Consider the following 57,671-nt stretch of genomic DNA (forward strand, 5'->3'; position numbering starts at 1 on the left):
TAACTCAAAAAGGACTCATTCAGCTATTGAATACAATACTCCGAGAGAGAAACTGGAACTATATTATAAAGAAATGGAGCAATGTGCTTAACTTTTTGTGTAGAAAAAGGTGGAAAGTCCACCCCTAAGACCATTATCCTTATTACCTCAATAACATCAAATACCTCCGCATTACGCATTACGGCTTTTGAATGTGGAATTTTTAGGAGGGTGCCAAGAATGGTTTGTATTGTAAATGAACTTTTTTCTGTGATATAATTCTACTGAATAAAAGCTATTAGGAGGTGCAGTATGCCAAAAATAGGTGTGATTTTCAGCGGGTGCGGTGTTTTCGACGGAACGGAGATTACCGAAGCTGTTATGACATTATATTTTCTTGAGAAGAAAGGAGCTGACATTGTTTGTATGGCGCCTAATATCGAACAATATCATGTTGTTAACCATCTAACGGGTGATGTAGATGAAAGTAAAAAACGGAATGTCTTGGAAGAAGCAGCCAGGCTTGTCAGAGGCAATGTGAAAGATATCAGCGATGTAGACATCAATGAGCTTGATGCCCTGGTTATCCCCGGCGGTTTTGGTGCTGCTAAGAACCTTACTACTTATGCGATTGAAGGTAATGACTGCAAAGTCAATGAAGATGTGAAAAAGGCGGTTAACACCATTGTTACTTCAAAAAAGCCGATGGCGGCAATATGTATAGCCCCTGTTCTGGTGGCTAAAGCTCTTGAGGGGACAGGTATAAAATCCAAAATTACAATCGGAAGCGATGAAAATGTAGCCGGTTCGATAGAATCCTTCGGAGCCACACATGTCGAGTGTCCGGTTAAAGAGGCGCTTGTTGATGAAGAAAATAAAATTATAACAACTCCTGCGTTTATGCTGGCTCAAAATACCCTTGAAGTGGCTGCAGGGATTGAAAAGACGATTGAAAACCTATACAGATTTCTTTAACTAAAAAAGGGGGCTATAAGCCCCCCTGAATTCCTTCAAATATACGAGTAAATTAATGTTTGAGAGAGTATATTAACGCAGATTGCCAGGATCGGCTGTTTTTCATTAATCATTTTTCGGAACAGTTTTTACAAGGATATAGTTTTCTGAAAAGATTTTGTCTGCAACATCTTTTATATCACCCAATTCAACGGCTTCTATATTTTCAACATAATCTTTGTAGTAGTCGGTTATCCCCAACGTATAAGCCATCCCGATATCATGGGCTTCATTAGACGCTTTTTCTCTCTGAAAAACTGCCTCCGCCTTTAATCTGTTTTTTGCTTTTTTCAAATCTTTTTCAGATAAATTTCCTTTCTGCAAATTATCTATAATTTCCCGTATTTTTGAAAGTGGATCACCGTCTGTTGAGGGGTGTTTGGTGTAGAAGAAAGTAAAACTGCCCCCGTATTTTTGCCCCAGATAACCACCAAAAACCACATTTACCAGGGGGTTTTCTATATTTTTGAGCTTTTCGTTAAGGAGTGAATACTCTCCACCTGATAAAATTTCCGTCAGTATTTCCAGCTCGTATTTATCCTCACTCATTAATGAGGGAGCTCTATAAACCAAAGCGGTATAGCTTTGTGTAATATCTTTTTCAAAATCTTTTTTTACATTTTTATTAAGCTTATCCGGAATCCCAAAGCTTTTGTTAACAGGATTGGCATCTTTTGTTTTATTAAAATACTGCATTGCCAATTCTTTTGCTTTATCCTCTGATAAATCACCAACCACTACGAGTGTCATATTTTCAGGGTGATAAAAACTGTTGTAATATTTTAAAAGTGTCTGTCTGTCAAAAGATTTGATGTTTTCAACGCTCCCTATGACCTCTCTTGCATAAGGAGTATTTTTGAAAAGGGTTTCCGATAAATATGTCCACATATCGTGTGTCGGGCTGTCGTACTTGCGCATTATTTCCTGAATGACAACGGGTTTTTCCTTTTTTATTTCCTCTTTGGGGAATGTGGCTTCAAAAACCATTTGACTGATTACATTAAAAGCTGTTTCCACATTGAAAGTGGGTATAGTGATATAGTAAAATGTATAATCTTTACTGGTTGCCGCATTCATCTGACCGCCTTTGGCCTCAACAAGAGTATCGATTTCATCCGGTGCAAATTTTTCCGTTCCTTTAAATACCATATGTTCAAGAAAATGAGATATTCCGTTGTTTTTAGCAGTTTCGTTAACGGAACCCGTCTTCATCCAAAGCTGTACGGATGTTATTTTGTTTCCGGGGACATGTTTGTAGACAAGCTGCACGCCGTTTGGCAGCTCATGGGTTTGTAAAGCCATTGAAAATCCCTCCAGGATAAAAAAGAATGTTAGAGCCAGAATCAGTTTTTTCACTGTTTCCCCTTTTTAGTATTTATTTATTATGTCAAACATGCTGTCTATTATCACATTAAACGGTACTAAGCTTTTGATTTCATCCTTTTCAATAGATGTCAAAAACTTTTCATAGTTCATAAAAAATACCGACTCTTGTTTCATAAGATTTTTAAACCAGGATAATGAGTTTATTGTGGATTTCTTGGCTAAATGTTTTTGCAGGTTTTTGGTACGTTTTAAAAGATTTTCCCTGTTTATGCTGTCCCAGGATGTCTTCAGCGGGATATGCTTAATACCGCCGGTAATCTTGTGGAGAGCCAGCTTGTCATCTATAATAAAATAATTCTTAATAGTTTCTTTGTAATCAAGCTCATTGTTTATACAGATTTCAAAGATATCGAATGCCGGCTTTGTGTAACGGATTTCGCAGATTATTTTTGCAACACTCTTGGTGCATTTCTCGCTGATCAGTTTTTCATTAATTCTGTTGAAATTATTTTTTAAATGTCCGGTAAGGTTTTTGGGTACGGTGTTTTTTATTTTGTCAAACAAAGCCTTATGCTCCTGAATCATATCAAAGTTTTTATCGTTAATAAGCCACTCCAGAGCTACTTTAAGGGTTTTTTCAAGTTCAATCAGCATATAATATTGAGTTTGTGATGGTATCTTGTAATCAAGGTTTCTTATCTTTGTTCTTATATTTTCCGCCTGCATCAGCTGATCGGCAAAAATGTATCTTTTCAGCAGTTTTTTGTAGTCTGCACCTGTATTGCTGTGAATCATCGGAAAGATAGTTGTTCCTGCCTGGTTTACAGCTTTATTGACAATCATTGTTGCCGTTATCTGATTTTTCAGACGATGATCGAAAATATGATCCCCGTATTTACCAAGAATTGTTTTTGGGAAGTAAGATTTGTATAGATTTACCATGAGCTCGTCATCCAGCTTCACATCATCAACTATTTCGTCAAAAAGCAGTATCTTGACATAAGACAGCAGGACGGTAAGTTCCGGCCGTGTTATATTTCTGTTTTCCTTGATAAAATCGATATGTTCAATTTTGAAGTTTAAAAGTCCGGTCTCTTTAAGGTATTTTGCAGTGGTTTCAAAAGGGATGGAATTGTCCTTATTTCTCAAAATATCACATGAGATTGTTTCCGACTGCTCATAATTATCCTCCAGCACCAGGCCGGTAACTTCTTCTGTAAGCTTATGTATCAGAGAATTTCTTTCTTTACGGCTTTTTAAAACCTTCTTTTTCAAAAGTATGTCCAGCAGGATTTTCAGATTTACTTCATGGTCGGACATATCTACGCCGCCGGAATTGTCTATAGCATCCGTGTTTATCAAAACACCGCTTTTGGCGAGACTTATTCTTGCTTTTTGTGTAAGTCCCAGATTAGCACCTTCTCCAATGACCCGGGCATGAATTTCCTGAGCATCCACCCTTACATTATCATTGGCTTTATCTCCGACATCTTCATGGGTTTCACTTGAATCTTTTATGTAAGTTCCGATGCCTCCGCTCCACAAGAGTTCTGCCGGTGCTTTTAAAATATACTGTATCAGCTCTTCACCTGTCAGTGTATCTTTTACGATACCAAAAATCTCCTTCATTTGCGGCGATATTTCTATCTTCTTGGCCGATCTGTCAAATACCCCGCCTCCTTCAGATATGATATCGTGGTTGTAATCTTTCCATGTTGATTTTGGTAATTTAAAAAGACGCTGTCTTTCTAAAAAACTTGTTTCCGGGTCAGGGTCCGGATCCACAAAAATATGAATATGATTAAATGCCCCGAGCAGTTTTATTTTACGCGATAAAAGCATGCCGTTACCGAAAACGTCCCCGCTCATGTCGCCGATACCGACAACTGTGAAATTCTCTTTTGAAATGTTTTTATCAAGCTCCCGGAAGTGTCTCTTTACACATTCCCAGGCGCCTCTGGCTGTTATTCCCACCTTTTTGTGATCGTAACCTTCACTGCCGCCTGAGGCGAATGCATCCCCAAGCCAAAAATTGTATTCCTTGGAAACGGAGTTGGCAACATCGCTGAATGTGGCGGTTCCTTTGTCTGCAGCAACAACAAGATAAGGGTCCTTATCATCATATATTACTGTGTTTTCAGGCTGAATAATCTTTTTACCCGCATAATTGTCTGTTAAGTCGAGAAGACCGCGGATGAAATTTTTATACTGCTCCACTACAAAAGCTCTGTCTTTGTCAATGTCCTGAAAGCGTTTTTTGACTATAAATCCGCCTTTTGAGCCCACCGGAACAATGATTGTATTTTTTACCATCTGTGTTTTCAAAAGCCCCATAATTTCCGTTCTGAAGTCGTCGAATCTGTCGCTGAAGCGTAAGCCGCCTCTGGCTACTTTTCCTCCTCTAAGATGAACCCCTTCCATATGCGGTCCGTGTACATATATTTCAAACATCGGTTTGGGTTCCGGTAAAATATCCAATGTACTACTTCGAATTTTAAATGAAATATAATTTCTGACAGGTGTTTGGTAATAATTTGTTCTGCTGGCGGCGTTTATTGTTTTCAACAGATGCCTTAATATTGAATCCCCAAGAACTGAAGATATTTTGTCAATTTCTTCAAGCAGCTTTTTCTCCAAAGCTTCTGTATCCCTTTTGCTGCAGGAAGGGTTGAATTTCTCATCAAAAAGCTGAAAAAGAAGCTTTGCAATTTTCGGATTGTTAATTAGTGTTTCATTAATAGACTGTCTGCTGAATGTGTAATTTATCTGCTCAACATAGTTTCTCAGCCCCCGCAAAACGTCTATTTCTTTGTAGCTCAGTTCGGCAAGAACCAGCAATTTGTTCAGTCTGTCGTTTTCAACCTTTTCTGTCATAGCGGCTGTCAGAATTTCAGAGAGTTTGTCTCCGTAAATGTCGGCAAATTTTTTGTTGTTATCGATTTCGGCGAGATAGATATTGCTTATGTAATACGATTTACCCTTTGTGGAGAGTGTATATATTTCCTCTTCGTGTACTTTTAAGCCTATGTTATTAATAACAGGCATAATATCAGTAAGAAGAATCTTTTCTTCGGAGTATATTTTCAGTACGATTTTTTCATTTTCATGATAAATAGCCGATCTAAGACCCTTAAATTTTATAAGATATGATATGTCAAATGCGCCTTCCCGGGGGCTGAGCCTCGTTTTATAATTCTCAGAGAATGAGCTTACAAAAGAATGATAAATCTGATCGGTTTTTAAACCGGAATATCTTATTGAAAGCAGCTCATAAAGTTCGTCATCCCAGTCTTTCAGGATGCCCTGAACCATTTCTTTTAAATCACCGTCTTTCAATTTGTCCAGAATGTTTAAATCCTTCAGGTAAAAGTGAAAGTGTATTAAATGATAACCGTGCTCATCGCTGCGGGTCGTTAAATCCAGTAAATTTGCCCTGAGTATTTCGGCGAAATTGCCGCTCAGTTCTCTGATAAGCTCATTTGAAAATTTTTCGGAAGGGATGGCAAGAAGTATGTAAAAATTTTTCAGCGGTCTGAAGTCTTTCCAGTACAGTCTGATCTGATTTTTCCCCTGCAGGGAAAGAATAGTTTCAAGAATATCAATTAGCGTGTCTCTGTCAAAATTAAATATTTCTGTTTTGGGATAGTAATTTATAATATCTCTAATCCACTTGAAATCGTGTGAGCCCTGCACAAATTTGAAATAATTGAAAACCTCTGCAATTGTTTTTCTTAAAATGCTGATTTTATAAGGCGGAGTGTTAATTGCTTCTTTGGAAAAGACACCGATAAGTGTTATGACTGTGCAGGAGTTTTCATTAAAATCGGTAATCATTACCCGGTCGTATTTTATTCTTTTCTTGACTTTGGATTCATGTATGGCTTTATCCACCACAATGGGATAATTGTTTATATATTTTAATCTGTTTGACTGTATTGCTTTAATTATTGAGGGAATGAGTGAAAGTGTTCTGTTAAGTTTATAAACGCCAAACTGTTCCATTGAATAATCGCCTGTTTGCAGGTTAACGTTTTTTAGAATTCTTACGCCCTGTAAAATAAAATTCTCGTTCATCAGCCAATCGATAAATTCGGACACTTCCGGAGTGATATTTTTATATGACTCGGATAAGTTTTTCAGTAGATTACTCATGGATGGAAAGTCATCCACAGCAAGCATTACTTCGTTGTAAATCTTTTTAATTTCCGAACGGATTTTTTTAAATTCAGGTTCTTCAACGTTTTCCAGAAAAACAACGACATAGGATTCATTTTTGGTTCCTATATCAGCGTCTTTGATATCTGTAATATCTCCTTTGTTGTTGCGTTTTACGCTGAATATCGGATGCAGAATAAACTGCTGGGAAATATTAGCCTCGAAGAAATATTCCCTGATACTGTCCACGAGAAACGGCCTGTCATCTGTGGAAAGAGTAATAAGTGAGAAATTGCCTATAAAAAAGGACGAGTTGAAAGGGGTGGTATAATTCATCCGGTATTTTTTCTTTTTTCTTTCGTTAAAATCTTCAAACAGAAATTTCAGGAATTCCAGAAGATCCGTATCCGTTAGTATCTCCAGAAAATTCAGGGGGAGCTGCATAATGAATATTTCCGTGAAAAAATAAAAAGGGGGATTTGTTTGTCTGAATTTGCCGAAAACCTCATTATGCCTTTTTTTTACCGTTTCGATATTTTTCCTTTCTTTGATTTCGCTTCCGGTTAAAAAAGAAATATTAAACATTTACCACTCCCTGTTATTTTACAAGCTCTGCTTGTGAACTCTTAAAATTTACAGAAGTTAAACACTTCCATTCAAGTCTTTTATTATATAAAAGTGCCTTTGACAACAATAAGTTTTTATTTTTTGAAATAGTTTGTTTTATTTACGGAAACTGCATAAATTCATAAATAATAAACAGGGAATCAGTTTTCTTCGCAGGTGTTGCAAAATTCAAGGAGTTCAATCAGATTTTTGACTACCCTTGCCGTCAGTCCCCATATGATACGGCCGTTGAAATTGTAAAAGTATACTTTGTGCGGCTGTTTGTTTCTTATCCAATTTTCATACCAGAATGTATTTTTACGGTAAAAAAAACGCAGAGGTACCTGAAATATCTCTTCAACTTCACTTTCCTGTGGTTTCATATATGTTAAAACGTTAAGATCTGTAATCTTGGCAACGTATGGTGTGACATTTATATCGGCTACTGAAAGCTGGTCATCCAGCTTACCCAATATAGTCATGGCTTTTCTGGGGATTCCTATTTCCTCTTCAGTTTCCCTTAATGCAGTTTCCTTTTTGCCCGAATCCTGTTTTTCCCTTGAGCCGCCGGGAAAAGAGATTTCTCCGCTGTGATAGGGGAGGTGGTTTGTTCTTTTGGTGAAAATTATGTACCATTCGTTATTTAAAAAATAAAGCGGCACAAGTATAGCCGCTTGCCTTCTCGGGATATCAATTTTAAATCTGTTGTATAAGGAAAAAGTGGTATAAACGCAGTAATCCAGCTTTTCACAGCCGGCTCTTACTTTGTTTATTTCCTTAACCTGTTTTTTTGTTAAGTTCATTCTTTAGCTTTTTTATCTCTCCGGTAAGTTTCTCTAAGTTTTCATTGTGTTCATCATTTTGTTTTTTCAGTTTATTCACACTGTTCTTTAAATCTTCAAACTCTTCTTTGGAAACTGCGCCCATTTTCTGCATAAACTCGTTTTTTAAATCATCAAAACGATCAGAAAATTCGTCAGCTGTCTTCTCTGTGGAGTCCATTATTTCCTTGAGAAATTTAGCTTCTTTGGACTGTAGGTTTTCACCTTTCTGGATCAGCTCATTAAATGCGTTCTTTGCTTTATTTTCTGTTGTTGCAGCAAGACCGAGACCGGCCAGGAAAAACTTTCTGGCAAATTCGTTCATTATTTTCCCCCTTAATTTTATAATATATTATAAACCGTATCGAGGGCTTCATCAATCTTATTTATATCTTTTGCTCCGGCCTGTGCCATTTCAGGCTTTCCACCACCGCTTCCTCCGCAAACGGCTGCCACTTTTTTTACAATATCACCTGCCTTGTATTTGTCTGTAAGATCCTTTGTGACGCCGCATATGAAAATGGCCTTGCCCTTGTTTTCCGATCCTATAAGGACAATACCTGATTTTAGTTTGGCTTTTGCAACATCGGTCATGTTTCGCAGAGAATTTATATCCTGTTCATCAGCTCTTAATGTGAGAACTTTTATCCCGTTTTTCTCTTTTACATTATCGAGCAATTTTTCCGTTTTTTGTGAGTTAAGTTTGTCTTTCAGTTCTTGTAACTGTTTTTCCAGCTCTTTTACTTTTTTATTCTGAGAATCCACACTTTCAAACAGTTTTGAAGGTACTGTTTTTAATAGTCCGGCCGTATCTTCCACCATTCTGTATGTTTTGGACAGCTCTTCAAATGCTTTTATTCCTGTGAGCGCCTCTATTCTTCTTATCCCTGATGCCACACTGGTTTCCGTTGTGATTTTGAACAGGCCGATTTCACCCGTATTATTGACATGGCAGCCTCCGCACAGCTCTTTGGAAAAATCATTTACAGAAACTACGCGGACAGTATCACCGTATTTTTCTCCAAAAATCGCCATTGCACCTTTTTGTATTGCTGTGTCTATATCCGTAATCTCCTTTTTTACAGGGAGGTTCTCCTGAATCTTTTTGTTTACTATATTTTCTATCTCTATAATTTCTTCCCTGCTTAAAGGGGAAAAATGTGTGAAATCAAAGCGCATCTTTTCCGAATCCACAAGTGAACCGGACTGTCTCACGTGGTCACCCAATACTTCTCTGAGTGCTTTGTGAATCAAGTGAGTGGAAGTATGGTTTTTTTCAACCGCTTTACGAAATTCACTGTACACTTCTGCTGTTATAATATCCCCCACCTTTAAAGTACCGTTTAATACTTCAGCCTCATGAATTATTAGTGATTCGGCATATTTTTTTGTATTTTTTACTTCCGCTACTGCACTGTCACTTTTTATATATCCTTTATCACCTGTCTCACCTCCGCCTTCCGGGTAGAATGGGGTTTTTGCCAGAATTATCTCTATTTTATCTCCCTGTTTTGCCTCATCTGTTTCATTACCCCCGCCAATGATTCCGAGAATCTCACTTTCTAATGAAAGTTTGTCATATCCGTCAAATCCAGTACTGAATTTTGATGCAAGTTTTTTGAACCTTTCATCTACTGCGGTATCTCCGCTGCCGCTCCAGGCTTTTTTAGCTTTTTCCTGCTGAGCGGACATTTCCTTTTTAAAACCTTCCATATCAAGACTGAATCCGTTTTCTTCCGCAATATCCTCTAAAAGATCCACGGGGAATCCGTAAGTATCATAAAGGGTGAATATTTCTTCTCCGGGTATCAGCTTGTCAGATTTGTATTTTTCTATAAGTGACTCGGTAATTTTCAGACCGGTTGTCAATGTGTTTTTAAACCTGCTTTCTTCCTGTTTAACAATCTTTGAAATGTAATTTTTCTTATCAACAAGTTCCAGATAGTGATCACTCATAAAATCCACTACGAATTCACATATTTTATAGAAAAAGTTCTCTTTAATGCCGATAAGTCTCCCGTGCCTCATGGCTCTGCGCATAATCCTTTTTAGCACATAACCGCGCCCTTCGTTTGCAGGTATAACGCCGTCTGCTATTAAAAAGGTTGTTGCTCTGGCGTGATCAGCTATTACACGAAGACTGATATCCAATTTTTCATTATCTTTATACCTGATCCCTGCAATGGATGCCGTTTCTTCAATGATGGGTCTGATAAGGTCTGTATCAAAGTTGCTTGTGACATTTTGAACAACTGCCGCTATACGCTCCAAACCCATTCCCGTGTCTATGCTGGGTTTGGGCAGAGGATGCAGAATGCCTTCAGCATCTCTGTCGTACTGCATAAATACGAGATTCCAAAGTTCCAAAAATCTGTCGCAGTCACATTCCGGATCGCATTCGCTACTGCCACATCCGATTTCAGGCCCCTGATCTATATGAATTTCCGAACACGGACCGCATGGCCCTGTGTCACCCATAGACCAGAAATTTTCTTTTTCACCCAGTTTTGAAATTCTTTCCTCCGGTATGCCGATTTCGTTTTTCCATATGTTAAAAGCTTCATCATCCTCATGAAAAACGGATATGTATAATTTTTCCTTATCAAGCCCCAGGACCTTCGTGAGGAATTCCCATGCATAATTTATAACACCTCTTTTGAAATAATCCCCGAAAGAAAAATTTCCAAGCATTTCAAAAAACGTATGATGTCGTGCTGTCCTGCCAACATTCTCAAGGTCATTGTGTTTGCCGCCCGCTCTGACCACCTTCTGGCATGTAGCAGCTCTGGAATAGTTCCGTTTTTCCACACCCAGAAAAGTATCCTTGAACTGATTCATTCCGGCATTTGTAAAAAGCAGTGTAGGGTCATCCTCAGGAACCAGCGATGAAGATTTTACTATTGTATGATCTTTTTGTTCAAAAAAATCCAAAAATTTTTGTCTGATTTCTTTTCCCGTCATTAACCGTCTTCCCCTTTCAATTTTTGTATATATTCTTCCCATTCAACGGGTGTCATGTATTTCTTTTTACTGTTGCATTCTTTGCATGCGGCAACAATATTACCCTTTGTGGATTTGCCTCCTCTGATCAACGGTACAACATGATCCATCGTGAGGTTCTCTCTCCCCACGTTTCTCCCGCAGTAATGACATATACCAGAAGCCAATTTGTTTTTCCACCATTGCTTTTTTTTCAAAGACCTTGCTTTTTCTTTTTCCTTTTTAATTTCTTTTTCATCGGCCTTTTCGAAAAAAATAAAATCGTGTTTACAATTCATGTTGAAAATTATAGTTTAAAATGTCATATATTTTCAACTAAAAAAACTGAGGGGTAGTTAAAATGGCTAAGACGGAAATTACCGGCCTGGAATCGCTGGGACTTGATAACTTATCCAGAATATACTGGAACTTATCCACACCGGAATTATACGAGCAGTCAATTATGAGAAGGGAAGGGATATTGGCACATCTGGGGCCGCTTGTGGTGCGTACAGGGCATCACACCGGCAGGTCACCTAACGATAAATTTATTGTTGAATCTAAAGGGCTGGATGATGTGAACTGGTCTAAAGATAACAAACCGATCAGTGAAGAAAATTTTGAAAAAATTTTTACCAGAATGAGATCTTATTTGCAGACAAAAGATTTGTTTGTTCAGGAATGTTATGCAGGTACAGATGAGACCAGCAGAATAAAAGTAAGGGTTATTTCCGAAACGGCGTGGCACAATCTTTTTGCGAGAAACATGTTTGTCAGGGAAGAGGACAGGAGTAAACTGAAAGGGTTCCAGCCTGATTTTACCGTTATCGATCTTCCACGTTTCCATGCAATACCGGAGGTGGATGGAACAAACTCCGAAACCTTTATTATAATCAATTTTAACAAACGTTTGGTGTTGATCGGCGGTACCAGCTATGCCGGTGAAATAAAAAAATCTATTTTCAGCGTTATGAACTACCTTTTACCTAAGAAGGAGATACTTTCAATGCACTGTTCTGCAAATGTCGGGAAAAATGGTGATACGTCACTTTTTTTCGGATTGTCCGGAACGGGTAAAACGACTCTTTCCACAGATCCCGGAAGGGCTTTGGTGGGAGATGATGAGCACGGATGGAGTGAAAAAGGAATATTTAACATTGAAGGCGGATGTTATGCCAAAGTAATAAATTTGTCCGCGGAAGCCGAACCGGATATATATGAGTGTACACGCAATTTTGGAACGATTCTTGAAAATGTCACTATAGATTCCAGAACAAGATATGTCGATCTCGATGATGATTCACTTACTGAAAATACCAGGGCGTCTTATCCCATTACTCATCTGCCGAATATTGTGGAAGACGGTAAAGCTGTTGCTCCGGATAATATAATTTTTCTGACTTATGATGCTTTTGGTGTTTTGCCGCCTGTTGCAAGATTAAGCACAAGTCAGGCTATGTACCATTTTATTTCAGGGTACACGGCCAAGGTTGCAGGAACGGAAAAAGGGGTAAAAGAGCCCAAAGCAACTTTCAGCGCCTGCTTCGGTGCTCCGTTTATGATTCACCATCCGTCGGTCTATGCAAAACTCCTGGGTGAAAAAGTGGAAAAACACGATGTTAAGTGTTGGCTTGTTAACACCGGTTTGACGGGAGGTCCTTACGGAGTGGGTTCGAGATTTAAAATAAAGCACACTAGATCAATAATTAATGCAATTTTGGACGGTAAACTGGAAGATGTTGAGTATTCGGCAAATGATGTTTTTGGCTTTCTTGTTCCGCAGAAAGCTCCCAATGTGCCTGAGGACGTGCTTAATCCGTCTTTGGCATGGAATGATAAAAATGCTTATGATAAAACATTGAATCAACTGGCAGGTAAGTTTGTGGAGAATTTCAAGCGTTATGAAAATGACGTGGATAAAAGCATTATAAAGGGTGCACCTAAGATAGTGAGGGGGTGAGGTAGAGAGGTAGTGAGGTGGGGAAAGTGATTTGTTGAGTAATATTTGTTAATTGTGAAAACGGTTAGTACTTTTAATACTTCTACTACCCCTACTACCCCTACTACCCCTACTACCCCCTACTACTTATAGATCCATCATTTCTTTCAGTTCTTTTTCTATTATTTTGCGGTATTTCTCCATTTCGGCTTTATCCGTGGCTTCAAATCTCATAACAAGCACCGGCTGCGTATTACTTGCCCTTAAAAGCCCCCAGCCGTTTTCAAAAACCACCCTTATACCGTCAATATCGATAATTTCTTTTATTCCCAGGTTACCTTCTTTTAGATAGTTTTTAAATCTATCTGCTAATTTGTTGACAATTTTAAACTTTTTATCATCAGGACAGTCGAATCTGATTTCAGGGGTATTATAGACTTTTGGAATATCCCCGAGCATATCAGAAACTTTCGCGATATTTTCCTCGCAAAGATTGTTGACATAAGCCTGCAGAAACCGCAGTGATGCGTAAATGGCATCGTCATAACCGTAATAGTCATCTTTAAAAAATATGTGTCCGCTCATTTCCCCGGCCAATTCGGCACCTGTCTCCTGCAGCTTGTTTTTAATCAGAGAATGGCCTGTCTTCCACATAATACCTTCTGCACCAATCTTTTCAAGAGAGTCGAACAGAACCTTCGATGCTTTGACATCCGCAATGATTTTAGGTTTTTCATATTTCTTTTTCAGTTCTTTTGCATAGATGAGCAGGAGAAGATCACCCCATATGACATCCTGTTTTTCATCGATAATTCCTATTCTGTCTGCATCTCCGTCATAGGCTACGCCAAAATCAGCCCCGTTCTCTTTTATTTTATCTTTTAAATCTTTCAGATTATCTTCCACTGTGGGATCAGGGTGGTGGTTGGGAAAATTTCCGTCAGGCTCACAGTAGAGCTCAGTTACTTTGACGCCAAGAGCTTCGAATATTTCAGGAGCTACATGTGATGCCACGCCGTTACCGGCATCGATTACAACATTGATGTTCCGGTTTAGTGAAGCAATTTTATCTTTAAGGGGAGAAAAGTGCTCTATATTCCAGTCTATATAATATTTGTTTATGGTATCCACTCTGTGCTGCCCTCTCATGTCGGCATTAATGTAACCGTATCGGGTTATATCTTCGTAAATGGATGTTATTTTTTCTGAATGGTATGTTGAATGTCCTATTCCCAGTTTCATTCCGTTATATTCCGGGGGATTGTGACTGCCGGTAATCATTATAAAAGCGTCTACTTCCATAAAAAAAGAACTGAAGTAAGTTGCAGGTGTCGGACATACTCCCAGCTCCACTACATCGCAGCCGGCATCTTTTATTCCATCGGCCACTCCGTTTAAGATATCCTTGGATGAGAGTCTTACATCTCTACCCACTGCAATTGCCGGGACTCTGTTGCCCGTTTCACTCTTAACCTGAAACGCAAAAGCATTTGCAATCTGTTGAGCAACATCCTTATTAAATGTATCCGGAACTACCCCGCGGATATCATATTGTCTGAAAATATTTGAATCCACCATATGAGCAAACCTCCTGATTTTTGTTCAATTTAAAGTATTTTATGATATAATAAACTTATGAAAAAAATAGCATGTTTTATGCAAAATATCAACTTTTACCACTCTTTATCCGCCGCAGCTGAAGAGGAAGGTTTTGCAGTTCAGAACACGAATTCCTCTCTTGAGGAATTATCGGATTATATGCTTTTTGTTACCGATGACAGCCTCGCAGCTGAAAGAACTTCGGATTCTGATCTTCCGGTAGCTTTTGCATCACATTCAGGAAAACTTCAAAATGTTTTCAATCTGAAAATTCCATTTGATAAGATACAGTTTAAGTCACTGCTGGATCAGCTTATGCATAGGGTTACAGATGATTTATATTCCAGAATATCATGGCCTGAATTCATAAGAAAAAGTTATTTAATAGGCAATGATATTTACCAACTCGATAAAATAATTTTCTTTATAACAAGAGAATTGATTTTTTTTGCCGGTATCTCAGAAATCCAGAAGATACGCATAGGACTATCTGAAATGCTTGCAAACGCAGTTGAGCACGGGAATCTCGGAATCAGTGCAGAAGAAAAATTTAGACATATGGAAGACGGAACCTACGAAGATTTTCTTAAAAGCAGAGTTGAAAATTCAAAGGGCTATGATTGCAAGGTTAGACTGGAGATTTATATGGATAAAAAGACTGTTGAATTTACTATTGAGGATGAAGGCAGAGGTTTTGATGTGGAAAATGCCGAATTTCAGGCTAAAGACGATGATTTGCTGAAACTTCATGGCAGAGGTATTATGCTTACCAAAATTTATTTTGATTCTGTTGAGTATAATAAAAAGGGCAATAAAGTTGTTATAAGAAAATTTTTATCATGATAGAGTTTTAAAGGAAAAGCAGAAGATATGGCACGTTGTTTTTAATATATTTGTTATAAAAAAAGGAGCCCGTTTCGGGCTCCTTTTATGTTAAAGGTTTTCTTTGATTTACTTAATGCCTGCAGACTCTTCCAACATATCGGTTGTAACCGATTTAGGTCTTTCAATCGGATATCCGAGTGCTCTGTCCCAGGTGATGTTTGCAAGAACACCTAAAGCTCTTCCGATACCGAAAAGAACTGTATAAAAATCGTATTCAACCAAACCGTAGTACCACTGAATAACACCGGAATGAGCATCAACATTCGGCCATGGGTTTTTGGCTTTGCCCTGCTCTCTAAGAATATCCGGAACCACTTCATAAAGCATACTAACCAGTTTAAAAAGCGGATAATCAGGCAGATGCTTCTGGCAGTACTCTCTCTGGGATGCATATCTCGGGTCAGTCTTACGAAGCACAGCATGACCATACCCGGGAATTACCTGACCGCTGTTCAGTGTATCCCAAACAGCCTTCTGAAGTTGCTCTTTTGTAGGAACTTCACCGCCCAATTCATCCATAAAATCCTGTATCCAGCCGAGAACTTCCTGGTTTGCCAGTCCGTGCAACGGTCCGGCAAGTCCGTCGATACCTGCAGAAAGTGAATAGTAAGCATCGGAAAGTGCAGATGCTACAAGATGTGTTGTATGGGCAGATACGTTTCCACTTTCATGATCTGAGTGAAGAATGAAGTACATCCTGGCGACTTCATCGTAAGGAGGCTCCATTCCCATCATGTGAGCGAAATTACTACCCATATCCAGGCTGAAATCAGGCTCGATAGGTGTGTCACCTTTGTATTTCATCCTGTAGATGTAAGCACCGATATGAGGAAGTTTTGCCATCAGGTTCATTGCATCTTCATACATATCTTCCCAGCATGTAAATTTGTTGAATTTACCTTCTTTGTAATTTTTGGCAAATACCGATTCTCTCTGCATTGCAAGAATGGCAGAGGAAAACATTGTCATAGGGTGTGAATCTCTGGGCATAGCTCTGAGAATGTCTATCACGTATTGAGGGATCTGTGATCTTTTTTTAAATTCTTCGACTACTTCTTCAGCCTGCTCTTTAGTAGGGATATCCCCGGTTAAAAGAAGATAAAAGAAACCTTCCACATAGGGATAGTCTTTTCCTTCAGGCTTTGGGAGCTTTTCCATAACTTCAGGGATAGTGTAACCCCTGAATCTGATACCTTCATAAGGATCAAGATATGAAATATCAGTTACAAGAGACTTAACGCCTCTCATCCCGCCTATAGCCTGAGAAATTGTAACGTCGCTGATTTTAACATCACCGTGCTCTTTCAGCAGCTTTACTGTTCTGGGTCTGTGCTCGTCAATTTTTTTGGCGAGTACATCTTTCAATGTTGACATATATACCTCCTTTTATTATTGTTGCCCGAATATAAACCACTGTTTATTTTTATCAGCATTTATAGGAAATGTCAATAAATTTGTTGTATACAATATACAAAATATTTACCGTTGATTCAGCCCGGAAATTTTGTGTTCTTTTAAGTCTCTGTTATGATTATGATTTAAATTGATTGCAATATTTATATTCTGTTGGTTAGAGAAAAATCTTCCTTTTTGTTCACTAAAAAATTATTTGATAATTAAACTTGATTTACACGGGGAATATATGTATCAAGTTTATCTATGACCGGTTTTCTTTTAATAATCTTTAGTGCACTTATGCATTCTCTCTGGAATGTCATACTAAAGAAATCAAATAACAAGTATCTTTTTAACTACCAAATGCATTTTTTGAACTTCTGTATAATGACGTTTGCTTATATCGTTTTTTTCAGAGAATACATGTTTTTTGATTTACGGGCTGTGGTTCTTGCTTTTTGTGCAGCACTCTTTTTTACAGGATATCATCTTTTTTTATCAACAAGCTACAGGTACGCAGATGCTTCCATGGTTTACCCCGTTACAACCTCCTCGCCGATATGGGTTGTATTATGGGCTGCTATATTTCTCCACGAAAAGATTACTCTATTAGGCTTATTGGGAATCGTAATAACACTGGTGGGTGTATTGATTATTAACAGCTCAAAAACATCAGATATAAAACTTGATAAAGGAATAGTTTTTGCTTTTATATCGGCGTTTTTTTATTCTGTGGGAGCAATTGTGGATAAGGTTGGGGTGGATGTAGGTAATTTTATACTGTACGTTTATTCTTTAACTTTTTTTATGACATTTTTTATGTATATGTATTCTGCAAGGCGTTTTACCAATCATCTGGAACATTTTAAAGCTAATATCAGATATCTGCTTGCCGGGAGTATCATTCTTTTTATGTCATTTTTTGTTTACAGGCTGGGACTTATTTTTGTTCAGGTTTCGTATGCAACGGCGCTGAGACAGGTGAATGCTCTGTTTGGCGTACTTCTCGGAGTCTTATTTCTTAAAGAGAAATTTTCATATAAAAGGCTGGCCGGGTCAATTGTTATTATAGTAGGGATGTTGATATTAAGAGCTAATATGTAGTGAGGTGGTGGGGTGGTGAGATAGTGAGATAGGGAATTAGTGCTAAGTGTTAAGTGCTAAGTCACGCTGAACTTGAATGTAGAATTTATTTGCATTACGTATCACGAGTTGCGCATATAAATACAAAAAAATTGGGAGGCCGCCAATTAAATAAACGTTCACTTGGTATGATTCTGTAAAAAAATGGGAGGGTGCCAAAAATAAATTGGTTGAAGATTTATTATTATTTCATTATATTTTCTGAAAATTTTGAGTAGTTTTTTTCTATTAATAATAATATATTAAAATAATACAAAATTAGGTTGTTTAAAAGTATAACGGAGGATTATATGAGAAAATACCTACTGATTCTTGTAATTTCTTGCAGTGTTTATATCAGCGGTTGTGTTGCTCCAATTGTTGTAGCCGGTGCAGCCGGTGCAGGGGTGACTTATAGTTTGGCTACCGATTCGGTTTCGGATAATGTGGATGCAAAGGTTTCCGAAGTGGTTGATGCATTCATTAATGAGGTTAACAGCAGAAACGGCAGCGTTATGTTTGCCAGTATTTCAGAAGGTAAAGTAAAAGCGGAGATTAATGAAATAAAATACACTCTCGATGTAGAATCACTTACCAAAAACTCTTCCAGACTTACAATTACAGCACGCAAAGGATATAATCTCTTGCCTGCCAGAGATAAAGCGGTGGAATTTTACACAAAGGTTATCCAAAGATTAAAATGATTAGACTCGCAAATATGGGCGATGCCAAAGCCATCCAGAAATTGGTGAATTCTTATGCCAAGCAGGGTGAAATGCTCCAGCTTAGCCTTAACGAGATTTATGAAAAGATATTTGAGTTTGCTGTATGGGAAGAACATGAGCGAATAATCGGTTGTTGCGCATTACATCCTGCGTGGGAGGATCTGGCTGAAATCAGATCTTTGGCTGTTGACAGTTCTTCGCATAAAAAAGGTGTAGGTAAAGCGCTGGTGGAATACTGCTTAAATAGGGCTCTTGAATTCGGTATTACAAATATTTTTGCTCTTACTTATAAGCCGGAATTTTTCAAAAAACTCGGGTTTGATGAGATAAGCAAAGATCTGCTGCCTAAAAAAATTTGGTCTGATTGTCTTAAGTGCCCGATGTTTCCGGACTGTGATGAAATTGCCATGATGAGAAAATTTGACGAAACTTCCAAATAAAGATAATATATTATTTTCAAAGAGCAATCGGGGGTATGCAAAAAAATATGTTTATAGATGAAGTACATAGTAAAGTTGATGAACTTAAAAAGCGTATCGAATCGTTTTCGGAAGCCGTCAAAGCCGAGGATAAGAAGAAGAGAATAAAAGAAATTGAAAGAAGGTCAGTTGAAGAGCCTGATTTCTGGTCAAAAAGGGAGTCAAAATATCTGCTGAAAGAACAGTCCAAACTTAAAAAGTTTTTAAACCGTTATGATGAACTTTTGGAAACACTGGAAAATATAGATGTTTACCTGGAGCTTTTTGAAGAAGGGTCAGAAGAGGTGAAACAGGATATTGAAACGAGTGTTCATAATCTGGAAAATCTTGTTGATGAGTTTGAGCTGACTTTGATTTTAAACGATGAAAACGATTCCAACAATGCAATTGTTACAATACATTCCGGAGCCGGGGGTACAGAAGCAAATGACTGGGCTGCAATGTTGTACAGGATGTACAGCAGGTGGATAGAGAGAAAAAATTACAAGCAGGAGCTTCTGGATTATCTTCCCGGCGATGAAGCGGGTATAAAGTCTGTTACGTTTAATGTAATAGGTGATTACAGTTACGGTTATCTTAAAGGTGAAAACGGAATCCACAGACTTGTGAGGCAATCTCCTTTTGATTCGAATAATAAAAGGCACACTTCATTTGCTTCCGTTTTTGTGCTTCCGGAAATTGATGATGATATTGAAGTAGATTTAAATGAATCCGATTTGAGAATTGACACATACAGAGCCAGCGGTGCGGGCGGTCAGCATGTTAATACCACTGATTCAGCTGTGAGAATTACGCACGAGCCGACAGGGATAGTGGTAAGCTGCCAGAATGAAAGGAGCCAGCACAAAAATAAAGCCCATGCCATGAAGATTCTCAAAGCAAGGTTATTTGAGCGTGAGCTTGAAAAGAAAAATGAGGAGCGGCAGGAACTGGAGGACTCCAAAACAGAGATGGGTTGGGGTAATCAGATTCGCTCTTATGTTATGCATCCATATAAAATGGTGAAAGACCTAAGGACAAGACACGAAACAGGTAATGTTGATGCAGTGATGGACGGAGATATTGATGCTTTTATCAAGTCCTACTTATTATATACAGCCGGGATATCAGATGCTGACCAGAATTAAAACATTGAGACCCACTTATGCCGTTATTGATCTGCCGAGCTATTCTCATAATATCAGTTTAGCACAACATCTCTCCGGTCAGGGTGAGGTAATGGCCATAGTCAAGGCCAACGGTTACGGGCATGGAGCTGACAGGCTGGCTGAGTATATAATGAGGAAAAACGGCATAAAAAATTTCGGTGTGGCGACTATAAGTGAAGCAGTGAAACTCAGGGAAGTTTTGGGCAATGATGTCAATATTACCGTAATGGGTTATATCGATAAAAACTTTTATCCGGAAGTTTATGCAAATAATATTATATTAACGGTATTCGATTATTATATTGCCGAGATGTATCACAAATTCCTTCAGGAAAAAGGTGCAAAGGCAAATGTTGTTATAAAATTGGAAACAGGCATGAACAGACTGGGATTTGATACAAATAGTTTTGATATTCATGCCTTTATGGATAAATATGACCGTTTTGAGATAAGTATGTTTATGACACACCTGTCCAGTTCCGATACGGATTTTGAGTATACCAATCTGCAGATGAAAAGGTTTGACGACTTTATGCACAAAAACCGTCTTGATTATCCCACAAGTGTTTTTAATTCGTCAGCTGTGGTAAATTTCCGTAACAAATACACATATACCAGACCAGGTATAATGACTTACGGTTATGTATATGCAGACTATGAAGTGGACCTGAGACCTGTTATGAGAATTTATTCGAAGATAGCCCAAATCAAGCGTATAAAAAAGGGAGAATCAGTTAGTTATAACAGAACCTTCTATGCACCGCAAGATATGACAATCGGCGTTATTCCCGTAGGTTATGCGGACGGCTATTTCAGATGTTTTTCCAATAGAGGGCACGTATATATTGACGGCTACCGTTGTCCTGTCATTGGTAATATCTGCATGGATATAATGATGGTGGATATCACGGAATTGCCTGAAAGCAGTTATTCTACTGAAGTTGAACTTATGGGAGAGCATGTCACGGCAGAAATGTGGGCTGAGTGGGCCGGCAGCATTTCTTATGAAATGCTCTGTGCTATTTCGGAAAGGATTCCGAGAGTTTATAATTCAGATTAATTGATTAAAAGTCGGTGGTTAAATGAACAGTTTTTTCGGTTTTATCGGCAAGCCTTTTTTGAGTTTATCCTACGGTGCAGGAAGAATGGTTTTGTTACTTATAGATGCATTCAAATGGATGTTTATTCCCCCTTTCCGCTTTAGACAGCTTTTGAAACAGGTTGAATTTATCGGTGTGAATTCCCTTTCAGTTATTGTTCTTACGGGAACTTTTACCGGGATGGTTTTTGCATTTCAAAGCTACATAGGATTTCATAAATTTGGTGCAGAATATATGGTTGGTACAATAGTCGGTTTGGGAATGGCAAGGGAGCTGGGACCGGTTTTGAGTGCTATTATGGTTGCGGCAAGAGCCGGTTCTGCAATTACTGCTGAAATAGGAACTATGCGCGTGAGTGAGCAGATTGATGCTCTGAATTCACTTGCAGTGGAGCCCGTTCAGTATCTTATCGTTCCGAGGATTCTTGCAGGCTTGATTGTTATGCCTCTTTTGAATATCATAGCAGTATTTTGCGGTACAATCGGCGGCTATTTTGTAGGTGTTAATATTCTTGGGATTAACAAAACACTATACCTGGAAAATATGTATAAATATGTTGGGGCTGAAGACTTGTACAACGGTATAATCAAGGCGGTGGTTTTCGGACTGCTCCTAACCCTTGTGGGATGCTACAAAGGTTTCTATACTCATGGAGGAGCTCAGGGAGTAGGGCGGGCTACGACAGAGTCGGTTGTACTTTCATGCGTTTTAATTCTTGTTTTTGACTATATTCTGACCGCTTTTATGTTTTAATCGGGAGTATTGATGGGTATAAAAGACAGCGATATTGTAATAGAAATGTCCGGCATATATAAGAGTTTCGGTTCCCAGAAGGTGCATGAAGGGATAAACCTTCTTATCCCAAGAAATAAGATTTCCGTGATTCTGGGGCCATCCGGAACGGGGAAAAGTGTTCTGTTAAAACAAATGATGGGGCTTATTATGCCTGATAAGGGTAACATTTTTGTGGACGGTGAGAATCTGGTTGAAATAGACAAAAAACAGCTTCTGAAGGTGAGAAAGAAATTTGGCATGCTTTTTCAGAGTGCCGCTCTTTTTGACTCCATGAGCGTTTATGAAAATGTAGCTTTTCCTCTTAGAGAGCATACCAAATTTAAAGAGGATGAGATAAAAAATATTGTCATGGAAAAGCTGCGGCTTGTGGGACTTGTTAATGTAGAAAATAAAATGCCATCTGAGCTTTCAGGAGGTATGCGTAAACGTGTCGGGCTTGCAAGAGCTATAGCTCTGGAACCCCAGATTATTTTATATGATGAGCCAACTACCGGCCTTGATCCTATTATGAGAGATATGGTGGACAATCTTATTTACGAGACCCAGAAGGAATTGGACGTGACCTCTGTGGTTATTTCCCACGATATTGACAGCACCAATAAGATTGGCGATTATGTTTCGATGATTTATAATGGTAAAACGATAATTAACGACACTATAGATAATTTCAGGACAACTGACGATCCTTATGTCAAACAGTTTTTGTCAGGGTCCATGGAAGGTCCTATAAAGGTGAATTAACTTCGGGAGGGGTTGTATGAAGTTTGGTCTGGAAGCAAAGGTGGGGGTTTTTGTAATCGCTGTTTTTGTTATGCTGGGATATATGACTACCAAAGTGAGCGAATTTTCTTTTTACAAATCATCGGGTTATATCGTAACTTATCAAATCCCCACTGCTTCCGGTGTCACAAAAGATGCTTCTGTGAAATTCCGAGGGGTAACTGTCGGAAAGGTGGAAGATATCATCCTTAGTAACGGAAAAGTTAATGTTAAGCTGCGTATAGAATCTAAATACAAAATCCCTGATAATGTGCAGCTGGCAGTCAGATCAACCGGCTTTTTGGGAGAAAAATATATTGAACTTCAGACAACTAAAGAACCGACAAAAGGCTATCTGGCGGATGGAGAAGTTTTAAAGGGCTATAAATCCGGCACAGATATTGATGAACTGACATCACAACTGGGAGATATTGCCGGTGACGTAAAAGCAATAACTTCGGCTCTAAAGGAAGTTATTGCAACAACAGAGGGTAAAAACAGCATGAAAGCTACTCTGGAGAATGTCAGAGCCACCACAGAAATGATGAGGGAAATGATACAGAGTAATCAGCAAAGGGTAAACAATATCGTCAAAAGTGTTGAGATACTGGCAAATACGATGGAGAAAATGGCTGTATCAAATGAAAAGAGTATTAACAATCTTATAAAGAACCTTGAGGTCTTTTCAGCTGAGTTGAGAACACAGACACCTGTTATTGCTGAAAAAGTTAATCGCATAGCCGATCGTGTCAATAATATCACAGGTGATGTGGATGAAGTTATGAGCAGCTCAAAACAGGATTTAAAAGAGACTATTAACAGTATACGTTATGTTACTTCAAGGCTTGAGAAAACAGTGGACAATGTAAATGAAATCACAAGCAAGATAAACGAAGGAACCGGTACACTTGGTGCCCTGGTAAATGATAATGAAACAGCTGAAGATGTAAAAGAAACAATCAGAGGATTGAAAAATATGGTGACACAATATGATAAATTTCAGCTCAATCTCGAGTTTGCCGGGGAAAAGATGGTTGATACCGGAGAGACAAAGGGATATTTTAAACTGAGAATAGATCCGAGCGAAGAAAAATACTATCTTCTCGGACTTGCCTCAAGTGAGCAGGGCACCACCACAACCACCGTTACTTCCCATACCTTTGACAACCCGCCTAATAATGTGGGTCATGATTACACGGAAACAGAAGTTACCAGAGAAGAGAACTCACTGACATTTATAGCACAATATGCCCATCAGATGTTTTATGAGAACCTTTTTCTCAGACTCGGTCTTATGGAATCCGAGTTCGGTATAGGAGCCGATTATTCGTTTTTTGATGATAATTTTACACTGTATTTGGATGCATATGATTTTAACAGTGATTCGGTAAGAGATCCTCATTTGAAAACAAAGCTGCGCTACAGACTGGGAAAGAACTTTTTTGTTGATGCCGGTTACGATGATTTCCTAAATGAAGAGACCAGCTCCTTTTTTGTCGGCGGGGGGATAAGTTTTACAGACAACGATTTGAAATATCTGCTGGGGAAAGTTCCGTTTCCGACGCAGTAAAAATCCCGCTTTCGGCTTGGGTTTTACAGGAGGCTGTTTATGGAACTTAGACTGGGGATTTCCACATGTCCAAATGACACTTTTATCTTTATGCCCATTATTCATAATTTTGTGGATACGTCTCCTTTTACTTTCAGGGTGGTTCTGGACGATGTTGAAAAGCTTAACGGGTTTGCGGCCAGAGGGATTCTGGATGTTGTAAAGGTTTCATACGGCGTTGTCCCAAAAGTTAAGAATAAATACAACATATTAAAATCAGGCGGGGCACTTGGATACAACTGTGGTCCGGTTGTCGTTTCATCAGGCATTTTTACTGTTGATGAACTTAAGGGTGGCAAGATAGCCATTCCCGGAGAAAATACCACCGCTTTTATGATATTTAAGTATTTTTTCGGGGAGGATTTTGATTTTATTCCGATGAGATTTGATAAGATTATTCCGGCTGTTGAAGAGGGTAAAGCTGATGCAGGAATTTTAATTCATGAGGGGCGTTTCGTTTATAGTAACCATGGATTAAACTTATTGGCTGATTTGGGAGAATTGTGGGAAAAGAAGCAGAGTGCACCAATTCCGCTCGGTGCGATACTTTTGACTGATAAGTTAAAGAAAGAAGCGGAGTTGTTAAATAATATCATAAAGTCATCGATTAAATTTTCCAGAAATAATTTTGAAATTGTTAAACCTTTTGTTTACCGCTATGCCCAGCAGTTGGATAATGATGTGATAAAGAAACATATTGAACTCTTTGTAAATGAGTACAGTCTTGATGTAACCCCTGTTGCTGCAAAGATAGCTCCGTTTATTCAAGCGGATGAAAGGCTGTTTGTTTAACCTGATATGGAAAATTATCTGATATTTGCCACGTATATAGTGTTTTACTGCCTAATTCACAGCCTTCTGGCGGATCCCTTCATATTGAAGGATATTTACGATAAATGGTGGTACAGAGCATTTTACGTTTTCCAGTCGGTGATTTTACTGTTTCCCATGGTCTTTTTTTATTTTAAACTACCCGATACGCCTTTATTCACCCCAGCCTCACCGGTAAAAGAGATACTTCTGGTGGTTTTTATTTCTGCTTTGCTTTTTGGTTTATATTCTGCCAAATCTTATGACAATATGTCATTTTTTGGTATAAAACAGATAAAAAAACACTTGGGTTCAGGGGTTGAGCATATTGAAGTGCACAGAAAGCTCACAAGTCACGGCGCTTTGAGATATGTAAGGCATCCCTATTACTTCACCGGTATTGTTCTATTATGGTCAAGACCTCTTTTTGTGAAGGATTTGGTACTTAATGTTGTTTTTTCCCTTTATTTTATTTTAGGAAGTATCAATGAAGAAAGAAAATTGAAAATAATTTTTGGTGAACAGTATAAAAAATATGCGGAAAATGTTCCGATGCTACTGCCTAAATTTGTAAATCCCCTGTATTGGTTGAAGATCAAAAATGGTAAAAATTAAAAGAGTGCGGTGATAAACTCGGTGACTCGTTATGCGTGAGGCGTGATGGGAAGTATTTGAGATGGTTGATGTTGTTAAGGTTGTTCCAACACTGAACGTTGAAAGATAGTTACCGGCAAGCTTCTTAATTGATTCAAAAGTATTAAAGTATTATTTGCATTGGAATAATCATAAATATTATTTAGGATAATTGATATGGACGTTGTCAATAAAGTGCTGATAATTGCCAACCCGAAGAGCGGTTCTTTCCGGGAGCATTTGTTAAACAGATTAATAAATAAAGTAAAAGAAAAATTCGGCAATATTGAAATAAAATATACGAAGTATGCCGGGCATGCAGAGGTTATTGCATCTGAAACCGATGCAGACTTAATTATTGCCGCCGGCGGGGACGGTTTGCTGAATGAGATTGTAAACGGGTTGTATGATCATGAATGCTTTTTGCTACCCCTTCCATTCGGCACAGCCAATGTGTTCTGCAGAGAGCTTGGACTTTCCAACGACCCCTTACATGCAGTATGTTCAATAGATTTATCTTCAGATAAAAAGCTTATTCTCGGAAAGATGGGTGGAAGATATTTTCTGCAGATGCTGGGATTCGGATTTGATGCCGCAACGGTTCGTAATATTAATTTGAATCTTAAAAAGAAAACGGGGAAATTTGCTTATATAGCAGCGGGTCTTTTAGTGTTGAAAAAGGCTAATTTTAAAAAATTAACTTTTTATTGCAATTCGAAAACATACACTGCATACCACATTATTGTTTCTCTCGGCAAATGTTATGCGGGTGGATTTTCACTGTTTAAAGACTTTCATTACGGTTATTTCGGTGTAAACTTTATCGACTCATCCTCTCGTTTTTCGGTGTTGAAGTCATTTGGCCCTGTTTTCATGGGTGGTACTTTTTCAGGTAAACAGCTGTTTACAGACAAACTGAAAGTTTCCGGTGCCGAATATTGTCAGATGGACGGTGAATTATTTTTTCCTGACAGTGAAAGTAATATTATAACGCTTCATAAAACCGATATCCGTATCCCTTTATAAAGAAGGGTGCTGGGCAGCACCCTTCTTTATGCTAATCGGATATTTTCATTACAATTTTGCCGAAGTGTGTATCCTCAGCCATAGTTTTATGTGCCTGGGCTACTTCGTCAACTGAAAACACTTTATGAATTTTAGGCTTAATTGAACCGTCGGCAACTTTTGGTATTACGCTATCTGTGAAACTTTTTACAATTTCGGCCTTTTCTTCAATGGGTCTTGACCTTAATACAGAACCTATAATCTGCTGTCTTTTAACCATAAGAAGTGCCAGATTCAGCTCGGCTTTAATTCCGCTGAGTACCCCTATAACTACAAGACGTCCGGTGTATGTGAGTGATTTGATGTTAGGTTCCAAATATGCTGCTCCTATACAGTCCAGAATTACATCCACACCGCGTTTATTGGTGTATTCCTTGACCATCTTGGAAAAATCGGGAGTTTCTTTGTAATTAATTACCAGCTCAACGCCCAATTCTTTGATTTTTTCCATTTTTTCAGGCGGCGAGGTAACAATAAGTTTTGTATTCGGTACCAAAGCTTTACATATTTGAATAGCGGCAGTATTAACGCCTCCTCCGCCGCCGTGGAGGATAGCATATTGATTATCCTGCAGTTTACCGAACATGAATACATTGGAGTATGCTGTTATGTAGGATTCGCAAATGCAGGCGGCTTCTTCGAAGCTTAAATTTTCCGGTATTTTTATCAGGTGGCTTGCATACGCCACGGCATATTCTGCATAGCCGCCGCCTCCAACAAGGGTCATCACTTTGTCCCCCACATTCCAGCCTTTTACGTTATTTCCCAGTTCTTCAATAACACCGGCTACTTCGACACCGAGCAATTCAGATTCTCCCGGAGGAGGAGGGTACTTTCCCTCTCTTTGTGCAACATCCGGTCCGTTTATTGACGTGGCTTTGACTTTTATCATGACCTGATTATCTTTTGGCGCCGGTTTTTCAGCCTCGCCAACGTATAATACATCAGGACCCCCGAAATCATCGAGTAATACAGCTTTCATATTATCCTCCTTTTTATATCAACTCATGTTTTATTTTTAACATAAGCTGTATGATATGTAAACAAGGTTTAAGGTCTGACGTCACCCCATTTTTCGCAGTGCAAATATTTTTCAATGTAATTTGCACGCATTTCGCAACCGAAACTCGAAACTACTGCCGCTAACCGTCTACTGGCACCAGCCGTAAGGCTGGTAAATATGTGGAACACATCCCCCTCCTCTCATAATTGTTTTTATTTGCAAATATTTATCCACTTTACATTCCAACACAGGGTGTGACCGCTAACCGGCAGTACGTTTCTCTAGCACCAGCCGAAAGGCTGGTATATATGTTGTATACACAAATTTATCGGTCTTTGACCGATGCTAGTGGAACACATTCGACATCGGCTGCTTTATTTGTGCAAATTACATTGAAATCAGTGTCATGTTAGCTAAGTATATGTAAAACAATACTTTTATATAATTTTTGGGGTTATGCCAGGGTTTAAGGTGACTTAATACCGTGATGCGTAATGAGTAATGCGTGATGTAATAAGTTCAACGTTCAGCGTGACTTAGCACTTAACACTTAGCACCAATTCCCTATCTCACCATTTCACTATCTATCTGAAATATTTGACAACTTCTTTTCTTGTATTGTTCTGATATTTAGAGTAAAATTCACAAAGGAGTGAATATGAGAGATATGTTCAGGCAGTGGTATAAAAAATACTTTTCCGATCCTCAGATAATCGTTTTGATTGTAATACTCCTGCTTGGCTTATTATTTGTTGTTTTTCTGGGGGAATACCTTGCCCCTGTAATAGCAGCTGTAGTTATTGCATATCTGCTTGAAAGTTTTGTTGTTTTTTTTGAAAGAATGAAAGTTCCACGACTTATGGCCGTTATCTTTGTCTTTATATTTTTCATGACGTGTTTTTTATTAATAATTCTGATTCTTCTCCCCAATCTTACCAGGGAAGTGATGCAGTTGATACAGCAGTTGCCTGCTATGATACGTTCAGTTCAGAGCGAAGTTACAAAATTGCTGCAGAAGTATCCTGATATTATATCCGAAGGCCAAATAGCTCAGTTAAGTGACTATCTTGTTCAGTTGGCAAGTGAATACGGACGGAAGCTGCTTTCTTATTCGCTTTCTTCTTTCAGAAGTTTTGTAGGAATTATTGTTTATATGATTCTGGTCCCGATCCTTGTATTCTTTTTCCTCAAAGATAAAAATAAAATTATCGGATGGTTTACAAGTTACCTTCCGCATAATTCCGGATTGGCAGCCCAGGTGTGGAAAGATGTTAATGTTCAGATATCAAGATATGTGCGCGGTAAAATGATTGAAGTGGTTTTGTTATGGTTTGGTACTTATGTCGTTTTTTCAGCTATGCATCTTGATTTTGCAATGCTTTTATCTGTGTTTGTTGGTCTTTCCTGCATTATTCCGTATATTGGGGCAGCTGTTTTATATGTCCCCATTATCATAATTGCGTTGTTTCAGTGGGGGATTACATCTCAATTTTTGTATATAATAATAGCATACTCAATTATTCAATTGATTGACGGTAATCTTCTTGCTCCTCTTCTTCTTGCAGGAGTTGTGCATATTCACCCAATTGCCATTATAGTTGCTATTCTTGTTTTCGGCGGTATATGGGGTGTATGGGGACTCTTTTTTGCTATCCCCTTAGCCACACTTATTCATGTGATTATTAAGGTTTGGATTAATCAGATTATCGAAGATGACGCTCACAAAAGTACAGTAGGCCAGTGATTTTCTTATTGTTCTTTCCCATTTTTTAACAAATTATAAACATTGATCGTGATGTCCGTTCTCTTATCTTTTGTATGTCCACAAAATAACACCTTTTAATAATATGCTTCGTAATTTTGTTGTTGTAAATATTGCAGATTAAGCTTTTTAAGCTTATGTTATCTGACTTTGAATGCTATATAGATAGAAACTATGAGATATATCAAACATTTTTCTATTGAAATATTTTGAATTTCCTTATAATATTATATGAAATATGTACAGGGAGGTATGTATGTTTTACAGAAAGTTATTTTTGATGCTAGCAAGTTTTTTGCTTGTTTTTGCATTCAGCTTTACCGCTTATGCGGAGAATGTTATCAAATTGGGAAGTTCAATTTCTTTTACAGGTGCAAAGAGCAGAACAGGTAAACTTTACGTGGATTCTTACAAATTTGCCGTAAACAAAGTCAATGAAATGGGTGGAGTTAATGTGAACGGCAAGAATTACAAGTTTGAATTGGTATTTTACGATGATAAAAGTAAGCCTACGGAAAGTGCAAGATTGGTTGAAAAGCTGATAACCGTAGATAAGGTTAACTTCTTGTTAGGTCCCTACAGTAGCGGTATTACTATTCCAAACAGCATTGTTGCCAGAAGGTACCGTATCCCTATGATTGAGGCCGGCGGTGCATCCAGTAAAATTTTTAACAAAGGCAATGAATATATTTTTGGGATGCTTCCAAGAGCGGGAGACTATTTCAGGTCAACCCTGGAATTTTTGACCAAACAAAAGCCAAAACCTGAAAAAGTTGCTATTCTTTATGCTGATGACAAGTTTGATGTGAGTGTTGGAGAAGGTGCAAAGGCTGCTGCTGAAGAAATGGGTTTTGATTTGGTATTATATGAGAAATATTCCCAAGGGGCTTCCGATTTTACTTCGGCTATTACCAAAGCTAAAGAAGCCGGTGCTGAAGCCACACTTGTTGCAGGTCACACTGAAGAAGCGCTCAATTTTGTGCAGCAGTCAAAAGAGCTGGATTTTTCACCCAACCTTCTTGGTTTGACAGTTGGACCGTCTGAAGCTGATTTCAGAAAAGCTCTGGGCAAGGATGCAAACTATATATACGGTGTTGCTTCCTGGTCAACTGAAATGAATTTCGAAGGTTATTTGTTTGAAAATACTCAGACATTTGTGAAGAAGTTTACGGACAAATTCGGATATGACCCCGACTACCACAATGCAGCGGGTATTGCCGCTATCGGGGTTTATAAAGATGCTATTGAGAGGGCTGGTTCTTTAGATCCTCAAAAGGTAAGGGATGCAATCGCCAAGACTTCCGGCCTGAAAACGATATACGGACCGGTTGATTTTATGGACAACGGCCAGATTATAGGCTCAAGCGTTGTTTTACAGATTCTGGACGGCAAGGTTAGGCAGGTGTATCCGGCAAGCGGGTATGATGCTGTTTATCCGATGCCCGGCTGGGATGAAAGATAAACATTTATCCTGGATACCCCGACTTGTAATCGGGGTATCTTATTTTATTTTTTAATCGGAGAGAAATATGCTTACTCAGATACTCATAAACGGTATTCTCAAGGGTGGACTGTATGCTCTGATGGCTATGGGAATGTCGCTGATTTGGGGGGTCATGAATATAATTAACATTGCGCATGGCTCTTTTATTATGCTGGGTGCCTATACCACCTACTGGTTTTTTACACTTTACGGAATAGATCCTTTTGTAAGTATACTGCTTTCAATGGTTTTAATATTTTTTCTCGGTTTTTTTATCCAGAAATTTATTATCAATTTTGTTATAGGTGCCAGCCTGTTTATCACCCTTTTGCTTGCGTTTGGTATAGAAATTCTTATTAACAATCTTGCCCTGCTTTTCTGGACTGCTGATGTGAAAAGTGTGCAGGTATCATACGGCGGAGCAAATATTGAGATATTGGGTGCCGTTATCCCGACAGTCAGGCTTTTTGCCTTTTTACTGGCGATTGCTGTATCAATAATTCTTTTTATAATTATGAACAAAACATGGCTGGGGAGGGCAATAAGGAGTACCGCACAGGACTTGGATGCTGCAAGACTCAATGGCGTTAATGTGGGAAAAATATATTCGATTACATTTGGCATTGGAACTGCAGTGGCGGCAGCGGCCGGAACATTATGGGCGGTAATTTTCCCAATAAGTCCGACAATGGGCGGCCATCTTACGTTAAAGTCCTTTGTTGTCACCATTATCGGCGGATTGGGAACAATGATGGGTCCATTGGTTGGAGGGTTGTCTCTGGGGATAGTGGAGTCACTGGGAACAAACTGGTTCGGCTCAACTTTTGAAAACCTGATCAGTTTTACAATACTGGTACTAGTTTTAATATTCAAACCAAACGGTATTCTTGGTAAAAAGGAATGATATTATGAAGGGAACGTTAATCGGATTTGCTTTAATTATAATAATCGGTGTCTTTGTACCTTTTACTGCAGGCAATTTTACTATAAGGCTTGCAACGGATATAGTAATTTTTGCAATCCTTGCCAGCAGCTGGAATATTATTGGCGGTTATACAGGCTATGCATCATTCGGAAATATTGTTTTTTTCGGTGTGGGGGCATATGCTACGGCAGTTTTAATGTCAAAAGCCGGTCTGGGATTTTATCCTGCACTTATTTTAAGCGGACTGATAGCCGGTCTTTACGGTTTTGCAATAGGCTTTCCCATATTAAGATTAAAGGGACACTATTTTGCCATTGCAACACTTGGCCTGGCTGAAGCGACGAAAGCTCTGGTGCAGAACCTTGGTTTAACCGAAGGAAATTCCGGAATGTATCTGCCTATGCCTGAGATGGGTATAGATGCATCATATATGTTTTTTTACTTTAATGCTTTGGGAATTTTATTGCTGCTGTTGGTAATTATGTATTTTATACTTAATACGAAACTCGGATACGGATTTGTTGCTATCAGGGAAGATGAGGATGCTGCGGATTCCATAGGCATAAACACTACAATATTCAAAAGTATATCCTTTGGCTTAAGCGGGCTTTTCACCGGCATGGCTGGCAGTGTATATGCATACCAGCAGGGCTTTATCAAGCCTGAACCCGTTTTTATAGTTACCAAAACCGTTAAAATGATTGTTATGGCTGTTTTCGGTGGTGTTGGCAGTTTGTTCGGTCCCGTTATCGGAGCTGTATCAATAGAGCTGATTGCAAACTACCTTTCAGAGCATTTTCTGGTGATACATACGATATTTTTCGGCACTATAGTAATTCTTGCCGTTATTTTTGCTCCAAAGGGAATTATGGACATTATTACAGCAAGAAAGAAACTCGGTTTGAGTTATTTTCTCGAAAATATAAGAAAGAACAGAGTGTGAATTATGGCTGAGAGAAAAGTTGTACTTGAAGGAAAAGAGCTTACCAAAGATTTTAAAGGTTTAAGAGCTAATGAAAATGTCAGCTTCAAACTATTTGAAGGTGAAATTCTGGGTCTTATAGGCCCGAATGGAGCCGGTAAAACAACGCTGGTTAATATGATAAGCGGAGCGTTGTCAATTTCAAGCGGTGACGTGATTTATAATGACAGATCAATCAAGGGATTGAAACCTTATCAGATAGGAAGACTCGGACTTATAAGAACCTATCAGATAGTGAAACCGTTTCCGGGCATGTCTGTACTGGAAAATATTTCCGTTGGTGCAATGTTCGGCTCCAAAGATAAGGTTTACAGTTCCAGGGAATCGAAGGAAAAAGCGGAAGAGATTGCTGATTTTGTGGGCTTGAGTGATCTTAAGAAACAGCGTGCCGATCAACTGAATATCGCCTCTAAAAAGCGGCTGGAGATTGCGAAAGCGTTGGCTGCAAGACCGAAGGTCGTGCTTTTTGACGAGGTTATGGCGGGTCTTAACCCCAAAGAAATCGATTCGGCTGTTCAACTCATAAAGAAAATCAGGGATACAGGAATATCTATTATCGTGATTGAGCATGTTATGAGAGCAATCAAAGCTATTTCGGACAGAATATTTGTTTTGCATCACGGTGTAAAGATAGCTGAAGGTGAGCCTGATGATGTTCTTAATGATGAAGAAGTTATCAAGGCTTACCTTGGTAAACGATATAAACAGTTGGTATCTTGAGAGGTTTGTAAATGTTATCAGTTAAAAATCTAAATGCCGGTTATGGAGACGTGCAGGTCTTGTGGGATTTGAGTTTTTCCATTGACGAACCCAAAATTCTTGCAATTGTCGGATCAAATGGCGCCGGTAAAACAACGCTTTTGAGGACGATTTCCGGAGTAATAAAGCCGAAAAGTGGTGAAATACAATTCAAAGGCGAACGCATAGATGGCTGTTCTTCTCATCATATTGTTCAGAAAGGTATTATTCACGTGCCGGAAGGCAGGCGTTTGTTTCCTGAATTAACCGTTGATGAAAATCTTTTAATGGGGGCATACGCCAGAAGAAAGGGAAAAAATTTGCAGAAAAGTTTGGATGAAATTTACGAACTTTTCCCCCGTTTGGCTGAGCGTAAAAAACAAAAAGCCGGAAGTCTTTCCGGCGGTGAGCAGCAGATGGCAGCCATTGCCAGAGGGCTGATGGGCGATCCGGAAATACTTCTTATCGATGAAATGTCTCTGGGGCTGGCTCCTCTTATTGTTGACAATCTCGTTGACGTTGTCAGTATGATTTATGAAAGGGGGGCTACTGTTATGCTTATTGAGCAGGATGTGCAATTGGCATTGGAAAATTCCCATTATACCTATATAATGGATACAGGACGTATTGTAAAAGAAGGGGAGTCTAAGGAGCTGCTTGATGACCCTGAAATTAAAGATATTTATTTGGGTGTTCAATAAACATTTCGGAGGAAAAATATGTTTTTAAAAGACTGGATGTCATCCCCTGCTGTTACTGTTAATAAAGATGAATTCCTTCCCAAAGTGATAGAACTTATGAAGGAGAATGATATAAGGCATGTGCCTGTAATGGATGGAGACAAGCTTGTTGGAATAATTTCCGACAGGAATATAAAGGACTATCTACCTTCAAGCTCTACTACACTGGATGTTTTTGAAATTCATTATCTGATAGGCAAAGTTAAAGCCTCAAAGATAATGAAGAAAAACGTTATTACAGCTGAACCTTACACACCTATTGAGGATGCTGCAAAGCTTTTGTATGACAATAAAATAAGTGCCTTGCCCATTATAGATGACGGACTGCTTGTGGGTATTGTTACCGACAGGGATGTTTACAGGGCATTAATCAGTATTACCGGTGTGGAATCTAAAGAAGCCGGTTATAGAGTGTACTGTGAGATTGAAGACAGGCCGGGTACTATAAGAGAAGTTGCCGATATTATAAGATCATACGGTTTTGGTATCGAAAGTATCCTTTCATCGCATACCCTTACAGAAAGCGGGAAAAGAAAAGTTGTAATCAGAACAAGAGGCAAGGGGGATTTTGAAAAGATGGAGGATGCCGTCAAAAAAGAGCACCCGGATGCTATTATTGCTTAAATTCGTTTTGTATTTTGTTTAATAATAGTTTTGAGACGGCAAACTGCTTTGCTATTCTGCAGCTTCTGCCGCCTTTTTCTATTGCAAAATTTTCCGCTTCTTTCTTCCAGTCTTTGTCTAATATTACAGAATATTTTTTCAAATAGTGTTCTGCAACATTAAGATAAATTTCTTTTGAGATGGGATAAAAGCCCACGACCAATCCGAATCTTGAGTATAGCGAAATTCTCTCATTCGTTTCATCACGGGAATATATATCGTTTATATCATAAGAGTGATCGCTGATGATGTGTCTTTTGTTGGATGTCATTATATACATCACATTGGAGGGGGTTTTTTCCAACCCCCCTTCCAGTATCGATTTAAACTGTCTGTAATTCTTATCATCCCGGTCGAATGAAATATCATCGAAATAGAGGATAAATTTTAAACTATTTTCTTTTCTAAGGATTTTGTATAATTTGAAGACATCTCTTAAGCTGTCATCGGAAAATTCAATTATCCTTAGACCTTTTTTAAAATATTTGTCCGCAAACAGCTTTACGAGTGATGATTTACCACTTCCTCTTTCACCCCACAGCAAAACATTTAAAAAGGGTTTATCCTCCAAAAACAGATTAAAGTTTGCAGCCAGCAGATTTTTTTGTTCTTCCAAATACAGAAGATCGTTATCTTCCACTTTTTCAATTTCATCGATGCTTTCCAGATTACCGTCAGACCACCTGAAGGCTGCAAATTTTTCAAAATCCGGCATTTTGTTATTTTCCTACATCATTTCTGCATAAGTTTTGGCAAAATACGTCAATATGAGATCAGCACCTGCCCTTTTCATTGATGTAAGTGTTTCAGGAATTACTTTTTCTTTTTCAAAATATCCCTTTTCAATAGCATTCATAATCATGGAGTATTCGCCACTTACATTGTATGCGGCTAAAGGCATATTGTAATGCTCTTTCATATCTCTGATAATATCCAGATATGAGAGTGCAGGTTTTACCATTATAATGTCTGCACCTTCGGCTATATCCAGTTCGGCTTCTCTTATTGCCTCCAGCCTGTTTGGGGGATCCATCTGATAAGTTCTCCTGTCACCGAATTGCGGGACACTTTCTGCTGCATCACGGAAAGGACCGTAGTATGCTGAGGCGTATTTGGCTGAATAGCTCATTATGGGAGTGTTGTGAAATCCGTTATCATCCAGTATATCCCTTATTGCCTCGACCCTTCCGTCCATCATGTCACTGGGAGCAACCATATCCACACCGGCTTTTGCGTGTGTCAGAGCTTCCATACTTAAAACTTTCAATGTTTCGTCGTTGTCAACATCTTTGTCTTTTATTATTCCACAGTGCCCGTGGTCTGTGTACTCGCACATACAGACATCGGTTATTACATACAAATTTGACGTATTTTCCTTAATGGCTTTGACAGCCTTTTGAATCACACCGTTTTCGTTGTATGCCTCAGATCCTTTGCTGTCCTTGTGTTCCGGAATACCGAAGAGGATAACTGCGGGCACGCCGAGTTTTTCCAGCTGGATGCATTCCTTTACGGTATTTTCTATGCACATCTGATAGATTCCCGGCATTGAGGGAATTTCTTTTTTTACATTGGGCTTTTCCACAACAAACATTGGGTATATAAGATCATCCAGACTCAATTTTGTTTCTCTCACCATTTTTCTTATCGTCTCATTTTTTCTTAATCTTCTTGGTCTGATAACGGGGAAGTTCATAATGTTCCTCCTGATAGTTTATTTTTTTCATCATTAATTTTGCATATCAATTCAACCATATCATTCACAGTGTATTTATTTGGGTATACAGCATTTATACCGTTTTCCTGAAGATAACTGAATGTTGTCCTGCCGATAACCACAGTTTCCTTTACTGTATCTGGCATTTTTGTCTGTGAAAGAAAACTTCGGGCTGCTGAAGGGGAAGCAAAAGTGATGCAGTCTATAAAATTTTCCTGAATAAAACCGGAAATAAATCCCCGGGGGTATTGTATGCCTATTGTTTCATAAACAACAGGTGTCTCAACTATTGTTTTTTTTGATATCAAAAAATTTTTCAATGTGTTACTCGTTTTTTTAGGGCCGGGGATAAGAAACTTCATTCCGTTGATTTCCCTGTTCATAAACTTTTTTGCAAGACCTTCTCCGCTGTAATCCTCCGGGATTAAATTTACATCAAAACCTTCCCTTTCTATTGCTTCGGCGGTTTTTTTGCCCACTGCAGCTATTTTACCGAATTTTACACTGTTGATATATTTCTTAAAATAGTTAAATGCGTTGGAGCTGGTGAAGATAAGGTAATCAAATGCCTTGTTTTTAATTTCACATTCAACCGGTACAGTTTCAATCATAGGCAGAATGAACGGGTACAAACCGCGGGAAGAAAGCAGATTGACGAACTCCGCGGACTGTTCCGGCTGGCGGGTTATAAGGATTCTGTTGAGGAGTTTTTCACTATTCTTCATGGTATATGTTGGCCAAAATTTCCCTTCCGCCTGCATTTAAAATTTCCTTTGCGAGGCTTATTCCCATAGATTCAGCATTCTCCACGCTATCTTCAACTTCTCTGTAGATATATTCTTTTGCGTCCAGAGATGAAACCATTCCCATCAGTTTGAGTTTACTGCCGTTTAAGATGGAGTAGCCGGCGATGGGAACCTGACAGCCGCCTTCCAACGTTTTTAAGAAAGCTCTTTCAGCTTTTGTCCTGATATACGTTTCCTCATCGTAAAAAAACTTCAGCAATTCCTTGGACTCCATGTCGTCCTCTCTTACTTCTATTCCGAGTGTCCCCTGGCAAACCGCCGGTATCATTATGTCTTCGGTTAAAGTCTGTTTGAGGTGCTGGAAAAAACCGACTCTTACCAATCCAGCTTTTGCCAGTACTATTGCATCGTACATGCCGTCTTCAAGCTTTTTGATGCGTGTATTTATATTGCCGCGCAGGTTTTCTATCTGTAAATCAGGCCTGCGTTTTCTTATCTGAACCATTCTTCTCAGACTGCTTGTGCCCACAACGGCCCCATTGGGGAGTTCATCGATACTGTTATAGTTGATGGAAAGAAAAGCATCAAAAGGTGTTTCCCTTTTCGGTGTAACGTAAAGTTCCATACCTTCGGGCATTTCGCTGGGTACATCCTTCATACTGTGAACTGCTATATCTGCTTCCTTTTCGTAAAGCGCATTTTCCACTTCTTTTACAAAAAGCCCTTTACCTCCTATCTTAGCCAGAGGTGTATCCAGGATTTTGTCCCCTTTTGTTTTTATTTTTTTAAGTTCAATGGTTACATCTGGATATTTTTTGTTAATTTCGTTTTTGATAAAATCAGCCTGCCATACGGCCAGTTGGCTGCTTCTCGTTGCAATGGTAAGTTTTTTCATTTCTTCTCCTCTAAGTTAAAGATTATATTGACTGCCTCTATCAACGTATATTTGTTTTTGCTTGTTCCGTGATTCTTGAGATTTGTGAGGGGGGTATGGAGTACTTTGTTCATATATGAGTTGAGAATATTGTTAAGCAGTTTTTTTGTCTGCTCGTCTTCAATTTTGGATTTATTGATAAACCTCTCCAGCTCCATCTCTTTTATATCTTCAAACATTCCTCTCATTTCCTTGATTACCGGTACAATTTTAAGTGACTCAACCCATTTGTGAAAATCGTTTACAGATTGTTCCACGATTTCCATGGCTTTTACTGCTTCTTTTTCCCGGGCTTTCTTGTTGGCTTCAACAACAGATTTTAAATCATCTATATCGTACACATAGGTGTTTTCAATATCATTAATTTTTGGGTCAATATCCCTGGGAACGGCAATGTCTATAAAGAACATGGGCTCGTATTTTCTGCTTGCCATAGCATCTTTGACCTGATCGTGTCCCAGAACATAATAAGGTGCTCCGGTGGAGCTTATGACGATATCCGTTTTTTTGAGGTATTCCGTGAAGCGTTCAAAATCCACCGGGATACCGTTGATTTCCTGAGCAAGTTTTTCCGCTCTTGAATAAGTCCTGTTTGTAACAAAAATTTCCGATATATCGGCGTTTCTTAAATGTTTTGCAGCAAGTTCACACATTTCGCCGGCTCCTATTATGAGGGCACTTTTATTCTTCAGCTCTCCGAATATTTTTTTGGCCAGTTCAACAGCGGAATAACTTACTGTTATCGGATTTTCCGATATGCCGGTATTGGTTCTTACCTTTTTTGAGGTTTTTATTGTGAACTCATCCAGTTTTTTCAGGAGTTTATCCATTCTGCCGTGGATGTTGGCAAGACGAAAAGAGTCTTTAACCTGACCGAAAATCTGTGGCTCGCCCAGTACGAGTGAATCCAGACCAGAAGCTACTTTAAAGATATGTCTTACTGCTTCTGATCCGCAGTGTATATACGTATGTTTTCTCAACTCAGAGTAATCCACACCGTTTTCCTCGGAAATAATCTGCAACACATTTTCAACGTTGCAGAGAAAATCATCCGTTACAATATAATATTCCACCCTGTTACAGGTGGAAAGAATCATTACCTCATAGATACGCTCGTTCTGCAGTATCTGCTCGTAAAAATAAGGCAGTCTGTCTTCTGGGACGGCTAATTTTTCCCGCAACTCGACCGGTGCAGTGTTATGATTTAATCCCAAAACAGCTAATTGCATTGGTTACCCTCTTAAAAACAAAGCTACGCCGAAATACATAATTACAATACATATGAATCCCACGACACTCCACAGTGCCGATCCCCGCGGCGCCAATCCTTTTGTTTGTCTTATTAATATAATGATCCCGAAAACCGCCCACGTTATTACAGCAAATATGAGCTTAGCGGAAAGTAACAGCGTACCGTTCCATTCGTAAAGCCCCCATATTATTCCTGCAATTAACCCTATAGTAAAAACGGCAAAACCTATGTTCAGTGAATTTTTATTAAGATTGTTAATTACGTTTAAAGGCGGAAACTTGGAATATATGAATCCGAAGTTTTTATTCTTAAGCTGATTTTCCTGTACAAAATACATTACGCCGGAAATTGCAGCAAACAGAAAAAAAGCTGATCCCACAACGGTGAACGGAAGGTGAATATAAAGCCAGAAGCTGGTTGCGAAATCTCTTGCGGGATTTATGTCTTTAAAGGCGAATGTAAAAAGACCGAGAATTATAACAATAGGCATGATAAAAAGGAGCATAGACGGTCTTTTATACTTAATGTATAAAAATAAGTAAACTGCAACAAGAGCTGCAGTCAAGATTATCAGCAAACCGTTCATCGAATGTGAAGGGAAAGTACCGGTTTTTATCCATTTCACAGATATATCAATAATGTTGAGGATAAATCCCGATAGTGCAAATATGTTTGCAATTCCTGCAAGTTTTTTATATTCAAGAAAGAAAAATAAACACATATGAAGCAGTGAAAGCATATATAATAAAATAACGATATCATATATCATACTATCCTCCGGAGTGTAGATATATTTAATGTTAAAAAGTTTTAATAAATAATAATTGCAAATTTAATCGATTTTATAGTACAGCTTAATATAATATGTAAAGTATTAAAAGGAGAAAATATTTTTAAAAGGATAAATTTCAGGGAGCTTCTCCCCCTTTTCTCCCAAAGCTGGTCAATCAGCTGGCCGATGATTCTGATTATGGTTTTTATGTTTTTCATCAGCCTCACTGATGTGTTTATTGCCGGCCGGATAAGCAAGGATGTCCAAGCCAGTGTGGGACTGGTTTCACAGGTTTATTTTATTTTTGTGGTGGTTGCCACATCATCAAATGTCGGCACCGTTTCGGTTATTTCAAGGCTTTACAGCTCAGATGACAGAGACACGTATATAAATGCTGTTTATTCAATATTGCTAACAATTTTTATTGCAGGGATAGTTCTTTCAATTCTCGGCGTTCTGCTTTCTCCTATTATTATAAGATTATTAAATGTCCCTGAAAGTATTAAAAAGATCAGCATCCCTCTGACGCAGATTTACGCAGCTGGTGTGGCGTTTCAATATGTTCTCCTTTGCACCAACGGAATTTTAAGAGCAAGCAAGATGGTCAAAAGATCGCTTTTTACAATGTCGGTGGTTTGCGTTATTAATATTTTTCTTAATTTTTATTTCGTTTTTTATACTCCGATTTACTATAACGGTATTGCCCTATCAACCGCTGTGAGTCTTTTTATCGGGGCAGTGATTAACTTCATTTTTGTTAAGAAAATTCTTAAAGGTGCGTTGAGCTACACTTTTTATTATGTAAAGAAAATTTTCAATATAGGCTGGCCTTCGGCATTGCTGCAGCTCGGCTGGCAGCTGGGCACAACAACGCTGTTTCTGATAATAGCAAAGCTGCCTGAAAAAAGTGTGGAAGTAATGGCGGCGCTGACAAACGGTATGCGTATCGAATCGGCTATTTTCCTGCCGGCTTTTGCTTTTAATATGGCTAATGCTGTGATAGTAGGAAACTTGCTTGGTGAAGGCAAAAAGCATGAGGCTTTTAAGAACGGTATTGTAACAGCTGTTATGGGCGTTATCACGATTACTGTAATGACATTGATAGTGGTGATTTTTGCCAGAGATGTTTCCCAGATTCTATCTAAAAACAGTGTAGTTATAAATGAAAGTGTATTATATATTTATATCAGTATGATTAGTGAGCCTTTTATGGCTTTCAGTGTTGTGCTTGGGGGAGGCTTGAACGGAGCGGGAGATACGAGAAGCGTTATGATAAGAATAGTAGCTGGTATGTGGATTGTTCGCATTCCGCTGGCATATATTATGGGGATAACGTTAGGTTTCGGAGCTCCGGGCATTTGGTGGAGTATGAACGCTTCTATTATTACCCAGATGATTTTAATTGCGCGCAGATATTTTAAAAAGGAGTGGCTGGATTATGCAGTGTGAAAAACTTGAGTTTGAGCATAAAAATATGTTACATGAAAGGTTGAAGAAAATAGATACCCCTATAGCAGAATACAGTTTCGCAAATCTTTACCTTTTCAGAAATATTCATGATTATAGAGTTGTGAAAGATGAGGATATTTTTATAAAAGGCAAAAGTGTGGACGGTTATACTTTTTTAATGCCCACCAATAATATATCCCAAATTGATATGGAATATTTGAGAAGTATTTCCCGGGAGGTGGACTTTATTTTCCCCATAGATGAGCACTGGCTGCAGTATTTCGGGGATAATATTATTTGCAGCAATTTTGAAGGGGAAACAGATTATATTTATACCGTTGATAAAATCAGTACGTACAAAGGAAGAAAACTTCATAAAAAAAGAAATCTGCTAAAGCAGTTTTTAAGGGATTATTCTTTCGAGTGCCATCCTCTAACCGACAAAAATGTCCATGATGCCTTTGAAATACTGGATGTATGGCAGAATGAAATAGATCTCTCACCTGAAGAGACAGATTTTTATGCCTGCCAGGAAGCTTTGAATATGCATGACGAACTTGTTTTGTGCGGACTGATTTATTATGTGGAGGGTGAGCCGGCTGGATTCATTATGGGAGAAGAATTGAACACAGAAATCTTCGTAATACATTTTGCAAAGGGCAAAAAAAATATAAAGGGGATTTATCAGTTCATCTACAACGATTTTGCAAAACGGCTTCCTAAAAAATATAACTATCTTAATTTTGAACAGGATTTGGGAAAAACTGCTCTCAGAATAGCAAAGTCTTCCTATGTTCCTGATATTATGTATAAAAAATTCAGGGTGAAAATGCTGTGACTTTTTGGGTAACGGATTTTGGTATATTGGTGTGTTAGTATTAAGCGTTAAGTGTTAAGTTTTAGATACTTTATTTCAGGGGCATAAAGCAAATAAGCACGAATAACGAAGAATAACAATAAGTAACCATTTACTTCTGCTAACGTTGAACCCTGAACTTCTAATACCTCCACCTCATGGATTACGCATCAAGGTTTTACTTTTGGTAGCCAGCAATAAGACCTTGCAATGTTTTCTTATTTTGTATAAAAGTGTATCTCAAAAAGCCAAGAGAGTTATCCATGATTGTAAATATTTCCGATTTAAACTTTGATGTTTCAGTCAGTGAATGCATGAAGAACATGAAGCCTCATCCTAAGTTTCAGCATTGTACGTTTGAAAATTATATTCCGGATTCGAGATACCCTTCGCAGTCATCCATAAAGAACATACTGTCTGAAAAAGTGCTTTCAGCGGGCAAAAACAAAATCAAATACCAAATAAACAATAAAGGTTTCTTCGGTTTTTTAAAACGGAATAACAACAGTGATAAGAATACTGACAATCAGGATATGGATTTAAACCTGTATCTTGACGGAGGATTCGGTGTGGGCAAAACCCATTTGCTCAGTGCCTGTTATAATGTGGCTGAAACAGATAAAAAGACCTTTCTGAGTTTTGGTGAGTTGACATACTTTTTTAATTTTCTCGGGATAGAAAAATCCATTAAATTCTTCAGCGATTTTGATTTAATTCTGCTCGATGAATTTGAATTGGATGATCCTGCAACCACAAGAATGATTGCAAAATTTTTTCAAGAGCTCGGCAACGATACACTTGTAATTACCACATCCAATACACTGCCTTCTGATTTGGGAAAAGGCCAGCACTTTCAAATAGAGGAATTTGAAAGAGAAATGGGGGTTATTGCAGATTCATTCAGTACTTATGTCATTGAAGGGGAGGATTACCGCAGAAAAAGCGGGAGTCAGCTGTGGAAGAGGGTTGTTGATAAAGAATTTTTTATGGATCAATACACAAAAGCAGACACTGAGGCTGCAAGCAAAGGGCTTATAGGTTTTGAAGATTTAATCAGTCTCCTCAAACAAAATCATCCTTTTAAATATTATATAATACCGGATAATACGGAGGCACTCTTTATTGACGGGGTAAAACCTTTCAGTTCCCTTGATGAAGCTCTGCGTTTTGCACATCTTGTTGATAACTGCTATTACTACAATACAAAAATATTTATACGGTCTGATTATCATTTAAATGATCTTTATATTAATGAAATGTTGGAATCTTGCTTCCAAAAGAAGTTCCTGCGCTGTTTGTCCCGACTTGACGAGCTTGCCGTGTTTTATCTTAAATAGTTTAAATCTGCATTTCAGCTTTTCTTCTTATCTTTTATTATATTATTGCTGGATAAGATAATTTTATGTTAAAATTGTAAAAAAATTAATTTTATGCAATATTATACAATCAAGGCTCCGTTTTTTGAAATCGGGGTTTGAGTAACTTTGCTGTTGATTCAGTTATTTTGAGGAGTGTAAAGGAGAATGGATGATATCAGATTTGATTAATATATGCAAAAAGGGCGGAGAAATTATAAAAGATAACTTTGATAAAAAACTGGATGTAAACAAAAAATCAACTATAGACCTGGTTACGGATGTCGATTATTTTGTTGAGAAAGTTGTAAAAGAGGAACTTAATAAACAATTTCCATCTGTTGAAATAATAGCTGAGGAATCAGCCCTTGATAATATAGAAAAGGAAAAGCCTGTGTTTTATCTTGATCCCATAGACGGGACTACTAATTTTGTTCACGGCTTTCCTTTTGTGGCTGTTTCTCTGGCTTACTATGTAAAAAACAGCGCTGAAATCGGAATTGTTTACAATCCGATTATGGAAGAATTGTTTACTGCAGAAAAATCCAAAGGAGCTTTTCTGAACGGCAAAGCAATAAAAGTTTCATCAACTGATAAGATGATAAACAGCCTTATTGGAACAGGCTTTCCATATTCCATTGTGGAAAGAGAAGATAATGAAGTTATAATACAGCGCCTTCGCAATATTCTTGAAAACAGCCGGGGAGTCCGCAGGGCCGGTTCTGCGGCGCTGGATTTGTGCTATACGGCAAAGGGTGTTTTCGACGGATACTATGAATCCGGTCTGAATCCTTGGGATGTAGCAGCGGGTAAACTTATTCTTGAGGAAGCGGGGGGATGTGTATCCTCTATCAGCGGAGGAGAATATGATTTCAATGACTCATGGATAGTAGGTTCCAATGGTCTGATACACGATGATTTGATAGGAAAAATAAATATTTCATGAAGGAAGTATGGAGAAGAATAACGAGGCAAGGGAATTAACAGGCGATCTTAGTTCAATGCCGCTGGCTGATGTGTTCCAGTGGATATCTCTTTCAAAGAGAACAGGTGAGCTTTATCTTCAAAGTGACAATGATGAAATATCCATTTCATTTATTAAAGGTGAAATCGCACATGCCAGTACCAATCAGCCCCGTTTTTTGCTGGGGCAGCTTCTTTTGCAGTACGGGGAAATTGATAAACAGCAGCTGATTAAAGGGCTTGGTGTTCAGAAGAAAGAACAGAAACCCCTTGGAAAAGTTTTGGCAGAGCTTTCCTATATAACCAGTGAAAATCTTGAGAAGATTATTCATATACAGGTTCGTGATGTAGTCTTTTATATTCTGACCTTAAAATCCTGTTTTTTTAATTTTGTTGACAAGGAAATTACAACCGGAATAGATCATCTTATTCAGGTGGATGAAATTCTCATGAAATGTATGAAGAGAATTGACCTGTATAATGATATGCTTGAACATTTTAACGAAAAATCCATTCCGGAGGCTAAGGGCTACGAGGGCTGGCTTAAGCAATATATAAACTCAAAGAACAATGTATCACGTATCGTCAGACTTGCCGGCGGGGACTGGTTTGATGTTTACAAAGAGATATTCAGTGGTATAAGCAACGGCCAGATTGTGGTCAGAGAGGAGTCCGAAGAAGATGTTGAAGACCCTGTGCTGGAATTTCTCGTTGCACTGGAATTGTTTAATAAAAATAAGATTTATGAATCCTATAAAATTGTACACGGGCTGGTACGCCACCACAGCGTGAAAGAGCAGATTAGAAAATTTTACAGCAATTTGAAACTATTTATCTCCCGTTATTTTTACAAAAATTACGGCGGTGAAAATTCATGCTTTTCTTTAAACAGAGCCAGACTTTCTGATGAGAATATACATATTTCGGCAACAGAGGGTTTTATTTTATCCCGTATAGAAGAATATCCCTGTGTCAATATGCTTGAAAAGACTGTAAATCTGGATAAGGTTGAAATTTTTCTCATAATAGATAAGCTTTACAGGCTTAATTTGTTATCTCTTAAAAGAAAAATGAAAAACAAAACAGAGCTTATCGGGCTGGATGTGATAAGTGGTCTCCTCTCAGTATACAAAAGGGAGCTGTCCGGGGAAATGGAGATAATTACAGAAGATCTGACGGCAAGATTATTTTTCAATGGCGGCAGGCTTAAGTTTTTATTCTCTACAACAGATAAATATGACATCAAACGTTACCTTGTAAAAAAAGGATCATACAAAATTGATGAACAGGCATATGAGCAGGATGTTGAGGGGTTTATTCAAAAACTAATGAATGATAACGATTTATCTATTCAGGATCTGCAGCCTATATTTAAGATTTACCAGAATATGGTTTTTTATGAACTTCTGAGTCATAAGGTTATTTCGATAATTTTCTATCATGAGAAAAATTTTCCGGACGTTTTTAATATAAATATCAATCTGGTTTATCTTATTATTTTTTCTATAGTAAGCAATAATATTGTTCTGGAAAATAAATTGGATTTCTACTATGACTACGAGCTTTTAAAAGATAAACAAAAACTTTTGGAAGAAACTGCGGATCTTAAGATAGTTAAGGAGATGCTGGAGGATTTTGAGGATAATTATATCGGTAATGACAAGCTGAGAAATTATAATAAAACACAATTGTCCATATTAAACGTATTTTTCAAGCTGGGCTATTTGAGAGAGGTTGCAAAACCGGAAGTACCTCTGGAGGATTTGCAGAATTTTCTTGCTGAAATAAAGAACAAAAACTCTTTTGAAATTTTTGGTGTTGATGAAAAATCTTTTGATTTGGACTCGATAAAAGAACAGTACATAAAATTTACAAAGAAATACCACCCTGATCTTTTTACCAATAAAGAGCATAAGAAAACGGCTCAGGAAATTTTTGAGATGATTAAATCGGCTTACGATTATCTTCTGGAGGAAGAACAACACAGGAGAAATGAGAATGATGAGGGGACCAAAGTCGATGTGAAAAGTATCTTTATGGCGGAACAGCTCATCACAAGCGGCAAAGTTTATTTAAATATGGGCAGAATGTCCGACGCAATCGATGCTTTTAAAAGGGCTTATGAAAATTATTCTGATGATGAGGAAGTTAAAGCTTATTACGGCCTGGCTAAGGTAAGAAGTGGTGAACATAAAAAGGGGTTTGAAATACTTAAAGAATGCAATATTGAAAGTTTTGATGAGCCTGAATTGTATATAGCTTACATAGAGGCTGCTATAAAACTGAAAAAGAAAAAAGAGGCTTCTGCTTTGATAGATAAAGCTATTGCAAAATATTCCGAATATTCAAAACGCCTTAATGCTTATAAAAGCCGTTTAAAACATATGTAATTTGATTTAATATTTGCTTTGCAATGGGATGAGTAATTGTTATAATTTAAAAACAAAAAACACTATGCGAGGCTGCCCTATGAACAGAGAAGATTATAGAAAAAATATCAATATTTCAGACAAAAATTATGAATATTTCAGTATTACCCAACTTTCTGAGAAAGGTTATGATGTCTCGTCACTACCTTTTTCCATCAGAATCCTGGTGGAGAATATTCTCAGAAATATGGGGAATGGTATAGTTGAAGAATCAGATCTGAAAAACATTTGTGAATGGAAAGGGAAATATGAAGAGCCGGTTGAAATCCCTTATTATCCAGCTCGTGTTCTGATGCAGGATTTCACAGGTGTGCCGGCTGTGGTTGATTTGGCAGCTATGAGAGATGCCATGTCTGAGATAGGCGGTGATCCCGAAAAGGTCAATCCGCTTGTTCCCGTGGATCTGATTGTTGATCATTCAGTGCAGGTGGATTATTATGGATCGCTGAATTCCCTGGATAAGAATGTGAAAAAAGAGTACGAAAGAAACATTGAACGGTACTCAATGCTTAAATGGGCTCAGAACAGTTTTGATAATTTCAGTGTTGTTCCACCCAATTCGGGGATATGCCACCAGGTAAACCTTGAATATCTGGGAAAGGTTGTCAGGAATGACAACGGTGTCCTTTTTCCAGATACACTTGTGGGAACAGATTCCCATACGCCGATGATAAATGGTATCGGTGTTATGGCCTGGGGAGTGGGCGGAATAGAAGCTGAAGCCGTCATGCTCGGTCAGCCTTATTATATGCCCATCCCTGAGGTTATCGGTGTAAACCTAAAAGGTGAGCCTGCAGAAGGTGTAACCTCAACTGATATCGTTTTAAATATTACACAAATGCTTCGTAAATTTAATGTTGTAGGCAAGTTTGTGGAATATTTCGGAGACGGCCTGAAGAATTTGAGTGTATTTGACCGTGCCACGATATCCAATATGACTCCGGAATATGGGGCTACCTTGGGTTTTTTCCCAATTGATCATCTGACTCTTGATTATCTGAGGCTTACAAACAGAAACGAAGAAGCTGAAATAGTTGAGAAATATGCTAAAGATAACGGTTTTTATAACGATTACTCCCAAAACATAAAATATACGGAAGTGCTGGATTTTGATTTGAGCAGTGTTGAACCATCGCTGGCCGGGCCTGCAAGACCTCAGGACAGAATCTCCCTTTCGGATATGAAAAACAGTTTTTACGAAATTCTTGGATGCAATTATGAAAAGAAAGTGGATGAAAGAAATATTACGGCTTTTAACGAAGAGTCGAAAGAGTATGCAGACGTTGATGACAGTTGTGAGCCCGCCGGGATCAAAGAGGAAACTATAACAATTAACGGTGAAAATGTGACCATAATGGACGGAAGTGTTGTCATAGCAGCACTTACTTCCTGTACAAACACATCCAATCCTTATGTAATGCTCGGTGCCGGGCTTATTGCCAAGAAAGCGGTTGAAGCCGGTCTGAAAGTGCCTGTTTATGTCAAGACGTCTTTGGCCCCCGGTTCAAAAGTAGTGGTTGATTATCTGAAAGCTTCCGGGCTGCTTCCTTATTTAGAGGGATTGGGCTTTCATGTAACGGCGTACGGCTGTACTACATGCATAGGCAACAGCGGTCCGTTGAAACCTGAGATTGAAGAGGCCATTGATAACTCAAAGCTTAATGTTGCGTCTGTTTTATCAGGCAACAGAAATTTTGAAGCGAGAATTCATCAGAAGGTTCGCTCTAATTTCCTGGCATCTCCGATGCTTGTACTTGCCTTTGCTCTGGCCGGTCGCGTTGATATTGATATGTATAATGAGCCGCTTGGAAGCAATGTTAACGGTGAGGATATTTATCTGAAAGATTTGTGGCCGTCAGGAAAAGAAGTCCAGGATTATGTCGGTAAATATATAGATTCGGAATCTTTTGCCAAAGAGTATTCTGTAATTTTTGAAGGGGATGAAAACTGGAAAAAACTTGATGTTGCCAAGAGCACTATTTACAAATGGGATGAAAATTCCACATATATCAAGAAGCCTCCTTATTTTGACAATTTTACCACTGAACCCCCAAAGCTTCAGGATATTGAAAAAGCAAAGGTTCTCCTGCTTCTCGGTGATACAGTAACCACTGATCATATCTCACCTGCCGGATCCATACCTCCTGAATATCCTGCTGGTAAATATCTTCTGGAAAACGGCGTTCAGAAGAGCGATTTTAACTCTTACGGCTCCCGAAGAGGAAATCATGAGGTTATGATAAGGGGAACGTTTGCCAATGTCAGGATAAAAAACAAACTTGTTGATCCCAAGGAAGGCGGTTATACAGTCAAATTTCCCGAAAATCAGGAAATGTATGTTTATGATGCTTCTTTGACTTATTTGAAAGAAGACACACCGCTTGTTGTATTGGCTGGTAAAGAATATGGCACCGGCTCCTCCAGAGACTGGGCGGCAAAGGGGACACAGCTTCTGGGAGTAAGGGCTGTTATTGCCGAATCCTATGAAAGGATACATAAAAGTAATCTGGTGGGTATGGGTGTGCTGCCTTTGCAGTTTGAAGAGGGAAATTCCTGGCAATCCTTAGGACTTAAAGGTACAGAAACATTCAGTATAGAAGGGTTGGAAGATATTGTTCCGCGTAAGCAGTTTAAAGTGACTGCTGAACAAAATGACGGAGAAACGGTGGAATTTAATGTGATATCCAGGCTGGATACAGAAGTGGAAGTACAATATTTTATCCACGGTGGTATTCTTCCATATGTTCTGCGGACGATGATTAAATGATTTTATCTGTAAGAAGTTACCGTTTTTATATAAAGGTTGATACTTTTTTTGGTGAATTGTAGAGAGGTAAAGGTAAAGGTAAAGGTAAAGGTAAAGGTAAAGGTAAAGGTAAAGGAAGAGAGAGTTAGGTAGTGAAGTGGTGAGATAGAGAAATGCTAATTTGTTGAGTAGTATATTTGTGTATTGGTTGATTGGGCATTTACGTTAAACCTTGAACTTTAAACATATCACATCACCCGTAACCCATAATGCATCACGCATATAAATGCGAAAATTTTGGGAGGATGCCTGCAGTGAAAGTATTTGACTATTTATTGTGAATTGTATTATTTTCATTCTTAATTGTGTTATACACCACATAAGAGAAAGCTCTGAATAATATCTTGTCCCAAATTTAGGAATAGGGACTTAATGTGTCAGCCCGTACTTCATGAATTTTTCAGAGCTCTTTTTAAAAATTACAATGGATTACTATGATATTTAAACGCATCACCCTGCAGGGGTTTAAATCTTTTGTTGAAAAGACCAATATGGACTTTCCGTCCGGTGTGACCTGCGTTGTTGGTCCCAACGGCAGCGGTAAAAGTAATATTCTGGATGCCATCAGGTGGGTTTTTGGTGAACAGAGTGCCAGGGAATTAAGAGGCTCTGAGATGGAAGATATTGTCTTTGCCGGTTCGGAAAACAGAAAACCTTCCGGTTTTGCCCAGGTTTCATTAACACTCGGTGATTTGGATGATGAAACTACCGCTAAATGGGGCACATTATCCGAGATTACCGTTTCACGAAAATATTACAAGACGGGCGAAAGGGAATATCTGATAAATAACAGAAAGTGCAAACTGAAAGATATAAAAGAAATATTTTATGATACCGGAATAGGTGCCAGAAGCATTTCCATTATTGAGCAGGGGAAAGTTGAAAAAATTATACAGTCTTCTCCGGAAGAACTGAGGCTTTTTTTTGAAGAGACTGCCGGCGTTGTAAAGTTTAAAGAAAGAAAAAAAGAGGCAGAAAAGCGTCTTTCTCAGACTAAGGATAATCTGGGAAGGGTTAATGACATTATAGCCGAAGTAAGGCAGAATGCTTCAGCCCTTTATGAGCAGCTGCAAAAATTGAATAGCTACAAAGAATTAAAGGACAGTAAAAAACATCTGGATTTTTCATATCTTTTTAACAGCTATAATGAACTTAAAGAAAAGTTATCTGTACTGAACAAAAAACATGACGATAGTCTTCTAAGGATTAATGAAAAAAATAAAACCCTTGATAAACTAAGAGGTGACTTGAATAAAAGAAAAGCGGAACTTGGTGAAAAGCAAAAAGAGTATCAAAGATGTAATGAGACACTTATAGATTTGATTGAAAAAATTAATAAATGTGAAGCTGATATTAAGGTTCTGCAGAGCAATATTGAAAGCTCGGAGCATACAAAAGTGCAGCTGAAAGAAGAAATTGAAGCGGATAACAGTAAATTGCGGGAGCTTACAGATGAAAGCCAGCGTCTCAAGCATTCACTGGAGGAGCTTGAAGAGAGAAAAGGAAGCATTCAGGAAAAAATCGATGAAATAAACGATATACTGGCTGATCTTCAGTTGCAGAAAGAAGATAATGACGATGAGTTGGCAGAGTGCAGGGAAATATATCTCGATTTTACCCAAAAGGTTACCGAGCTTCGTAATGAAATTTACAAAAATGAAACGGAATATGAAAATACTGAAAAAAATATTAAAAAATTGAAGGCGGAACAAAAAGAAATTGATGACAATACAGAAGAATTAGGTGCAGAAAAAGAGCGCCTGAATAGTCTTATTGAAGATAAAAAGAGTGACCGCCGTATATATGCGGATAAACTGGAAGAGTTTGATGTAAAGCTTCAGGAGACAGAAGAGAAACTTAATGTAAAAGCAAAAGAGATGGAAGATATACGTATTGAACATTCCACCACGAAACGAACACTTGAACTTTTGCAGACCCAGCTGAAAACGGAGACTTTTGCAGATGAGGGGGATGAAAAATTTTTTCATGAAATCGGAGCTAAGTTTCTTGTTGATTTTCTGCCGGGGCACGATACCGAGGTTTTAAAAGAATTCGGTGATGTGCTTGTTTTGAAAGGAAATGATTCAAACAGCCGCAAAGAGCTGCTGTATAATATTGACAGGCTTAAGGGCTCCTACCGTTTTGTATTTGAAAATGAGCTGGATTCTTTTGAGAAATTTCTTCTGGAGACAAGTTTTGAGTCTGTTTCGGCAAATATAATAAAATTTGAACATATTTTTCATAAGTTCGGCGAAAAAGATAAAAATGCACTGGTGCTCAAGTTGAAAAACGATATAAAAACTGCCGAATCTGATATTTCCAGAGCAGGTATTTTATTGGAAGAAAAGGGCTCAGAATATGACAATCTGAAAGAGAAAAAAGACACTATTGCCTCAGAAATAGAAAAATTGAAAAAAACTAAGGAATCGCTGGATCAGGAAATCAATAAGTATGAGAACGAACTAAACACGGTTCTTAGTGATATATCTCGTGATAGAAGACGGACAGATGTCCTGAAAAAAGAGCTCAACGTGAACTCCGAAGAACTCGGAAGAATTAGAAGTGAAAACAAAAATCTGACTGCCCGACTTGAGGAAATTTCCGAGAAACAGGAAAACTATAATGAACAAATGGAAGAGCTGGAAGAGAAATCTGAGTTTCTAAGCAATAAGATAGATGAATATAAAGATCAGCTTTCAGAACTGAAAATTGAAATCAGAGGATATTCCGAGCAAATAAGCGGTATCAACAAACAGAAACATTACGTGGATAAGGATATTTCAACAACATCAAATAAAATTGCCGATTTAAAAAACAGGCTCAAAAAGCTTATGACTGTGGATGTAAGTAACTGGCAAACCGGTTTACAGTCAAAACAGGAATATTTGAAGAAATACAAGCGTGAGAAGATTCAGAATGAAGATTTAAAGAAATTTCTTGAGACGGAGTCAGAGGAGCTCAGAAACGGGGCGGAGGAGCTTGAAAACAGTATCAATGAACAGAAAGATGTAATAAATAAAGAGGAAAGGGAGTATGAAAGACTCCACTATTCCATAATGCAGACAAAAAGTGAACTTAAAGATTTGCAGGAGCGGTATGAAGAAAAGTACCAGGGTTCTGATATATACAATGACCTTAAAAGCTATGAAACCAAAGATTTCAAACCGAGGGTTATAAAGAATAAAATCGCTGATATTGAAAAAAAGATTGAAGAGCTGGGGCCGTTGAATATGGCTGCTGACAATGAATATTATGAAGCTCAGGAGCGTCTGGATTTTCTGCTGAAGCAGAGAGAGGATCTGGAGAACGCTATAGGCACGATATACGAACTGATCAGAGAAATTGATGACAGTACCGTAAAGCAGTTTAAGCATACTTTTGAGTCGGTAAGAAAACACTTCCTGGATATTTTTAAGATTCTTTTCGGGGAAGGTAAGGCAGAATTAAAACTGACTGATGAAAATAACCTTTTGACAACGGGTGTGGAGATATTTGTCCAGCCGCCGGGGAAACGGCTGCAGAATATGAATCTTCTTTCCGGCGGCGAGAAGGCTATGACTGCATGTACACTGCTTTTTGCAATGTTTCTGCATAAACCCACACCCTTTTGTTTCCTTGATGAGATTGATGCGCCCCTTGATGATGCAAATGTTAACCGTTTTGTTAAGATTGTCAAAGAACTGTCTAAGAAATCTCAGTTTGTGATTATTTCACATAATCAAAAAACTATTGAAAATGCTGATTCCCTGTACGGGGTGACTATGCAGGAACCCGGTGTCTCAAAAATACTTTCGGTGACATTGGATAAACAGGATTTGAAAAATACTAACGCCGCAAATCTAAAATAAAAAATAAGACGAGGTGAAGATATATGGGCTTTTTTGATGTTTTCAAAAGAAAAAAGCGTGAAGAAAAAGATAAGGAAAACATTCGGGATGATGACGAAGAAGTAATAGAGGAAGAAGAACAGGAAGAAACTGGTGAGAGTGAGAGTGTGAGTGACAGTGAGAGTGACAGTGAGAGTGAGAGTGAGAGTGAGAGTGGAAGTGAAAAGGAAGGTCAAATAGAAGAATCTGCTGGAGATGAGAAGGACGACAAAAGCGGCAGGAAAGAAGATAAGGAAAAAAAATCAGGTGTTTTCGGAAGGCTGAAAAAGGGGATATCCAAAACTTCGGGAAGAATAATCGGTGGAATGGAAACGATTTTTCTCGGCAAGAAAGAAATCGATGAAGAACTTTTGGATGAGCTGGAGGAGCTTTTTGTCACTTCAGATATCGGTGTTTCCACTACGATGAAAATAATAGATGACCTCAGAAGCGATGTGAGCAGAAAAATTCTAAAAAATCCCCAGGAATTGAAAAACGCCTTAAAAAAGAAACTTACAGAAATACTGGATATAGATAATGAGCTTGTGAAAACGGATGATAAGCCTTATGTCATACTTGTAACCGGAGTTAACGGGGCCGGAAAAACGACGAGTATTGCAAAACTGGCAAAAATGTTTAAAGAAAACGGTATGAGCGTTATGCTCGCCGCGGGGGATACATTTAGGGCTGCAGCAATTGAGCAGCTTGAAATATGGGGTGAGCGTGCAGGCGTTCCTGTGGTAAAACAGAAAGCAGGAAGTGATTCGGCAGCTGTAGTTTATGATGCGGTTCTTTCGGCCAAATCCAAAAAAATTGACGTGGTAATAGCCGATACTGCGGGAAGACTACACACTAAAGATAATCTTATGAATGAATTGAAAAAAATCAGCAGAGTTGTAAAAAAAGAGATGCCTGATGCACCCCATGAGGTTCTGCTGGTTTTGGATGCCACAAGTGGTCAGAATGCCGTTGCCCAGGCCAAAACCTTTGGCACAGAAATCGGTGTTACCGGAGTGATACTTACGAAACTTGACGGAACAGCCAAAGGAGGGGTTATCGTAGGTATCGTTGATGAAATGCAGCTTCCGGTAAAATTTATAGGTTTCGGTGAAAGCATGGATGATTTGAAACCTTTTGATGCCGGAGAATTTGTTGAAGCTTTATTTGAGTCCGCTGATGAAACTGATTACAGCTGATAAGATTCCAAATATCCAGCGTCTTACATTTAACTGGATTTTTCCGGGTGAAAATGAAGGAAGAGATGTTGAAAATTTAACGTATCCGCCTGCTCTTTGGGAAAAAGACGGCATTTATTATCAGCTGAATTATTTCAGCCGCTGTGCTGATGAATATTTTCTGCTGGAAAACTGTGATTTTCCCGGCGCATTGACTTTCAGTACCGATTTTTACGGCTCTCGGAACCTTAATATTATCGAACTTTCCAACATTCTATTTTTAACAAAAAATTTTGGCTATGATGTTTCGGATTTTGTCCTGTTTGAAAAATATGGGATTACAGGTGACAGAAAGATCACAACGCTGAGAGTTTTAAGAGATTTGTCCGAAGCTATTAAGAAATATCTTGCTCTTAAAAACCTTTCTTTTAAAACGTTGAATCTTTTAATCAGGTTACCGGATAATGTGATAAGCATCGTGGAATCTTATATTTTGAAGGAAAATCCGTCGGTTTCCGATTTTAAAAAAATGATTACAAAATTGTTTGATATGAAAGAGGAAATACCTCAGAATCTCACAATTTATGATAAAGATAAGCTGGAGAGGGTGTTTTTGTCTAAAAACATAGTCCAGGAAAATTTCCTTGGTGAGCTGAAAGAGCTTGTAGGAGAAATGAAACCGGTGGAAATTAAAAATTCAAATAATTTTGAAACTGATACTCTTGATCTGTGTTTTAAAATAAACTCACCGGAAGATTTTGAAAAAATATTGAGCAAAATGTTTGAAAGAAAAAACGTTGTAAAAAATATTTACAGGGTAATGGAAAAATATGATTTACATTGATAAAAGTGGATTTGACAGCCCATTTGTAAATATTTTTGAAAGAGAGGGAAGAAAGTTTACTTTTGTAAACAGCATGGAGGAAGTGGAGGATTCCAAGAATAATATTTACATAACTTCCGGTTATAACACTTTTGTCCACAGGTGCCCGGCTACAAGAAATTACAGGTGCTGCAATTATTATGTTGTGGACTTGGTCGAGGGCTGTCCTTTTGACTGCACATACTGTATTCTGCAGGAGTATCTTAATCATAATTTTATCAAAGTTTACTCAAACCTGGGTAGAGTGGAAGAAGAAATTATCAGTCTTTCAAAGAAAGGTGTTTTCAGACTGGGCACCGGCGAACTTTCCGACAGTCTGGCGTATGATCATATTTTAAAACTTTCGGATTTTTTTATACCTATTATCAACAAGCTTGAAAACATTCAGTTTGAATTTAAAACAAAATCTGCGAATGTGGGAAGGCTGTTTAATCATAATCCGGAAAATATACTTGTCTCATGGAGTTTGAATCCGCAGGAAATTATCGCTGCCGAAGAGCACTATACTGCAGATTTGGATGAGCGTATAGATGCGGCTGCAAAGTGCGCGGAATATGGATATAAAGTGGGTTTTCATTTTGATCCCCTCATTTATTATAATGACTTTGAAAAAGGCTATTCAGATGTAGCCAAAAAACTTTTTGAAAAGATTCCGGAACAATCGGTTGAGTATATAAGTATTTCAACGTTCAGATTTATCCCCGGTCTTCTGGATACTGTGAGGGAAAAGTTTGAGAGCTCACAGCTGCTGAAAAGTGATTATGTCAAAACACTGGATGGGAAAATGCGGTATTTTAAATCTCTGAGACATTACATGTTGGGATATATGGTAAGCAGGATAAGAGAGTACTGGCCGAATGTTTTTCTTTATTTTTGCATGGAACATGAAACTGTTTGGAAACAGCTGCTTGGATTTGATCCCGGTGAAAGGGAAAAATTTGAAAGTAATTTTCCCTTTTATCGCAAATCTCTGTAAAGTCATTGAAAGTTTTCTCTTTCAACATAACTTACTATTATATATCAAGTTTCGCACTTCGTTTGGTTATTGCGAACCCCTGTGTAAACAGGGTTGTGGCAATCTCAAAACAAGAAAAGCAGAGAGACTGCTTCGTCGTTTTCACTCCCTACCCTGTTAAATGCCACAGGCAATCAGCGAAGATGATATTTAACAGGGTGTGCAAAGACGTGAAAACAGTGAAAGCGCGAGACTTGAATTATATTAAACTAAA

General features: G+C 38.3%; 47 protein-coding genes. 31 read left to right on the forward strand and 16 right to left on the reverse strand.

Annotated elements, in window-relative coordinates:
• Positions 1–291 precede the first annotated feature (291 nt).
• On the forward strand, positions 292–954 hold the full coding sequence (gene elbB / locus UMU13_RS06170; RefSeq protein ID WP_328217846.1) for an isoprenoid biosynthesis glyoxalase ElbB: 663 nt from the start codon (positions 292–294) through the stop codon (positions 952–954).
• A gap of 105 nt (positions 955–1,059) precedes the next feature.
• Here the strand turns inward: elbB and UMU13_RS06175 are convergent, their stop codons facing one another.
• The 6 genes from UMU13_RS06175 to UMU13_RS06200 all read right to left on the reverse strand — a co-directional run bounded on the left by UMU13_RS06175 (position 1,060) and on the right by UMU13_RS06200 (position 11,179).
• Entirely contained in the window at positions 1,060–2,349 is a 1,290-nt protein-coding gene (locus UMU13_RS06175) for a M16 family metallopeptidase (RefSeq protein ID WP_328217848.1), read from the reverse strand.
• Between the two features lie 12 nt (positions 2,350–2,361).
• Complete coding sequence (locus UMU13_RS06180) at positions 2,362–7,059, reverse strand: NAD-glutamate dehydrogenase domain-containing protein (protein WP_328217849.1); 4,698 nt, start codon at positions 7,057–7,059, stop codon at positions 2,362–2,364.
• A gap of 182 nt (positions 7,060–7,241) precedes the next feature.
• Complete coding sequence (locus UMU13_RS06185) at positions 7,242–7,883, reverse strand: NUDIX hydrolase (RefSeq protein ID WP_328217850.1); 642 nt, start codon at positions 7,881–7,883, stop codon at positions 7,242–7,244.
• The gene (locus UMU13_RS06190) at positions 7,858–8,226 is read right to left on the reverse strand and encodes a phasin family protein (RefSeq protein WP_328217851.1); all 369 of its coding nucleotides are present in this window, start codon (positions 8,224–8,226) and stop codon (positions 7,858–7,860) included. Before UMU13_RS06190 ends, UMU13_RS06185 begins: the two co-directional genes overlap by 26 nt.
• 17 nt (positions 8,227–8,243) lie before the next feature.
• On the reverse strand, positions 8,244–10,862 hold the full coding sequence (gene alaS, locus UMU13_RS06195; RefSeq protein WP_442902137.1) for an alanine--tRNA ligase: 2,619 nt from the start codon (positions 10,860–10,862) through the stop codon (positions 8,244–8,246).
• Positions 10,862–11,179 (reverse strand): HNH endonuclease, encoded by a 318-nt coding sequence (locus UMU13_RS06200; protein WP_328217855.1) that lies wholly within the window; start codon positions 11,177–11,179, stop codon positions 10,862–10,864. Before UMU13_RS06200 ends, alaS begins: the two co-directional genes overlap by 1 nt.
• 62 nt (positions 11,180–11,241) lie before the next feature.
• Between UMU13_RS06200 and pckA the strand changes: the two genes are divergently transcribed.
• On the forward strand, positions 11,242–12,840 hold the full coding sequence (gene pckA / locus UMU13_RS06205; RefSeq protein WP_328217857.1) for a phosphoenolpyruvate carboxykinase (ATP): 1,599 nt from the start codon (positions 11,242–11,244) through the stop codon (positions 12,838–12,840).
• Positions 12,841–12,966: 126 nt separating this feature from the next.
• Here pckA and UMU13_RS06210 read toward each other — a convergent pair whose 3' ends face one another.
• Positions 12,967–14,397 (reverse strand): phosphomannomutase/phosphoglucomutase, encoded by a 1,431-nt coding sequence (locus tag UMU13_RS06210; protein ID WP_328217859.1) that lies wholly within the window; start codon positions 14,395–14,397, stop codon positions 12,967–12,969.
• A gap of 57 nt (positions 14,398–14,454) precedes the next feature.
• Between UMU13_RS06210 and UMU13_RS06215 the strand changes: the two genes are divergently transcribed.
• Positions 14,455–15,261 carry an ATP-binding protein gene (locus UMU13_RS06215; protein WP_328217861.1) on the forward strand — a complete coding sequence of 269 codons (807 nt, stop codon included), beginning with the start codon at positions 14,455–14,457 and terminating at the stop codon, positions 15,259–15,261.
• A gap of 108 nt (positions 15,262–15,369) precedes the next feature.
• Here UMU13_RS06215 and UMU13_RS06220 read toward each other — a convergent pair whose 3' ends face one another.
• On the reverse strand, positions 15,370–16,677 hold the full coding sequence (locus UMU13_RS06220; protein WP_328217864.1) for a citrate (Si)-synthase: 1,308 nt from the start codon (positions 16,675–16,677) through the stop codon (positions 15,370–15,372).
• 285 nt (positions 16,678–16,962) lie between these two features.
• Between UMU13_RS06220 and UMU13_RS06225 the strand changes: the two genes are divergently transcribed.
• The 11 genes from UMU13_RS06225 (at position 16,963) to UMU13_RS06275 (ending at position 26,904) form a co-directional block, all read left to right on the forward strand.
• Complete coding sequence (locus tag UMU13_RS06225) at positions 16,963–17,802, forward strand: EamA family transporter (RefSeq protein ID WP_328217866.1); 840 nt, start codon at positions 16,963–16,965, stop codon at positions 17,800–17,802.
• Between the two features lie 329 nt (positions 17,803–18,131).
• The gene (locus tag UMU13_RS06230) at positions 18,132–18,524 is read left to right on the forward strand and encodes a DUF3568 family protein (protein ID WP_328217867.1); all 393 of its coding nucleotides are present in this window, start codon (positions 18,132–18,134) and stop codon (positions 18,522–18,524) included.
• Positions 18,521–18,985 (forward strand): N-acetyltransferase, encoded by a 465-nt coding sequence (locus tag UMU13_RS06235; protein ID WP_328217868.1) that lies wholly within the window; start codon positions 18,521–18,523, stop codon positions 18,983–18,985. Before UMU13_RS06230 ends, UMU13_RS06235 begins: the two co-directional genes overlap by 4 nt.
• 47 nt (positions 18,986–19,032) lie before the next feature.
• Positions 19,033–20,151 carry a peptide chain release factor 2 gene (gene prfB, locus UMU13_RS06240; RefSeq protein WP_328217985.1) on the forward strand — a complete coding sequence of 373 codons (1,119 nt, stop codon included), beginning with the start codon at positions 19,033–19,035 and terminating at the stop codon, positions 20,149–20,151.
• A complete protein-coding gene (gene alr, locus UMU13_RS06245; protein WP_328217869.1) occupies positions 20,090–21,232 on the forward strand; it encodes an alanine racemase in 1,143 nt (380 codons plus the stop codon). The genes prfB and alr overlap by 62 nt, the downstream gene beginning before the upstream one ends.
• 22 nt (positions 21,233–21,254) lie before the next feature.
• Positions 21,255–22,025 (forward strand): MlaE family ABC transporter permease, encoded by a 771-nt coding sequence (locus UMU13_RS06250; protein WP_328217870.1) that lies wholly within the window; start codon positions 21,255–21,257, stop codon positions 22,023–22,025.
• A gap of 12 nt (positions 22,026–22,037) precedes the next feature.
• On the forward strand, positions 22,038–22,808 hold the full coding sequence (locus UMU13_RS06255) for an ABC transporter ATP-binding protein (protein ID WP_328217871.1): 771 nt from the start codon (positions 22,038–22,040) through the stop codon (positions 22,806–22,808).
• Between the two features lie 16 nt (positions 22,809–22,824).
• On the forward strand, positions 22,825–24,396 hold the full coding sequence (locus tag UMU13_RS06260; RefSeq protein WP_328217872.1) for an MlaD family protein: 1,572 nt from the start codon (positions 22,825–22,827) through the stop codon (positions 24,394–24,396).
• A gap of 39 nt (positions 24,397–24,435) precedes the next feature.
• Complete coding sequence (locus UMU13_RS06265; protein WP_328217873.1) at positions 24,436–25,227, forward strand: 1,4-dihydroxy-6-naphthoate synthase; 792 nt, start codon at positions 24,436–24,438, stop codon at positions 25,225–25,227.
• Positions 25,228–25,311: 84 nt separating this feature from the next.
• Positions 25,312–25,860 carry a methyltransferase family protein gene (locus UMU13_RS06270; protein ID WP_328217874.1) on the forward strand — a complete coding sequence of 183 codons (549 nt, stop codon included), beginning with the start codon at positions 25,312–25,314 and terminating at the stop codon, positions 25,858–25,860.
• Positions 25,861–26,055: 195 nt separating this feature from the next.
• On the forward strand, positions 26,056–26,904 hold the full coding sequence (locus tag UMU13_RS06275; RefSeq protein ID WP_328217875.1) for a diacylglycerol/lipid kinase family protein: 849 nt from the start codon (positions 26,056–26,058) through the stop codon (positions 26,902–26,904).
• A 31-nt stretch (positions 26,905–26,935) separates the two neighbouring features.
• Here UMU13_RS06275 and UMU13_RS06280 read toward each other — a convergent pair whose 3' ends face one another.
• The gene (locus UMU13_RS06280) at positions 26,936–27,925 is read right to left on the reverse strand and encodes an NAD(P)H-quinone oxidoreductase (RefSeq protein WP_328217876.1); all 990 of its coding nucleotides are present in this window, start codon (positions 27,923–27,925) and stop codon (positions 26,936–26,938) included.
• A 68-nt stretch (positions 27,926–27,993) separates the two neighbouring features.
• Positions 27,994–28,134, reverse strand: coding sequence for a hypothetical protein (locus tag UMU13_RS06285; protein ID WP_328217877.1), 141 nt, complete (start codon positions 28,132–28,134; stop codon positions 27,994–27,996).
• 470 nt (positions 28,135–28,604) lie between these two features.
• Here UMU13_RS06285 and UMU13_RS06290 point away from each other — a divergent pair, with 470 nt between their 5' ends.
• The 7 genes from UMU13_RS06290 to UMU13_RS06320 all read left to right on the forward strand — a co-directional run bounded on the left by UMU13_RS06290 (position 28,605) and on the right by UMU13_RS06320 (position 35,200).
• Complete coding sequence (locus UMU13_RS06290) at positions 28,605–29,690, forward strand: AI-2E family transporter (protein ID WP_328217878.1); 1,086 nt, start codon at positions 28,605–28,607, stop codon at positions 29,688–29,690.
• A 274-nt stretch (positions 29,691–29,964) separates the two neighbouring features.
• Positions 29,965–31,170 carry an amino acid ABC transporter substrate-binding protein gene (locus UMU13_RS06295; RefSeq protein ID WP_328217879.1) on the forward strand — a complete coding sequence of 402 codons (1,206 nt, stop codon included), beginning with the start codon at positions 29,965–29,967 and terminating at the stop codon, positions 31,168–31,170.
• A gap of 67 nt (positions 31,171–31,237) precedes the next feature.
• A complete protein-coding gene (locus tag UMU13_RS06300; RefSeq protein WP_328217880.1) occupies positions 31,238–32,095 on the forward strand; it encodes a branched-chain amino acid ABC transporter permease in 858 nt (285 codons plus the stop codon).
• Between the two features lie 4 nt (positions 32,096–32,099).
• Positions 32,100–33,059, forward strand: coding sequence for a branched-chain amino acid ABC transporter permease (locus UMU13_RS06305; RefSeq protein WP_328217881.1), 960 nt, complete (start codon positions 32,100–32,102; stop codon positions 33,057–33,059).
• Between the two features lie 3 nt (positions 33,060–33,062).
• The gene (locus tag UMU13_RS06310) at positions 33,063–33,818 is read left to right on the forward strand and encodes an ABC transporter ATP-binding protein (protein WP_328217882.1); all 756 of its coding nucleotides are present in this window, start codon (positions 33,063–33,065) and stop codon (positions 33,816–33,818) included.
• An 11-nt stretch (positions 33,819–33,829) separates the two neighbouring features.
• The gene (locus UMU13_RS06315; protein ID WP_328217883.1) at positions 33,830–34,537 is read left to right on the forward strand and encodes an ABC transporter ATP-binding protein; all 708 of its coding nucleotides are present in this window, start codon (positions 33,830–33,832) and stop codon (positions 34,535–34,537) included.
• Positions 34,538–34,555: 18 nt separating this feature from the next.
• A complete protein-coding gene (locus tag UMU13_RS06320) occupies positions 34,556–35,200 on the forward strand; it encodes a CBS and ACT domain-containing protein (protein WP_328217884.1) in 645 nt (214 codons plus the stop codon).
• On the opposite strand, the gene UMU13_RS06325 is transcribed toward UMU13_RS06320, so the two are convergent.
• From UMU13_RS06325 to UMU13_RS06350, 6 genes are read right to left on the reverse strand one after another with little or no spacing between them, the layout of a single operon-like run.
• Positions 35,190–35,954, reverse strand: coding sequence for a DUF815 domain-containing protein (locus UMU13_RS06325; RefSeq protein ID WP_328217885.1), 765 nt, complete (start codon positions 35,952–35,954; stop codon positions 35,190–35,192). The two genes, UMU13_RS06320 and UMU13_RS06325, sit on opposite strands and share 11 nt — an antisense overlap.
• A gap of 12 nt (positions 35,955–35,966) precedes the next feature.
• On the reverse strand, positions 35,967–36,935 hold the full coding sequence (hemB, locus tag UMU13_RS06330; RefSeq protein WP_328217886.1) for a porphobilinogen synthase: 969 nt from the start codon (positions 36,933–36,935) through the stop codon (positions 35,967–35,969).
• Positions 36,932–37,681 carry a uroporphyrinogen-III synthase gene (locus tag UMU13_RS06335; RefSeq protein ID WP_328217887.1) on the reverse strand — a complete coding sequence of 250 codons (750 nt, stop codon included), beginning with the start codon at positions 37,679–37,681 and terminating at the stop codon, positions 36,932–36,934. Before UMU13_RS06335 ends, hemB begins: the two co-directional genes overlap by 4 nt.
• Positions 37,671–38,597, reverse strand: a complete 927-nt coding sequence (gene hemC / locus UMU13_RS06340; protein WP_328217888.1) for a hydroxymethylbilane synthase — start codon at positions 38,595–38,597, stop codon at positions 37,671–37,673. Before hemC ends, UMU13_RS06335 begins: the two co-directional genes overlap by 11 nt.
• Complete coding sequence (gene hemA, locus UMU13_RS06345; RefSeq protein WP_328217889.1) at positions 38,594–39,865, reverse strand: glutamyl-tRNA reductase; 1,272 nt, start codon at positions 39,863–39,865, stop codon at positions 38,594–38,596. Before hemA ends, hemC begins: the two co-directional genes overlap by 4 nt.
• Positions 39,866–39,868: 3 nt before the next feature.
• Entirely contained in the window at positions 39,869–40,657 is a 789-nt protein-coding gene (locus UMU13_RS06350) for a cytochrome C assembly family protein (protein WP_328217890.1), read from the reverse strand.
• 189 nt (positions 40,658–40,846) lie between these two features.
• On the opposite strand from UMU13_RS06350, the gene UMU13_RS06355 reads away from it, so the two are divergent.
• From UMU13_RS06355 to UMU13_RS06400, 10 genes are all read left to right on the forward strand, one after another.
• Complete coding sequence (locus UMU13_RS06355) at positions 40,847–42,109, forward strand: MATE family efflux transporter (protein WP_442902136.1); 1,263 nt, start codon at positions 40,847–40,849, stop codon at positions 42,107–42,109.
• Positions 42,099–42,947, forward strand: coding sequence for a DUF2156 domain-containing protein (locus UMU13_RS06360; protein WP_328217892.1), 849 nt, complete (start codon positions 42,099–42,101; stop codon positions 42,945–42,947). The genes UMU13_RS06355 and UMU13_RS06360 overlap by 11 nt, the downstream gene beginning before the upstream one ends.
• A gap of 281 nt (positions 42,948–43,228) precedes the next feature.
• Positions 43,229–44,302 (forward strand): cell division protein ZapE, encoded by a 1,074-nt coding sequence (gene zapE / locus UMU13_RS06365; protein ID WP_328217893.1) that lies wholly within the window; start codon positions 43,229–43,231, stop codon positions 44,300–44,302.
• Between the two features lie 190 nt (positions 44,303–44,492).
• Positions 44,493–45,266: an inositol monophosphatase family protein gene (locus UMU13_RS06370; RefSeq protein WP_328217894.1), complete on the forward strand. Its 774-nt coding sequence runs from the start codon at positions 44,493–44,495 to the stop codon at positions 45,264–45,266.
• Positions 45,267–45,273: 7 nt separating this feature from the next.
• Positions 45,274–47,673 carry a DUF4388 domain-containing protein gene (locus UMU13_RS06375; RefSeq protein WP_328217895.1) on the forward strand — a complete coding sequence of 800 codons (2,400 nt, stop codon included), beginning with the start codon at positions 45,274–45,276 and terminating at the stop codon, positions 47,671–47,673.
• A gap of 79 nt (positions 47,674–47,752) precedes the next feature.
• Positions 47,753–50,479, forward strand: a complete 2,727-nt coding sequence (gene acnA, locus UMU13_RS06380) for an aconitate hydratase AcnA (protein ID WP_328217897.1) — start codon at positions 47,753–47,755, stop codon at positions 50,477–50,479.
• 473 nt (positions 50,480–50,952) lie between these two features.
• Positions 50,953–54,366, forward strand: a complete 3,414-nt coding sequence (locus tag UMU13_RS06385; protein WP_328217898.1) for a chromosome segregation SMC family protein — start codon at positions 50,953–50,955, stop codon at positions 54,364–54,366.
• A gap of 23 nt (positions 54,367–54,389) precedes the next feature.
• Complete coding sequence (ftsY, locus tag UMU13_RS06390) at positions 54,390–55,580, forward strand: signal recognition particle-docking protein FtsY (RefSeq protein ID WP_328217900.1); 1,191 nt, start codon at positions 54,390–54,392, stop codon at positions 55,578–55,580.
• A complete protein-coding gene (locus UMU13_RS06395) occupies positions 55,561–56,403 on the forward strand; it encodes a hypothetical protein (RefSeq protein ID WP_328217902.1) in 843 nt (280 codons plus the stop codon). The genes ftsY and UMU13_RS06395 overlap by 20 nt, the downstream gene beginning before the upstream one ends.
• Positions 56,390–57,418, forward strand: coding sequence for an SPL family radical SAM protein (locus UMU13_RS06400; RefSeq protein WP_328217904.1), 1,029 nt, complete (start codon positions 56,390–56,392; stop codon positions 57,416–57,418). Before UMU13_RS06395 ends, UMU13_RS06400 begins: the two co-directional genes overlap by 14 nt.
• Positions 57,419–57,671: the final 253 nt, after the last annotated feature.

Origin of the sequence: Flexistipes sp. (assembly GCF_036172515.1) — a bacterium.
In the GTDB taxonomy this organism is placed as follows: Bacteria; Chrysiogenota; Deferribacteres; order Deferribacterales; family Flexistipitaceae; genus Flexistipes.

Excerpts from the sequence above, each read along its gene's own strand:
- elbB (WP_328217846.1), top strand. The coding sequence starts at position 292 with ATGCCAAAAATAGGTGTGATTTTCAGCGGGTGCGGTGTTTTCGACGGA.
- UMU13_RS06180 (WP_328217849.1), bottom strand. The coding sequence starts at position 7,059 with ATGTTTAATATTTCTTTTTTAACCGGAAGCGAAATCAAAGAAAGGAAA.
- UMU13_RS06185 (WP_328217850.1), bottom strand. The coding sequence starts at position 7,883 with ATGAACTTAACAAAAAAACAGGTTAAGGAAATAAACAAAGTAAGAGCC.
- UMU13_RS06190 (WP_328217851.1), bottom strand. The coding sequence starts at position 8,226 with ATGAACGAATTTGCCAGAAAGTTTTTCCTGGCCGGTCTCGGTCTTGCT.
- alaS (WP_442902137.1), bottom strand. The coding sequence starts at position 10,862 with ATGACGGGAAAAGAAATCAGACAAAAATTTTTGGATTTTTTTGAACAA.
- UMU13_RS06200 (WP_328217855.1), bottom strand. The coding sequence starts at position 11,179 with ATGAATTGTAAACACGATTTTATTTTTTTCGAAAAGGCCGATGAAAAA.
- pckA (WP_328217857.1), top strand. The coding sequence starts at position 11,242 with ATGGCTAAGACGGAAATTACCGGCCTGGAATCGCTGGGACTTGATAAC.
- UMU13_RS06210 (WP_328217859.1), bottom strand. The coding sequence starts at position 14,397 with ATGGTGGATTCAAATATTTTCAGACAATATGATATCCGCGGGGTAGTT.
- UMU13_RS06215 (WP_328217861.1), top strand. The coding sequence starts at position 14,455 with ATGAAAAAAATAGCATGTTTTATGCAAAATATCAACTTTTACCACTCT.
- UMU13_RS06220 (WP_328217864.1), bottom strand. The coding sequence starts at position 16,677 with ATGTCAACATTGAAAGATGTACTCGCCAAAAAAATTGACGAGCACAGA.
- UMU13_RS06225 (WP_328217866.1), top strand. The coding sequence starts at position 16,963 with ATGACCGGTTTTCTTTTAATAATCTTTAGTGCACTTATGCATTCTCTC.
- UMU13_RS06230 (WP_328217867.1), top strand. The coding sequence starts at position 18,132 with ATGAGAAAATACCTACTGATTCTTGTAATTTCTTGCAGTGTTTATATC.
- UMU13_RS06235 (WP_328217868.1), top strand. The coding sequence starts at position 18,521 with ATGATTAGACTCGCAAATATGGGCGATGCCAAAGCCATCCAGAAATTG.
- prfB (WP_328217985.1), top strand. The coding sequence starts at position 19,033 with ATGTTTATAGATGAAGTACATAGTAAAGTTGATGAACTTAAAAAGCGT.
- alr (WP_328217869.1), top strand. The coding sequence starts at position 20,090 with ATGCTTTTATCAAGTCCTACTTATTATATACAGCCGGGATATCAGATG.
- UMU13_RS06250 (WP_328217870.1), top strand. The coding sequence starts at position 21,255 with ATGAACAGTTTTTTCGGTTTTATCGGCAAGCCTTTTTTGAGTTTATCC.
- UMU13_RS06255 (WP_328217871.1), top strand. The coding sequence starts at position 22,038 with ATGGGTATAAAAGACAGCGATATTGTAATAGAAATGTCCGGCATATAT.
- UMU13_RS06260 (WP_328217872.1), top strand. The coding sequence starts at position 22,825 with ATGAAGTTTGGTCTGGAAGCAAAGGTGGGGGTTTTTGTAATCGCTGTT.
- UMU13_RS06265 (WP_328217873.1), top strand. The coding sequence starts at position 24,436 with ATGGAACTTAGACTGGGGATTTCCACATGTCCAAATGACACTTTTATC.
- UMU13_RS06275 (WP_328217875.1), top strand. The coding sequence starts at position 26,056 with ATGGACGTTGTCAATAAAGTGCTGATAATTGCCAACCCGAAGAGCGGT.
- UMU13_RS06280 (WP_328217876.1), bottom strand. The coding sequence starts at position 27,925 with ATGAAAGCTGTATTACTCGATGATTTCGGGGGTCCTGATGTATTATAC.
- UMU13_RS06290 (WP_328217878.1), top strand. The coding sequence starts at position 28,605 with ATGAGAGATATGTTCAGGCAGTGGTATAAAAAATACTTTTCCGATCCT.
- UMU13_RS06295 (WP_328217879.1), top strand. The coding sequence starts at position 29,965 with ATGTTTTACAGAAAGTTATTTTTGATGCTAGCAAGTTTTTTGCTTGTT.
- UMU13_RS06300 (WP_328217880.1), top strand. The coding sequence starts at position 31,238 with ATGCTTACTCAGATACTCATAAACGGTATTCTCAAGGGTGGACTGTAT.
- UMU13_RS06305 (WP_328217881.1), top strand. The coding sequence starts at position 32,100 with ATGAAGGGAACGTTAATCGGATTTGCTTTAATTATAATAATCGGTGTC.
- UMU13_RS06310 (WP_328217882.1), top strand. The coding sequence starts at position 33,063 with ATGGCTGAGAGAAAAGTTGTACTTGAAGGAAAAGAGCTTACCAAAGAT.
- UMU13_RS06315 (WP_328217883.1), top strand. The coding sequence starts at position 33,830 with ATGTTATCAGTTAAAAATCTAAATGCCGGTTATGGAGACGTGCAGGTC.
- UMU13_RS06320 (WP_328217884.1), top strand. The coding sequence starts at position 34,556 with ATGTTTTTAAAAGACTGGATGTCATCCCCTGCTGTTACTGTTAATAAA.
- UMU13_RS06325 (WP_328217885.1), bottom strand. The coding sequence starts at position 35,954 with ATGCCGGATTTTGAAAAATTTGCAGCCTTCAGGTGGTCTGACGGTAAT.
- hemB (WP_328217886.1), bottom strand. The coding sequence starts at position 36,935 with ATGAACTTCCCCGTTATCAGACCAAGAAGATTAAGAAAAAATGAGACG.
- UMU13_RS06335 (WP_328217887.1), bottom strand. The coding sequence starts at position 37,681 with ATGAAGAATAGTGAAAAACTCCTCAACAGAATCCTTATAACCCGCCAG.
- hemC (WP_328217888.1), bottom strand. The coding sequence starts at position 38,597 with ATGAAAAAACTTACCATTGCAACGAGAAGCAGCCAACTGGCCGTATGG.
- hemA (WP_328217889.1), bottom strand. The coding sequence starts at position 39,865 with ATGCAATTAGCTGTTTTGGGATTAAATCATAACACTGCACCGGTCGAG.
- UMU13_RS06350 (WP_328217890.1), bottom strand. The coding sequence starts at position 40,657 with ATGATATATGATATCGTTATTTTATTATATATGCTTTCACTGCTTCAT.
- UMU13_RS06355 (WP_442902136.1), top strand. The coding sequence starts at position 40,847 with ATGATTCTGATTATGGTTTTTATGTTTTTCATCAGCCTCACTGATGTG.
- UMU13_RS06360 (WP_328217892.1), top strand. The coding sequence starts at position 42,099 with ATGCAGTGTGAAAAACTTGAGTTTGAGCATAAAAATATGTTACATGAA.
- zapE (WP_328217893.1), top strand. The coding sequence starts at position 43,229 with ATGATTGTAAATATTTCCGATTTAAACTTTGATGTTTCAGTCAGTGAA.
- UMU13_RS06370 (WP_328217894.1), top strand. The coding sequence starts at position 44,493 with ATGATATCAGATTTGATTAATATATGCAAAAAGGGCGGAGAAATTATA.
- UMU13_RS06375 (WP_328217895.1), top strand. The coding sequence starts at position 45,274 with ATGGAGAAGAATAACGAGGCAAGGGAATTAACAGGCGATCTTAGTTCA.
- acnA (WP_328217897.1), top strand. The coding sequence starts at position 47,753 with ATGAACAGAGAAGATTATAGAAAAAATATCAATATTTCAGACAAAAAT.
- UMU13_RS06385 (WP_328217898.1), top strand. The coding sequence starts at position 50,953 with ATGATATTTAAACGCATCACCCTGCAGGGGTTTAAATCTTTTGTTGAA.
- ftsY (WP_328217900.1), top strand. The coding sequence starts at position 54,390 with ATGGGCTTTTTTGATGTTTTCAAAAGAAAAAAGCGTGAAGAAAAAGAT.
- UMU13_RS06395 (WP_328217902.1), top strand. The coding sequence starts at position 55,561 with ATGAAACTGATTACAGCTGATAAGATTCCAAATATCCAGCGTCTTACA.
- UMU13_RS06400 (WP_328217904.1), top strand. The coding sequence starts at position 56,390 with ATGATTTACATTGATAAAAGTGGATTTGACAGCCCATTTGTAAATATT.